At 71.0% G+C, this 56396-nt stretch carries 52 protein-coding genes and 2 tRNA genes (1 of these 54 cut by a window edge); 20 read left to right on the top strand and 34 right to left on the bottom strand.

The features are described from left to right. A protein-coding gene (locus tag CP970_RS22095) for a hypothetical protein (protein ID WP_055553719.1) crosses the window boundary here: on the top strand, positions 1 to 646 show its 3' portion. The gene continues 140 nt to the left of window position 1, outside the view; the window shows 646 of its 786 coding nt (coding positions 141–786); its start codon lies off the left edge, out of view; it ends in the stop codon at positions 644 to 646. Between the two features lie 73 nt (positions 647 to 719). On the opposite strand, the gene CP970_RS22090 is transcribed toward CP970_RS22095, so the two are convergent. Further along, positions 720 to 920, bottom strand: a complete 201-nt coding sequence (locus CP970_RS22090; RefSeq protein ID WP_055553722.1) for a hypothetical protein — start codon at positions 918 to 920, stop codon at positions 720 to 722. A 179-nt stretch (positions 921 to 1099) separates the two neighbouring features. Here CP970_RS22090 and CP970_RS22085 point away from each other — a divergent pair, with 179 nt between their 5' ends. The 4 genes from CP970_RS22085 (at position 1100) to CP970_RS22070 (ending at position 5675) form a co-directional block, all read left to right on the top strand. Continuing rightward, positions 1100 to 1603 (top strand): MarR family winged helix-turn-helix transcriptional regulator, encoded by a 504-nt coding sequence (locus CP970_RS22085; protein WP_055553724.1) that lies wholly within the window; start codon positions 1100 to 1102, stop codon positions 1601 to 1603. Between the two features lie 13 nt (positions 1604 to 1616). Then, entirely contained in the window at positions 1617 to 4169 is a 2553-nt protein-coding gene (locus CP970_RS22080) for an MFS transporter (protein WP_079043890.1), read from the top strand. 198 nt (positions 4170 to 4367) lie between these two features. Next, on the top strand, positions 4368 to 5186 hold the full coding sequence (locus tag CP970_RS22075; protein WP_055553726.1) for a YceI family protein: 819 nt from the start codon (positions 4368 to 4370) through the stop codon (positions 5184 to 5186). A gap of 33 nt (positions 5187 to 5219) precedes the next feature. Further along, positions 5220 to 5675 (top strand): PPOX class F420-dependent oxidoreductase, encoded by a 456-nt coding sequence (locus CP970_RS22070; protein ID WP_055553728.1) that lies wholly within the window; start codon positions 5220 to 5222, stop codon positions 5673 to 5675. Positions 5676 to 6008: 333 nt separating this feature from the next. On the opposite strand, the gene CP970_RS22060 is transcribed toward CP970_RS22070, so the two are convergent. The 10 genes from CP970_RS22060 to CP970_RS22015 all read right to left on the bottom strand — a co-directional run bounded on the left by CP970_RS22060 (position 6009) and on the right by CP970_RS22015 (position 17479). Continuing rightward, on the bottom strand, positions 6009 to 6821 hold the full coding sequence (locus CP970_RS22060; protein WP_055553730.1) for a TetR/AcrR family transcriptional regulator: 813 nt from the start codon (positions 6819 to 6821) through the stop codon (positions 6009 to 6011). 92 nt (positions 6822 to 6913) lie between these two features. Then, positions 6914 to 8416, bottom strand: a complete 1503-nt coding sequence (locus tag CP970_RS22055; protein ID WP_150493771.1) for an MFS transporter — start codon at positions 8414 to 8416, stop codon at positions 6914 to 6916. 120 nt (positions 8417 to 8536) lie between these two features. Next, positions 8537 to 10648, bottom strand: coding sequence for a glycosyltransferase family 39 protein (locus tag CP970_RS22050; protein WP_150493769.1), 2112 nt, complete (start codon positions 10646 to 10648; stop codon positions 8537 to 8539). After that, on the bottom strand, positions 10645 to 11949 hold the full coding sequence (locus tag CP970_RS22045; RefSeq protein WP_055555126.1) for a bifunctional glycosyltransferase family 2/GtrA family protein: 1305 nt from the start codon (positions 11947 to 11949) through the stop codon (positions 10645 to 10647). Before CP970_RS22045 ends, CP970_RS22050 begins: the two co-directional genes overlap by 4 nt. Before the next feature lie 26 nt (positions 11950 to 11975). Further along, positions 11976 to 13514, bottom strand: coding sequence for a sensor histidine kinase (locus CP970_RS22040; RefSeq protein WP_224058605.1), 1539 nt, complete (start codon positions 13512 to 13514; stop codon positions 11976 to 11978). After that, positions 13511 to 14260: a response regulator transcription factor gene (locus tag CP970_RS22035; protein WP_055555130.1), complete on the bottom strand. Its 750-nt coding sequence runs from the start codon at positions 14258 to 14260 to the stop codon at positions 13511 to 13513. Before CP970_RS22035 ends, CP970_RS22040 begins: the two co-directional genes overlap by 4 nt. A 98-nt stretch (positions 14261 to 14358) precedes the next feature. Further along, on the bottom strand, positions 14359 to 15252 hold the full coding sequence (locus CP970_RS22030) for an amidohydrolase family protein (protein ID WP_055555136.1): 894 nt from the start codon (positions 15250 to 15252) through the stop codon (positions 14359 to 14361). 71 nt (positions 15253 to 15323) lie between these two features. After that, complete coding sequence (locus CP970_RS22025; protein WP_150493767.1) at positions 15324 to 16247, bottom strand: DUF2797 domain-containing protein; 924 nt, start codon at positions 16245 to 16247, stop codon at positions 15324 to 15326. Beyond that, positions 16180 to 16833, bottom strand: a complete 654-nt coding sequence (locus CP970_RS22020; protein WP_317987164.1) for a hypothetical protein — start codon at positions 16831 to 16833, stop codon at positions 16180 to 16182. Before CP970_RS22020 ends, CP970_RS22025 begins: the two co-directional genes overlap by 68 nt. Further along, entirely contained in the window at positions 16826 to 17479 is a 654-nt protein-coding gene (locus CP970_RS22015; RefSeq protein WP_055555134.1) for a hypothetical protein, read from the bottom strand. Before CP970_RS22015 ends, CP970_RS22020 begins: the two co-directional genes overlap by 8 nt. A gap of 207 nt (positions 17480 to 17686) precedes the next feature. Here CP970_RS22015 and CP970_RS22010 point away from each other — a divergent pair, with 207 nt between their 5' ends. Then, positions 17687 to 18835, top strand: a complete 1149-nt coding sequence (locus CP970_RS22010) for a sensor histidine kinase (RefSeq protein ID WP_150493765.1) — start codon at positions 17687 to 17689, stop codon at positions 18833 to 18835. After that, complete coding sequence (locus CP970_RS22005; RefSeq protein ID WP_150493763.1) at positions 18832 to 19512, top strand: response regulator; 681 nt, start codon at positions 18832 to 18834, stop codon at positions 19510 to 19512. The genes CP970_RS22010 and CP970_RS22005 overlap by 4 nt, the downstream gene beginning before the upstream one ends. Positions 19513 to 19543: 31 nt before the next feature. Here CP970_RS22005 and CP970_RS22000 read toward each other — a convergent pair whose 3' ends face one another. Then, positions 19544 to 20296: a chitinase gene (locus CP970_RS22000; RefSeq protein WP_079043502.1), complete on the bottom strand. Its 753-nt coding sequence runs from the start codon at positions 20294 to 20296 to the stop codon at positions 19544 to 19546. 355 nt (positions 20297 to 20651) lie between these two features. Between CP970_RS22000 and CP970_RS21995 the strand changes: the two genes are divergently transcribed. Next, the gene (locus CP970_RS21995; RefSeq protein WP_055547422.1) at positions 20652 to 21461 is read left to right on the top strand and encodes a hypothetical protein; all 810 of its coding nucleotides are present in this window, start codon (positions 20652 to 20654) and stop codon (positions 21459 to 21461) included. A 68-nt stretch (positions 21462 to 21529) separates the two neighbouring features. Further along, on the top strand, positions 21530 to 21931 hold the full coding sequence (locus tag CP970_RS21990; RefSeq protein ID WP_055547421.1) for a hypothetical protein: 402 nt from the start codon (positions 21530 to 21532) through the stop codon (positions 21929 to 21931). 6 nt (positions 21932 to 21937) lie between these two features. On the opposite strand, the gene CP970_RS21985 is transcribed toward CP970_RS21990, so the two are convergent. Continuing rightward, positions 21938 to 22519, bottom strand: coding sequence for a hypothetical protein (locus CP970_RS21985; protein ID WP_224058603.1), 582 nt, complete (start codon positions 22517 to 22519; stop codon positions 21938 to 21940). A gap of 85 nt (positions 22520 to 22604) precedes the next feature. After that, positions 22605 to 22838, bottom strand: coding sequence for a hypothetical protein (locus CP970_RS21980; protein WP_150493761.1), 234 nt, complete (start codon positions 22836 to 22838; stop codon positions 22605 to 22607). Between the two features lie 161 nt (positions 22839 to 22999). Here CP970_RS21980 and CP970_RS21975 point away from each other — a divergent pair, with 161 nt between their 5' ends. Beyond that, positions 23000 to 24340, top strand: a complete 1341-nt coding sequence (locus tag CP970_RS21975) for a tetratricopeptide repeat protein (RefSeq protein WP_224058601.1) — start codon at positions 23000 to 23002, stop codon at positions 24338 to 24340. 1551 nt (positions 24341 to 25891) lie between these two features. Here the strand turns inward: CP970_RS21975 and CP970_RS21970 are convergent. Next, positions 25892 to 26629 carry a GntR family transcriptional regulator gene (locus CP970_RS21970; protein WP_055552842.1) on the bottom strand — a complete coding sequence of 246 codons (738 nt, stop codon included), beginning with the start codon at positions 26627 to 26629 and terminating at the stop codon, positions 25892 to 25894. 309 nt (positions 26630 to 26938) lie between these two features. Here CP970_RS21970 and CP970_RS21965 point away from each other — a divergent pair, with 309 nt between their 5' ends. The 5 genes from CP970_RS21965 to CP970_RS21945 are packed head-to-tail and all read left to right on the top strand — an operon-like array spanning position 26939 to position 30798. Then, positions 26939 to 27211, top strand: a complete 273-nt coding sequence (locus CP970_RS21965) for a hypothetical protein (protein WP_150493759.1) — start codon at positions 26939 to 26941, stop codon at positions 27209 to 27211. After that, positions 27208 to 27948, top strand: coding sequence for a helix-turn-helix domain-containing protein (locus CP970_RS21960; protein WP_063806190.1), 741 nt, complete (start codon positions 27208 to 27210; stop codon positions 27946 to 27948). The genes CP970_RS21965 and CP970_RS21960 overlap by 4 nt, the downstream gene beginning before the upstream one ends. Before the next feature lie 26 nt (positions 27949 to 27974). Beyond that, on the top strand, positions 27975 to 29366 hold the full coding sequence (gene repSA / locus CP970_RS21955; RefSeq protein WP_055552867.1) for a replication initiator protein RepSA: 1392 nt from the start codon (positions 27975 to 27977) through the stop codon (positions 29364 to 29366). Next, a complete protein-coding gene (locus CP970_RS21950; protein WP_055552849.1) occupies positions 29363 to 29569 on the top strand; it encodes an excisionase family DNA-binding protein in 207 nt (68 codons plus the stop codon). Before repSA ends, CP970_RS21950 begins: the two co-directional genes overlap by 4 nt. Continuing rightward, the gene (locus tag CP970_RS21945; protein ID WP_055552852.1) at positions 29566 to 30798 is read left to right on the top strand and encodes a site-specific integrase; all 1233 of its coding nucleotides are present in this window, start codon (positions 29566 to 29568) and stop codon (positions 30796 to 30798) included. Before CP970_RS21950 ends, CP970_RS21945 begins: the two co-directional genes overlap by 4 nt. A gap of 82 nt (positions 30799 to 30880) precedes the next feature. On the opposite strand, the gene CP970_RS21940 is transcribed toward CP970_RS21945, so the two are convergent. Continuing rightward, positions 30881 to 30953, bottom strand: a tRNA-Arg gene (locus CP970_RS21940). Positions 30954 to 31160: 207 nt separating this feature from the next. Further along, positions 31161 to 31251, bottom strand: a tRNA-Ser gene (locus CP970_RS21935). A 260-nt stretch (positions 31252 to 31511) separates the two neighbouring features. On the opposite strand from CP970_RS21935, the gene CP970_RS21930 reads away from it, so the two are divergent. Both CP970_RS21930 and CP970_RS21925 read left to right on the top strand, forming a co-directional pair. Then, the gene (locus tag CP970_RS21930) at positions 31512 to 31946 is read left to right on the top strand and encodes an SSI family serine proteinase inhibitor (protein ID WP_055552854.1); all 435 of its coding nucleotides are present in this window, start codon (positions 31512 to 31514) and stop codon (positions 31944 to 31946) included. Between the two features lie 202 nt (positions 31947 to 32148). Next, on the top strand, positions 32149 to 36306 hold the full coding sequence (locus CP970_RS21925; protein ID WP_063806191.1) for a hybrid sensor histidine kinase/response regulator: 4158 nt from the start codon (positions 32149 to 32151) through the stop codon (positions 36304 to 36306). A gap of 36 nt (positions 36307 to 36342) precedes the next feature. On the opposite strand, the gene CP970_RS21920 is transcribed toward CP970_RS21925, so the two are convergent. The 9 genes from CP970_RS21920 to CP970_RS21880 all read right to left on the bottom strand — a co-directional run bounded on the left by CP970_RS21920 (position 36343) and on the right by CP970_RS21880 (position 45219). Beyond that, positions 36343 to 37992, bottom strand: coding sequence for a long-chain fatty acid--CoA ligase (locus CP970_RS21920; RefSeq protein ID WP_055552871.1), 1650 nt, complete (start codon positions 37990 to 37992; stop codon positions 36343 to 36345). Between the two features lie 158 nt (positions 37993 to 38150). Then, positions 38151 to 38732, bottom strand: coding sequence for a SigE family RNA polymerase sigma factor (locus tag CP970_RS21915; RefSeq protein WP_055552857.1), 582 nt, complete (start codon positions 38730 to 38732; stop codon positions 38151 to 38153). Between the two features lie 186 nt (positions 38733 to 38918). Continuing rightward, positions 38919 to 39770, bottom strand: coding sequence for a DUF1906 domain-containing protein (locus tag CP970_RS21910; protein WP_224058591.1), 852 nt, complete (start codon positions 39768 to 39770; stop codon positions 38919 to 38921). Between the two features lie 52 nt (positions 39771 to 39822). Beyond that, entirely contained in the window at positions 39823 to 40989 is a 1167-nt protein-coding gene (locus tag CP970_RS21905) for a lipid-transfer protein (RefSeq protein ID WP_055552861.1), read from the bottom strand. After that, the gene (locus CP970_RS21900) at positions 40986 to 41405 is read right to left on the bottom strand and encodes a MaoC/PaaZ C-terminal domain-containing protein (RefSeq protein WP_055552863.1); all 420 of its coding nucleotides are present in this window, start codon (positions 41403 to 41405) and stop codon (positions 40986 to 40988) included. The genes CP970_RS21905 and CP970_RS21900 overlap by 4 nt, the downstream gene beginning before the upstream one ends. Beyond that, the gene (locus tag CP970_RS21895) at positions 41402 to 42562 is read right to left on the bottom strand and encodes an acyl-CoA dehydrogenase family protein (RefSeq protein WP_079043840.1); all 1161 of its coding nucleotides are present in this window, start codon (positions 42560 to 42562) and stop codon (positions 41402 to 41404) included. The genes CP970_RS21900 and CP970_RS21895 overlap by 4 nt, the downstream gene beginning before the upstream one ends. A 1-nt stretch (position 42563) precedes the next feature. Then, positions 42564 to 43508: a bifunctional MaoC family dehydratase N-terminal/OB-fold nucleic acid binding domain-containing protein gene (locus CP970_RS21890; RefSeq protein ID WP_079043841.1), complete on the bottom strand. Its 945-nt coding sequence runs from the start codon at positions 43506 to 43508 to the stop codon at positions 42564 to 42566. Then, positions 43505 to 44668, bottom strand: a complete 1164-nt coding sequence (locus CP970_RS21885; protein ID WP_055552865.1) for an acyl-CoA dehydrogenase family protein — start codon at positions 44666 to 44668, stop codon at positions 43505 to 43507. Before CP970_RS21885 ends, CP970_RS21890 begins: the two co-directional genes overlap by 4 nt. Positions 44669 to 44907: 239 nt before the next feature. Continuing rightward, positions 44908 to 45219 (bottom strand): hypothetical protein, encoded by a 312-nt coding sequence (locus CP970_RS21880; protein ID WP_098243546.1) that lies wholly within the window; start codon positions 45217 to 45219, stop codon positions 44908 to 44910. Positions 45220 to 45609: 390 nt separating this feature from the next. Between CP970_RS21880 and CP970_RS21875 the strand changes: the two genes are divergently transcribed. Next, positions 45610 to 46485, top strand: a complete 876-nt coding sequence (locus tag CP970_RS21875) for a bifunctional DNA primase/polymerase (protein ID WP_150493757.1) — start codon at positions 45610 to 45612, stop codon at positions 46483 to 46485. 9 nt (positions 46486 to 46494) lie between these two features. On the opposite strand, the gene CP970_RS21870 is transcribed toward CP970_RS21875, so the two are convergent. The 3 genes from CP970_RS21870 to CP970_RS21860 form a co-directional block, all read right to left on the bottom strand. After that, on the bottom strand, positions 46495 to 47304 hold the full coding sequence (locus tag CP970_RS21870; RefSeq protein ID WP_150493755.1) for a hypothetical protein: 810 nt from the start codon (positions 47302 to 47304) through the stop codon (positions 46495 to 46497). Between the two features lie 129 nt (positions 47305 to 47433). Beyond that, positions 47434 to 50262 carry a SpaA isopeptide-forming pilin-related protein gene (locus CP970_RS21865; RefSeq protein WP_107099133.1) on the bottom strand — a complete coding sequence of 943 codons (2829 nt, stop codon included), beginning with the start codon at positions 50260 to 50262 and terminating at the stop codon, positions 47434 to 47436. A gap of 290 nt (positions 50263 to 50552) precedes the next feature. Continuing rightward, on the bottom strand, positions 50553 to 51893 hold the full coding sequence (locus CP970_RS21860; RefSeq protein WP_150493753.1) for a right-handed parallel beta-helix repeat-containing protein: 1341 nt from the start codon (positions 51891 to 51893) through the stop codon (positions 50553 to 50555). A 68-nt stretch (positions 51894 to 51961) separates the two neighbouring features. On the opposite strand from CP970_RS21860, the gene CP970_RS21855 reads away from it, so the two are divergent. Beyond that, complete coding sequence (locus CP970_RS21855; protein WP_191094941.1) at positions 51962 to 53011, top strand: Dyp-type peroxidase; 1050 nt, start codon at positions 51962 to 51964, stop codon at positions 53009 to 53011. A gap of 28 nt (positions 53012 to 53039) precedes the next feature. Here the strand turns inward: CP970_RS21855 and CP970_RS21850 are convergent, their stop codons facing one another. Next, positions 53040 to 53759: a L,D-transpeptidase gene (locus CP970_RS21850; protein WP_055549571.1), complete on the bottom strand. Its 720-nt coding sequence runs from the start codon at positions 53757 to 53759 to the stop codon at positions 53040 to 53042. A gap of 131 nt (positions 53760 to 53890) precedes the next feature. Next, positions 53891 to 54529, bottom strand: coding sequence for a TetR/AcrR family transcriptional regulator (locus CP970_RS21845; protein WP_224058589.1), 639 nt, complete (start codon positions 54527 to 54529; stop codon positions 53891 to 53893). Positions 54530 to 54612: 83 nt separating this feature from the next. Here CP970_RS21845 and CP970_RS21840 point away from each other — a divergent pair, with 83 nt between their 5' ends. After that, the gene (locus CP970_RS21840) at positions 54613 to 55074 is read left to right on the top strand and encodes a DUF6463 family protein (protein WP_055549567.1); all 462 of its coding nucleotides are present in this window, start codon (positions 54613 to 54615) and stop codon (positions 55072 to 55074) included. Here the strand turns inward: CP970_RS21840 and CP970_RS21835 are convergent. From CP970_RS21835 to CP970_RS21825, 3 genes are all read right to left on the bottom strand, one after another. After that, a complete protein-coding gene (locus CP970_RS21835; protein ID WP_055549565.1) occupies positions 55042 to 55506 on the bottom strand; it encodes a GNAT family N-acetyltransferase in 465 nt (154 codons plus the stop codon). The genes CP970_RS21840 and CP970_RS21835 overlap by 33 nt on opposite strands. A gap of 127 nt (positions 55507 to 55633) precedes the next feature. After that, the gene (locus CP970_RS21830) at positions 55634 to 55879 is read right to left on the bottom strand and encodes a hypothetical protein (RefSeq protein WP_150493749.1); all 246 of its coding nucleotides are present in this window, start codon (positions 55877 to 55879) and stop codon (positions 55634 to 55636) included. Positions 55880 to 55960: 81 nt separating this feature from the next. Further along, positions 55961 to 56269, bottom strand: a complete 309-nt coding sequence (locus tag CP970_RS21825; RefSeq protein WP_150493747.1) for a hypothetical protein — start codon at positions 56267 to 56269, stop codon at positions 55961 to 55963. Positions 56270 to 56396 lie beyond the last annotated feature (127 nt).

Raw genomic sequence — 56396 nt, 5'->3', positions numbered from 1 at the left:
GGGGAAGACGGTGGCGCCGACCGGCGACGTGGATCTCGTGCCGCTCGACGCGGGCGGCGGCAAGCGCGGTAGCGGCTCAGGGGCGCCGTCGAGCGCCGGGGCGGGCGACAACGCGAGGGACGCGGGCGGCTCGGGTGACGCGGAGGGGAAGTCGCCCAGCGGCAAGGCCGGTTCGGACGCGGCGGGCTCAACTGGCTCGACGGGCCCTGCCGACCCGAGCGGCGGCGCGCCCTCGTCGAGCCACTCCCCGGGCGGACGCGGCGGCTCCGGTCCCACGGAGGGGCATTCCGGCACCCCGTCGTCGCCGCCAGGGACGGACAAGCCCACGCCCCCGAGCGGGCCCGCGAAGCTCGACGTCGGCGACCCGGAGCGGAAGCCCGCCGACAAGCGCTGGTGCGAGAAGGTGACCGTCACCTTCCGCAACACCGGCGGCTCGCCGGTGCGTTCGGGCACGGTCACCTTCGGCACGCACATCATCGGCGCGCTCGGCATCGACTGGGCCACGATCGAGTCGACCGTGAAGCTTCCGGCGCCGATCGCCCCCGGCCGGAAGAAGGAGAAAACCTGGCCGGTATGCGTCGACGCGTGGCGCGTTCCGCCCGGTATGCACGTGGAGACGCAGGACGTCTCGGTGGACTGGAAGTAGGGGCGCCCCGTAGGGGCGCGGGGAACTGCGCGCCCAGCCACGAAGCACCCGCACGGGACGTGCGGCGAAGGTCTTACTTAAGCGCGAGCCACGCGACACCGGCCACGACGACGATCGCGAGGACGACGCCGACGATCAGGCCGACGCGCGGCCCGGAGGAGGCGGCAGCCTGCTGCCGTTGACCCTGCGGCGACTCGTCCACGAAGGCGCGGAACATCTGCGTGCTGCCGGCGGGGTCGGGGTTGCCCTGGGGACCCTGGGGGTTATGTGCCATGGAGCAGGACCCTAGCGAATCCACCGCTCTCCGCCCAACCCCCTCTGGCCAGCGACTTTACGAGCGAGGCCCCAGACCTTTGCCGACTCTTTAGGACCTTGGTCCCGTTTTAGTTTGCCTGCGGCAACCAACTGCTTCTATCGTTGCCCTAAGCAACAAACAAATCCACAGGAGGTGCCGTGGCCGCGCAGCGTCAGTACGAGGAGCTGGCCCGACAGCTCAGCGCCATCGGTGCCGTGAAGCGCGGACTCGGACGAGGCCTGCCGCACGACTGCCCCGCCGGATCCGCCGCCGTACTCATCCTGCTCGACCGGCACGGCGAGATGCGGATGAGCAGGCTCGCGGAGCTGCTCGCCGTCGACATGTCGGTGACCAGCAGGCACGTCGCCCACGTCGCGGAGAGGGCGTGGATCCACCGGGATCCCGACCCCGCGGACAAGCGCTCCCGGATCCTGCGCCTCACGCCCACCGGCAAGGCCAAGGTGGACGAGCTCTCCGAGCTCTCCATCCGGACGCTCACCCATTACTTGCACGACTGGACGGACGACGAAGTGGTCCAGCTCAGCACGTTGCTCGCGCGCCTGCGCGACAGCTTCGGGGACTGCCGCGCGGCTTCGGCCCGGCTGCCCCTATCCCCCCACGACACACAGACCACCCCAGAGACCACCCGTACACCCGCGTAGAAAAAGGAAGTCCATGGCAACAACCACACCAGCCGGTGTGCGGGGCAGCCACGCCAAGCACGGAGCGCATCACGACGAGAACGCTCCGATGACGCACCGGCAGATCATGGAAGCGCTGTCCGGGCTGCTGCTCGGCATGTTCGTGGCGATCCTGTCGTCGACGATCGTCTCCAACGCCCTGCCCGAGATCATCGGTGACCTCGGCGGCGGCCAGTCCGCCTACACCTGGGTCGTCACCGCCTCACTGCTCGCGATGACCGCGACGACGCCCCTGTGGGGCAAGCTCTCGGACCTCTTCAGCAAGAAGGCCCTGGTCCAGATAGCCCTGATCATCTACGTCGGCGGATCGGTCGTCGCCGGGCTCTCCCAGAGCGCCGGGATGCTGATCGCCTGTCGCGTCGTCCAGGGCATCGGCGTCGGCGGTCTCTCCGCCCTCGCGCAGATCGTCATGGCCGCGATGATCTCCCCGCGCGAGCGCGGGCGTTACTCCGGTTACCTGGGCGCGACCTTCGCCGTCGCCACCGTCGGCGGTCCGCTGCTCGGCGGCGTCATCACCGACACCTCGTGGCTCGGCTGGCGCTGGTGCTTCTACGTCGGCGTGCCCTTCGCGATCATCGCGCTCATCGTCCTGCAGAAGACCCTGAAGCTCCCCGTCGTGAAGCGGAACGTCAAGGTCGACTGGGCCGGTGCCTTCTTCATCAGCGCCGCCGTCTGCCTGCTGCTCGTCTGGGTCACCTTCGCCGGTGACAAGTACGACTGGATGTCCTGGCAGACCGGCGCCATGGTCGGCGGATCCGTCCTGCTCGCGCTGATCTTCGTATTCGTCGAGTCCAGGGCGAGCGAGCCGATCATCCCGCTGCGGCTCTTCCGCAACCCCACCATCACGCTCGCCTCGCTCGCCTCGCTCTTCGTGGGTGTCGCGATGTTCGCGGGCACGGTCTTCTTCAGCCAGTACTTCCAGCTGGCGCGGGGCGAGTCCCCGACGATGTCCGGCGTCATGACGATCCCGATGATCGGCGGCCTGTTCGTCTCGTCGACCGTCTCCGGGCAGGTCATCACCAAGACGGGCAAGTGGAAGGCCTGGCTGGTCGCGGGCGGTCTGCTGGTCTCCGCGGGGCTCGGACTGCTCGGCACCATCCGGTACGACACCGAGTACTGGCACATCGCGATCTTCATGGCCCTGATGGGTCTCGGCATCGGCATGATGATGCAGAACCTGGTCCTGTGCACGCAGAACCAGGTCGCTCCCGAGGACCTCGGCTCCGCCAGCTCCACCGTCACGTTCTTCCGCTCCCTCGGCGGTGCGATGGGCGTCTCGGCGCTCGGCGCCATCATGGCCACGCGCATCACCGACTACGTCAAGGACGGCATCACCGACCTCGGCCCGAAGGCCGCGGCACAGTTCGGCCACGGCGGCACGGGCGGCGGCGGCATCCCGGACCTCGACAAGATCCCGGAGCCGTTCCGCACGGTCATGGAGAGCGCGTACGGGCACGGCATCGCCGATGTCTTCCTGATCGCCGCGCCGCTGGCGTTCATCGCCTTCCTGATCACGCTGTTCATCAAGGAGGTGCCGCTGCGGACCTCCGGCGCGCTGGCCCAGGCCGCCGCCGGTGACTCCGCGGACGGTGTGGCTCCGGCCGCGGCTCCCGCCGCGACCGCCGTCGCCGACGAGCCCGTACTCGCCTCCGTCGCCTCTGCCACCTCTGCCGCCTCGTCCGCCGAGGCCGGGCCCGAGGGCACGCAGAAGCTCGCCGCCGTGGCGTCCGTCGCCGGGGCCGGAGGGCTTCCCCCGCAGGTCACGGGCGGCATCCCGGTGGGCGGCTTCGTCCGCGGCGCCGAGGGTGTGCCGGTGCCCCGCGCCGCCGTCACACTGATCTCCCTCGGGGGACGGCAGCTGGGCCGCGCGGTCGCGCAGGGCGACGGGTCCTACGCGATCGACGCCCCCAGCGCCGGGTCGTACGTCCTCATCGCCTCCGCCGACGGGTTCCAGCCGCAGGCGTCCACCGTCGTCGTGGGCGCGGATCCCCTCGCGTACGACATCCTCCTGAGCGGCACCAGCGGGCTCACCGGTGTGGTGCGCAACGTGGACAGCAAGCTGCCCGTCCACGGCGCGATGGTCATCATCACCGACGTGCGCGGCGATGTGCTCGCCACCGGAGTCTCCGGTGAGCAGGGCGAGTTCACCTTCGCCGAGCTGGTCCCCGGCACGGTCACCGTCGCGGTGAACGCCGCGGGGCACCGGCCGCTCGCCCTGCCCGTCGAGGTCGGCGGCGCCGGGGTCACCCGCGTCGAGGTCGAGCTCAACTCCGGTTCCCAGGTGCTTGGCACGGTGCGGGCCGGCGCCGGGCCGCTGAACGACGCGCGGGTCACGCTCGTCGACGCGGCGGGCAACGTCGTCGCCACCGCGACCACCGGGGCGGACGGGGCTTATGCCTTCACCGACCTGGACAGTGGTGAGTACACGGTCATCGCGACCGGGTACCCGCCGGTGGCCACCGGTCTCACGGTGACCGGCAGCGGTGTCGACAACCACGACATCGAACTCGCCCACCCGGGCGAGTGACCGACCCCGGCCCGTGGCCGCGCCCCGAGCGGAGGCGTGGCCACGGGCCGGTTGCGGAGGGGCCCCCGGGCCGGCGGTGGCGTTCACGGCAGGGGACAGCCGGTCATCGCCGCCGGGGGTCGTTCTTTTTGCGCTTTCTGGGGTCGCGGTTCTGTGGCCCCGTTCTTTTGAGCTTGGTATGGGCAAGGAGTAAACGGGATGGGACTGAACGCTCGGATCCGCACGCGTGACGGCTGGGCCGTGCCGCACGCCGTCGTCACGGTGACGGACATGACGGGGACGCAGGTGCTGCGCGTGGACGCGGACGACGAGGGCGCCGTACGAGACGCCACGGTGCTCCCGTCCGGGCCGTACACGGTGATCGTCACCGCCGTCGGCTACGCCCCGGTCGCCTCGACCGCGCTCGTCACCGCGAGCGGCCGCGCCGAGGTCGGCAACGTCGTCCTCGCCCGGCAGGGCGGCACGGAGCTGCCGCCGCCCGGGCCGTGGACCGTCGACCCCGCGCACTCCACGGTGGGCGCCGTCGCGCAGCACCTCGGGATCACCAGCGTGCACGGGCGGTTCACGGAGTTCGGCGGGCGGGTCGAGATCGCCGAGGACGTCGAGAAGTCACGGGTCGAGGCGGTCATCCGATCGGCCTCGATCGACACGGGCAACGGGATGCGGGACGGGCACCTGAAGTCCCCCGACTTCCTGGACGTCGACCAGTACCCGGAGATCACCTACCGCTCCAGCGGGCTCACCCCCTCGGGGACGGACCGGTGGACGGTGCACGGGGAGCTGGGGATGCACGGGGTCGTACGCCCGGTGGACCTGGAGCTGAGCTACCTGGGGACCGGGGCGGATCCCTGGGGCGGGACGCGAGCGGCGTTCCGGGCGACGGCCGAGCTGCGCCGGGAGGACTTCGCGATGAACTACAACCAGGTGGTGCAGGCGGGGATCTCGGCGATCGGCACGACGCTGAAGGTGGAGCTGGACATTCAGGCCGTGCAGGGGGACGCGTTGCCCCAGGTCTGAGGATCGGGTCGGCCCCGTCGTTAGGGTGCTCGCATGGCACCCAACATCGCTACCAACACCTCTGTCACCCTTGATGAGTTGCTGGACTTCGTCCGGCCTCGGCACCGTGCGGTCCTGTTGACCGCACGGGCCGACGGGGCGCCGCAGGGTTCGCCCCTGACCTGCGGGGTCGACGACTCGGGACGCATCGTGATCTCCACGTACCCGGAGCGGGCCAAGACGCGGAACGCCAAGCGGAATTCTCGGGTCAGTGTGCTGGTGCTGAGTGACGAGTGGAACGGGCCGTGGGTTCAGATCGACGGTACGGCGGAGGTGCTCGATGCTCCGGAGTCCGTGGAGCCGCTGGTGGAGTACTTCCGGAACATCTCCGGGGAGCATCCTGACTGGGCCGAGTACCGGGCGGCGATGCTGTCACAGGGAAAGTCGATCATCCGGGTGACACCGGAGCGGTGGGGGCCGGTGGCCACGGGGGGCTTTCCGGCGAAGTAACGTCCCCTCGGCGCCGGTGCCTTCCTCCACCCGCACCGTGCTTGTGCCCCCGCTCCGCCCCTCGGCGACGGGGGCTGTGCCCACCCTTCCCCAAGCTCTCGGCTTCGCTCGAGCAGGGGAGACCCCACTCGCCCTGCGGAACATCTGCCCACAGCGGCGGACCCCCACCGGCCCGCAGTCGCCATCCCGGCCTGAGGGGACGTGGCGGTATGTCCGCCCGGAGCACTGGGGGCCACGTACCGAGGTGCCCGAAGTGTGGCAAGGCTCTGGGACGGCGAGGACGGACATACCGCCGCGGCCCCGCCCCACAGCCGAAGCCAAGGCGGGTTGCTCCTACAGGGAGGATTCCGCGCCGAGGAGCGCCTCAATGCCAGCCATCAAAAGATCCAGCGCCGTGGTGAAGTCACGGTCCCACATCTCCGCCACGGTCGCCCCGCCCCGCGCCTCCAGCAGCCGGTCCGCGCTCTGCATCAGCTCGTGCGACCTGAGTCCCTCCCGGACGGCGTCGACCGCCTCCCGGTAGTACTCGTCCTGCGTCATCCCCGCCGCCCGGCTCCGCGCGGTGACCAGGCCCTCCATGGTTCCGAAGCCGTAGACGAACTGGAAGACCGCCGCGATCGCCCCGTTCTGGCGATCCGCCGAAAGACCCGTGTTCTGTACCGCCCGCTGCACCGCGAGCGCGAACTCCAGCCACTTCGGGCCCACGTTGAGGTACTTGCCGACCAGCGGCGACACCCACGGATGCCGGATCAGGAGCGCCCTGTACTGGTCCGCGAGCTCGCGCAGTTGTTCCCGCCAGCCCCCGGGCGGCGCCGCGTCCGCGTCCGTGTCCGTGTCCGTGTCCGTGTCCGGCAGGACCATCTCGCCGCAGGCCGCGTCGAGGGCGAGTTCGAGCAGGTCGTCCTTGGTGTCGACGTACCAGTAGACGGACATCGCCGTGACGTCGAGCTCCCCGGCGAGCCTGCGCATGGAGAACTTGGCGAGGCCCTCCGCGTCCAGGAGGCGGATCGTGGCCTCGGTGATCCGGTCCCTGTCGAGACCGCTCGGATGGTCACCTTTGCGGCCGCGGCCGCGTGGTGTCTTCTCCTGCAGCCAGACACTCGTCCGCGCCTGCCGCTGCGTGCGCGCGGCCGCCGTCTTCGCCATGGCGCGCCTTCCTCGTAGTCCTCGGTGGGTGAGCGGTTCGGGGCGGGCGGCCGAGAGCTATCTGGAACGCACTCCTCCGCCCGCCTCCGATGCTATGCCGCGTTCTCCCGCACAGATCCTGCCCGCTCCGCCCGCCGCAGCAACGCCGCCGCGAGGACACCTCCGAGGAACACCGCCACCGCGCCGACCAGCTGGCTCGTCTCCAGGCCCGAGGCGAACGCGTCGGCGATCTCCTCCCGCTCCCCCGTCGTCTTCGCCGCCGCCATGGCCGCGGGGAACGACACCGCGGAGACCGTGACGAGCGACGCGAAGCGGGAGTTGAGGACCGCGCCGAGGACGGCGACGCCCAGGCCGTTGCCGAACTCCGCGAGCGTGCCGTTGATTCCGGCGCCCACGCCCGCCTTCTCCGGCGGTATGGCGCTCATGATCGCGTTGGCCATGGCGGGCATGGCGAGGGCGATGCCCGCGCCCATGATGACGAGACCCACCAGCATGCCGGTGTAGTCGTCCCCGCCGAACAGCGCGATCACCGCGAGGCCCGCCGCGGACAGGCTCATGCCCGCCAGGATCGTCGGGGGCGTGCCCAGCTTCGCGTGCACCTTCGCGCCGATGCCCGCGAGGTTGAGCGCCACGATGGTCACCGCGAGCGGCGCCGTGCGCAGGCCCGCCTCCAACGGCCCGTATCCGAGCACGAACTGGAGGTGCTGGGTCAGCAGGAAGAGCGAACCCGCCAGGCCGAAGGCGACCAGGATCGTGCCCGCCACCGCGCCGATGAACCGCTGGTTGCGGAAGAAGTGCATGTCGAGCATCGGGTACGGGACGCGCAGCTCCCAGAGCGCGAAGGCGCCGAGGACCAGCACGCCGACCGCCGCGGCGACCAGGACCTGCGCCGACGTCCAGCCGTGCTCAGGACCGGAGATGATCGCGTAGACCACCGATGCCATGCCGATGGTCGAGAGCAGCGCGCCCATCAGGTCGGGGCGGTCGCCCTGCGGGTTCTTGGACTCGGGCACCATCTTGAGGACCGCGACCAGGCCGATCAGCGCCACCGGGATGTTGATCAGGAAGATCGAGCCCCACCAGAAGTGGTTGAGCATGAAGCCGCCGAGCAGCGGTCCCGCCGCGAAGCCGAGGGAGTTGATGGTCGCCCAGAGGCCGATGGCCCGGACGCGCTCGGTGTCGTCGAAGATCTGCACGACCACGGCGAGGGTCGTGGTCATCAGCAGCGCGCCGCCGATGCCCATGCCCGCGCGGGCGGCGATGAGCTGACCCGACGACTGCGCGAGGCCCGCGCAGAGCGAACCTATGCCGAACAGGGCGAGGCCGGTGGCCAGCATCTTCTTGCGGCCCCAGCGGTCCGCCGAGCTGCCCGCGGTGAGCAGCAGGCCGGACTGCACGAGCGAGTACGCGTTGATCATCCACTGGATGTCCGACGTCGACGCGTCCAGTTCCCGGGTGAGGGAGGGGATCGCGACGCTCAGGACGGTGTTGTCGAGCAGCACGGTGAGCTGGGCCAGGCAGATGACGCCGAGGATCAGCCAGCGCTGCGGGTGCCTTTGTGTGGCGGTCGGGGACTCGGCGGTCGGCGCCGTCATGCGCGCTCCTTCTCAAACTGCGGGTACGCCCGCTTCTACGGTGTACGAGGCTGGTGCGACGTACACCGTAGAGCAGTTCCCATACGGCGTACAAGACAGTTTTCGGGCGGGCCTCCCGCGCTACGCCTTGGGGCTCGTCAGGTCGTAGAACGTGGCGCTGCCGACCGTCACCTTCTCGAAGGTGTCCTCGACCCAGGACGTGATCTTGGAGGACCCGCCCGCGCCGCCCATGCCGCCCGTCCCGCCCGCGATGAAGTAGTGGATCTCGCCGTCCGCCACGTACCGCTTGAACCGCGCGAGCGTCGGCGACGGGTCGCTGCCGTTGAAGCCGCCGATCGCCATCACCGGGTCGCCGGTGGCCAGTTGGTAGCTCGCCGCGTTCTGCGAGCCGATGGCCGCGGCCGCCCAGGTGTAGTCCGCCGCGTCCGTCTCCAGGAGTTTCTTCGCCTTGGCGGAGACCTGCGCGCCGTCGAGCAGGCCGCCCATGCCGCCACGCATGCCGCCGCCCTCGCCGCCCTCGCGGGTGGCGCCGCCCTGGCCGGGGGGCATGCCGGTGGTGGGTCCGGTTCCGGTTCCGTTCGCCCTTCCGGGCCCGGTCCCCGGTCCGTTGCCCGGTCCGTTGCCCGGTCCGCCGGGAAAGCCGCCCGGCGGCTGGCGCATTCCGCCACCCCCGGGTCCGCCCATCCGCCCCGCCGACGCGGGCCCCGCCGTCACGATCGAGCCCGTGTGCGCGCTGTCCACCGTCGACAAGGTGTACGCCACCGGGCCCGCCACGGACGCCGCGAGGCCGAGGCCCGCCGCCGCCAGGGCGAGGTGACGGCCCGCGCGGCCCGCGAACAGCAGGCCCACGGCCGCCGCGAGTCCCGCGACCAGCACGGTCGTGCGCAGCCAAGGGAGGTGGTCCGGCGTGCGGCCCAGCAGGACGTACGCCCAGACCGAGGTGCCCGCGACGGTCGCGCCGAGCACCCCGCACGCCCACCACTTGGCCCGCTCCTCCCACAGGACCGTGGCGCCCATGCCGACGAGCGCCGCGAGGTAGGGGGCCAGGGCCACCGTGTAGTACTGGTGGAAGATCCCCGCCATGAAGCTGAAGACCCCGACGGTCATCAGGAGCGCGCTCCCCCAGGCGACGAACGCCGCCCGCGCCGTGTCCGTCCTGCGGGCCCGCCGGGTGAGCGCGAGGCCCGCCACGAGGAGGATCAGCGCCGCGGGGAGCAGCCAGGAGATCTGGCCGCCGACCTCGGAGTCGAACATCCGGCCGAGGCCCGTCTCACCCCACTGACCGCCACCGCCACCGCCGGGACCGCCACCACCAGGGCCGCCCCCGCCGCCCACGCTGCCGGTCTCCTCGCCGTTGATGCGGCCGAGGCCGTTGTAGCCGAAGGTCAGCTCCAGGAACGAGTTGTTCTGCGAGCCGCCGATGTACGGGCGCGAGGACGCGGGCCACAGTTCGACGATCGCCACCCACCAGCCGCCCGCGACCACCATCGCGCCCACCGACAGGGCGAGTTGACCGAGGCGCTTGCGCAGCCGTACCGGCGCGCACACTGCGTACAGGACCGCGAGCGGCGGCAGGATCAGGAACGCCTGGAGCGTCTTGGTGAGGAAGGCGAAGCCGACCGCGACGCCCGCCCACACCAGCCACTTGGTGCGGCCGTGTTCCAGGGCGCGCAGGACGCAGTAGACCGTGACGGTCATCAGGAGCGCGAGCAGCGCGTCTGGGTTGTTGAAGCGGAACATCAGCGCGGCGACCGGCGTCAGCGCGAGCACCGCGCCCGCGATCAGCCCCGCCGCCGGGCTGAAGCGGCGTCGTACGGCGGCGTACAGCACGCCGACCGTCGCCACGCCCATGACGACCTGGGGGACGAGGATCGCCCAGGAGTTGAGCCCGAAGAGGCGTACGGAGAGGGCCATCGGCCAGAGCGCGGCCGGGGGCTTGTCGACGGTGATCGCGTTGCCCGCGTCGAGCGAGCCGAAGAAGAGGGCCTGCCAGCTCCGGCTGCCCGCCTGGACGGCGGCCGAGTAGAAGGAGTTGGCGTAGCCGGACGCGCTGAGGTTCCAGAGGTAGAGGACCGCGGTGGCGAGCAGCAGGCCGAGCAGGGCGGGGCGCGCCCAGCGCGGGTCGTCGGCGCGGCCGCGCCACAGCCGGGCGAGCGGCGCCGCCGCGCGGCCGCGGGCCCCCTCCGCCCGCGTGTCGTGAAGTGCCGCCGGCGCGGCGGGAGTCGTCGTCATCGGGCGTTCCTCGGATCGGGTGTGTGGGGCGTCATGTCGTACGAAGGCGTCGCTGTCACCGCGGCGCGGTCGGGGAACACCCAGGCGCGCAGGAGCAGGAACCGCAGGACCGTCGCCGCGAGGTTCGCCGCGATCAGGACCGCGAGTTCGGTGGAGTGCGCGGGGGATCCGGACGCGGCGTCGAGCGCGGCGAGCGAGCCGCTGGTGAGGGCGAGGCCGATGCCGAAGACCACCAGGCCCTGCGCCTGGTGGCGCATCGCGCGGTCGCGGCCGCGTACCCCGAAGGTGAGTCTCCGGTTGGCCGCGGTGTTGGCGACGGCGGAGACCAAGAGGGCGAGCGCGTTGGCCGCCTGGGAGCCCGTGAACGTACGGAATCCGCTGTAGAGGAGCAGGTAGAACAGGGTGGAGAGGGCGCCGACCACGCAGAAGCCGACGAGCTGGCGGGCCAGGCCGCCGGGGACGCCGGTCAGCTCCCTGTCGCGCGGGTCGTCACCGAAGGGGCGGGCCAGGCGGTCGAGGGGCAGCGCGCCGACCGCGAGCGCGCGGCCCACCCGCCAGACGCCCTTGAGGTCGTCGGTGGCCGTCCGCACCAGATGGACGGTGGATTCGGGGTCGTCGACCCAGTCGACAGGGACCTCGTGGATGCGCAGCCCGGCGCGCTCGGCGAGGACGAGGAGCTCCGTGTCGAAGAACCAGCCGGTGTCCTCGACCAGCGGCAGCAGGACCCGGGCCACATCGCCCCTGATCGCCTTGAAGCCGCACTGGGCGTCGGAGAAGCGGGCGTGCAGGGAGCCGCGCAGGATGAGGTTGTACGCGCGGGAGATCAGCTCGCGCTTGGGTCCGCGCACCACCCGCGAGCTGCGTGCGAGGCGTGAGCCGATCGCCAGGTCGGAGTGGCCCGAGATCAGCGGGGCGACCAGCGGGAGCAGCGCGTTGAGGTCGGTGGAGAGGTCGACGTCCATGTAGGCGAGGACCGGCGCGTCGGACGCGGACCAGACGGCGCGAAGCGCCCTGCCCCGGCCCTTCTGGTCGAGCCTGACGTGCCGTACTTCCCGTACGGAGGCGGCCAGTTCGGCGGCGATGTGCGGGGTGCGGTCCGTGGACGCGTTGTCGGCGACCGTGACGCGGAAGGGGTAGGGGAAGGTGCGTGAGAGGTGGTCGCGCAGCCGCAGGACGCACGGCCGCAGGTCCTTCTCCTCGTTGTAGACCGGGATCACGACGTCCAGGACGGGCACTTCGCGCCATGCGGCGGGGAGGTGTTCCCGCGACGGCAGGACGCCCGGGGAAGTGTCGGTTCGCATGGGAGCGACACTCGCCAAGCGGGCTGTCAGGGCTGTGTGGTGAGCCTGTGGTCCGCCTGTGAGAGGTGGTCGGGCCCGGCGCTCCGGACGGCCGGGAGCAGGACGGTGAACACCGTGCGGCCCGGCGCGCTCTCGACGGTCACCGTGCCGTCGTGCGCCGTCACGATGGCGCGTACGAGGGCGAGGCCGAGCCCCGTGGAGCCCGCGTGGCGCGAGCGGGACGCGTCGCCGCGTGCGAAGCGTTCGAAGACCGCGGGCAGCAGGTCCCGCGGGATGCCGGGGCCGTCGTCCTGGACTTCCAGGCGTACGCGGGGGTCCTGGCGTACGCGGGGGTCCTCGCGCCGTACCCGGGCCGTGACCGTCGTACCTGGCGGGGTGTGGGTGCGGGCGTTGGCGAGGAGGTTCACGACGATCTGGTGCAGACGGGCGGTGTCGGCGCGCACCAGGGCCGGTTCGTCGGGCAGTTCGAGGCGCCAGTGGTGGTCGGGGCCCGCGGCGCGCGCGTCGCTGACCGCGTCGACGACGAGCGGGGCGAGATCACCGCTCTCGTACGAGAGCGGCTGTTCCGCGTCGAGCCGCGCGAGCAGCAGCAGGTCCTCGACGAGCCCGGTCATCCGCTCGGCCTCGGACTCGATCCTGCCGAGCGCGTGCCGCGTGTCGGGCCCCGTGGACTCCCTTCCCCTGCGCGTCAGTTCGGCGTAGCCGCGGATCGAGGCGAGCGGCGTGCGCAGCTCGTGGCTGGCGTCCGCGACGAATTGCCGTACCCGTGTCTCGCTGCGCTGGCGCGCGTCGAGTGCCGAGTGGACGTGGTCGAGCATGCGGTTGAGCGCGGCGCCCACCTGCCCGACCTCGGTGCACGGATCGGCGTCGGGGGCGCGCTCGTGGAGGGCCACCTCGCCGCTGTGCAGCGGGAGTTCGGAGACCCGGGTCGCGGTGGTGGCGATCCTGCGCAGCGGGCGCAGCGCGACACCGACCATGGCGGCACCGGCGAGCGACGCGGCGACGAGACCTGCCGCGGTGACGCTGACCTCGACGACGATCAGGGTGTTGAGGGTGTTCTGGACCTTGGTGGTCGGGACGCCGACGAGGAAGTCGCCGGTGAGGCCGGGCGTGTACGTCACGCGGTACTCGCCGAGCCCCGGGATGTCGACGTTGTGCGGGTCGCCGTCCCTGGGCACGGTGGCGAGCGCGGCGACCTGGTCGTCGTCCAGCTCCGTGGCGTCCGGCAGCGGGCTCCCGCTGCCGCTGTCGGGCTCGGTGCTGACGAGGGCGCGCCCGACGGATCCTTCGTGCACCTCGGCGCCGATGGTGCCGAGTTCCTGCGGGCCCCGGGACACGAACTCCAGCGGATCGCGCCGCCCGTCCGGACCCGCGGGCCCCGCCGCGCGCTTGGCGATGCCGCCGAGCGCGCTGTCCAGCTGCTCGTACAGATGCGACTTGAGCGCGATGGTGGTGACGGTCCCGATCACCGCGCACACGACGGCGATCAGCGCGACGGCGGACAGCACGAGCCGGGTGCGCAGGGTGCGCGGGCCGCGCCGCCGCGCGCCCACGAGGCGTCTCACGTGGGCACGGGCACGGCGGCCTTGATCAGGTAACCCGCCCCGCGGCGCGTGTGGATCATCGGCTCGCGCCCCGCGTCGATCTTCCTGCGCAGATACGAGATGTAGAGCTCGACGACGTTGGCCTGGCCCCCGAAGTCGTAGTTCCACACCCGGTCCAGGATCTGCGCCTTGCTGAGCACCCGCCGCGGATTGCGCATCAGATAGCGGAGCAGCTCGAACTCGGTGGCGGTGAGGTGGATGCCGGCGCCGCCCCGCGTCACCTCGTGGCTGTCCTCGTCGAGGGTCAGATCGCCGACCACCAGGGTGGACTCGCCGCGCTTGCCCGCGGCGCCCGCCCGCCGGATCAGGCCGCGCAGCCGCGCCACGACCTCCTCCAGGCTGAAGGGCTTGGTGACGTAGTCGTCGCCGCCCGCGGTGAGCCCGGCGATCCGGTCCTCCACCGCGTCCTTCGCGGTCAGGAACAGCACGGGCACGTCCGGCATCTCCCGGCGCAGCCTGCCGAGCAGCGAGAGGCCGTCCATGTCGGGCAGCATCATGTCGAGCACCACGGCATCGGGCCGGAACGCGCGCGCGGCCCGCACCGCGCCCGCGCCGTCGCCCGCGCTGCGGATCTCCAGACCCTCGTAGCGCAGGGCCATCGAAAGGAGCTCGGTGAGCGACTCCTCGTCGTCCACCACGAGCACGCGGACGGGGCTGCCGTCCGGCCTGAGCAGTTCGGTACGCGCCTGGGGCGAGGTCGTGGTCATGCTCGAAAGACTGCTCGGCGGCTCTGAGAGCTCCCTTTTCTGAACCTGTGAATTCCCTGAGAAAGGGGCTTGGGGGTCCGGAGGGGGGCGGGTCGGAATCACTCAAGCCCGAAGAGCCGGGCCCCGTTCCCGTACACGACGCCCCTCAGCCAGTCGTCCCCCAGGCCGAGCCGTTCGAGCGAGTCGAGCTGATGGGTGTACGGGTACGGGATGTTCGGGAAGTCCGAGCCGAGCAGCACCCGGTCGCCCAGGTCGGCGAGGCGCCCCGCCTCGCCGGGCGGGAAGGGCATGAGCCGCTCGCTGAAGTCCGTGAACGCCATCGTCGTGTCGAGCCGCACCTCCTCGTACCGCTCGGCGAGCGTGAAGAACTCGGCGTACTCGGGCATGCCCATGTGTGCCACGACGAGCCGCAGCCGCGGATGCCGCGCGAGCAGCTTGCCGATCGGCTCGGGACCGGTGTGCTTGCCCGGGTAGGGCCCGGAGCCGCAGTGGATGACGATCGGCACCCCGGCCTCGGCGAGCAGGCCCCAGACGCCGTCGATGAGTACGTCGTTCGGGTCGTAGGCACCCACCTGGATGTGCGACTTGAAGACCCGGGCGCCGGACTCGACGGCCTCCCGCACGTACGTCTCCACGCCCGGCTCGGGAAAGAACGTCGCGGTGTGCAGACAGTCGGGCGTGCGCCGCGCGAAATCGCGGGACCAGCCGTTGAGCCACTGCGCCATGCCCGCCTTGTGCGGATAGAGCATCGAGGTGAAGGCCCGCACCCCGAACTCCCGCAGGAGCGCGACCCTGCGCTCCTCCTCGTGCCGGTAGGTGATGGCCCAGTCGACGCCGTCGAAGTACGCCCACACCTTGTTCAGGACGCGTTCCGGCATGAAGTGCGTGTGTACGTCGATCAGGCCCGGCACGCCGAGGCGCTCGGCGAAGCGGCGGACTTCCGCGGCCTCGGTGCTGGTGTTGGACTCGGTCGCCCCCGACGGATCACACATGGCCACCACCCTCGGCCCCTGGCGACGATGTTGTCCACCCTCTTCAGGGATGCGCTTCAGGAGGAGAGGCCTCAGAACAGCCCCGCCTGTTCGCCCCCGTTCCCGCCACCGTCCCTGCCCTGCACCACCGGCACCGTCACCCCCGCGCCCGCTTCGGCCCGCGCCAGCTCCCACCCCACGAGCACCCGGGCGTCCACGGCCAACACCCCGCCGTCGCCCGCCAGATACAGATCGGGCCCGGCCGCCGCGACGAGGCGGCCCGCCACCGTCCCGCCGTCGACCAGTTCCCGCACGACCCCGGTGGCCGCCCCGAGCCCCGTGGCCGCCCCGAGCCCCGTGGCCGCCCGGAGCCCCGTGGCCGCCCGGAGCTCCGGCAGGCCGAAGGCCTCCGCGTGGTCGACGGCCTCGAACGCCACCCGCTCCAGCGTCTCCGCCCAGCCGTCGAGCGCGACCGCCCGCCGGTGCAGCTCCGCCAACTCCCGTGCCCGCTCGGCCCGTTCGGGCAGCGCCGTCCGCACCGACCGCTTCTTGTCGTACGAGACCCGGTCCGGCACTCCGAGCGCGGCCCGCAGCAGTTCCTCCGTGCGCCGCGCCGCCATCAGCGGCCCGCGCCCCAGCCAGCAGAACGCCACCGCCCCCTGCTCCAGGAGCCGCACGGAACCCCGCTCCTCCGCCGTGATGCCGACCTTCAGCAGACCGGGACCGAACCACGCCAGGTACACCCGGTACGTGCGCGGATCGTCGGGCACCCCGTCCGCCGCGACCGAGAACGCCCGGTCGAGCCGCGCGCACTCCGGGCAGCGCGCCTGCGTGGCACGCCCCGGCACCACGGCCCGGTGGGGGCACGGGTTCCCCCGCGCCCCCACACACCGCCGTTCGCCGACGGCCCGGAACCCGATGTCCTTCCCGTACGGAAGGTCGCTCCGCCTACCTCCCGCCCACCGCAGCACGGGCCTCCCGTCCGGCCAGCCGAGCCCCGCGCAACGCCACTCCACCGTGCTGTTCCCCTCGTTCTCGTCCTCGTCCTCGCCCCGCCGCGTGCCCGCCGCGCCGCCGACGCAGCCCGTACGCCACGGTGACGGCCCCGAGGAGCGGTCCCCAGGCGAGCAGCGGCGCGTAGCAGAGCGTCATGACCCACCACAACGCTCCGTCGGGCGCGTCGGGTGACCCCATGTTCTCCGAGTCGGTCCAGGTGAGCGCGCCGGATACCGTGACGAGGGTGACGGCGGCCGCCCCGAGCGCGGCGGGCACGACGGCGGCCGCCGTGGGGATCCGCCGCCCGCCGAGCGACGGCACCCAGCCGGGCAGCACCTCGCCCCACCGGTGCACGAGCCCCAGGGTGAGCAGCCCGAGCGCCTCCGCGAAGAGGCTGAGACCGATCAGGTAGAAGGAACCCGGTCCGGGGAAGTTGGCCGGTGCGAGGAATCCCCCGAACCCGGAGTCCCACCCGAAGGCGATGGCGATCCGCCACAACCCGGACGGCAGGACGCTCAGCGCGGCGCCGTGGGCGGCCCAGCGGACCCAGCGCGGTACGACGACGGGCCCAGGCACGCCGGTCTCAGCCACGGCTGCCTCAGCCACGACGCACCGCCCCCGGCAGCGGCGGGAGGTCGACGTGCACGACGTCGAACCCGCCCTTGACGACCGGCGCGAACGGCGCGGGCGCCATACAGGTGCCGACCTTCGACTCGACCGCGTTCCCCTTCTTGTCGGTCTCGCGCGGCTCGAAGTTCACGATGTCCCACCCGAACCCGAGCCGGTCGGGCTCGCCGCCGTGCCCCTGCTGCACGCTGATCCCGAACCGCTTCCCCACCTCCCCGACGTTCGACTTCGTGACGATCGCGGTGAGCGTCGCGGTCCCGCCGCCGGTGACCATGCAGTCCACGCGCGCCCGGCTCCAGCCGGTCTTCCTGCCTTCCGACGCGTGCGAGAACTTCACGGTGCCCCGGGCGTCCGTGGGCAGCCCCGGCAGAGGGAGCCCGGGCATGGGCCGGGTGAACGGCGCGGCCTTGGCGTCGACGGTGAACTTGATGGTGTCGTCGGGCGAGTAGGCGTACGAGATCTGTCCGGAACCCTGGACCCGGGCCTGCGCCTCGCCCTTGGCGCCGTGTGCCGCCGCATCCGCGGGGGCGGGGCCCGCCGCCACGACTCCGGCGAGCACGGCGACCGCACCCGCCACACCGATGAAACGAACCCTGCGCACCGAACTCACGGAACTGATTCGCATGCTGAACTCCCCTCCCGTTACGGCTCCTTGCCGAACGAGGAACAGCCTCGCCCGCGGCCACCACCCAGGCCCATCCGCCGATCAGCACAGAGATCCGGACGGCTTCCCCGATCCCTATGCCGTTCGGCAGAGGGCACCCTCTGATCTCCCCCTCGTACGCTGACCAGCGGGCCCACCAGGGGCCCGACGGGGGAGACGACGATGACGATGACGACGACAGCACTTGCACTGGCACTCGGCGCACTGCCCACCGCGGCCGCCCTCTGCGCGTCGGCCGTGCCGCTGGCCCGCGGGCGCCTGGACCGGCTCGCGCCGCCCGCCGCGATCTGCGCGACCCTCTCCCTGGCGACCGCCTTCGGCTACCCGGCGGTCGGCCTGCGCACCGCCCCCGCCTGGAAGCTCGCGGAGGCCGCGCTGCTGCTGCTCCTGCTGGCCGCCGTGGTCCGCTGGTCACCGTGGCGCGAGGCCAGGGCCGTCGCCCCGCTCACCGCGGCGGCGACCGCCGCGTGGCCGTTCCCGCTGGTGGACGGGTCATTCCTGGAACGGACGGGCGCGGCGGCGTTCTGGCTGCTGCCCGCCGTCGCCGCGGTGGCGGCGGGCGCCTACCCGCGCCGCGTGGAGCTGCGCCGCAGGACCGACATCACCGAGGCGCGCCGCGCCCAGCGGCTCCAACTCTCCCGCGACCTGCACGACTTCGTGGCGCACGACATCAGCGGCATCGTCGTCCAGGCGCAGGCGGCCCGGTTCGTCGCCGCCACGGATCCGGCGCAGGCGATGCTCGCCCTCGAGCGCATCGAGAAGGCGGGCCTGAACGCGCTTGAGTCGATGGACCGCACGGTGGAGATGCTGCACGGCCCGGCGCACTCCCCCGCCGTGGCGCTGCCCGGACTCGACCACCTCCCTTCCCTGGTGGACGAGTTCACGGCCGCCGGGGGCGCCGGGGGAATCGGGGGAATCGGGGTCGAGCTCAGGCTGCCTCCGGAAACCGCCGACGCGCTCTCCCGCGAGGCGGGCGCGGCCGCGTACCGCATCGTCGTCGAGGCACTGACGAACATCCGCAGACACGCGCCCGCGGCCACCCTGGTCAAGATCACCCTGACCCCCACGCCCACGTCGGTGGAGCTCCAGGTGTCCAACGACGCCCCCGGCACGCACCGCGTACCGCTCCCCCGCAGACGCGCCACCCGCGGCGGCCTGGGCCTCCCCGCCCTGACGGAACACGCGGAGGCCCTGGGCGGCACCCTCACGGCGGGCCCGCACGGCACGGACGGCTGGCGCCTGACAGCAACACTCCCCAGAACCGCCGCACCCACCCCCACACCCGTACTCACCCCCACCCAGGAGCCGAAGCAGTGACGACGACCGCCGCCCCGCAGACCCGCATCGTCCTCGCCGACGACCAGGACGACGTCCGGAGCGGATTCCGCCTGATCCTCGACTCCCAGCCGGACATGACGGTGATCGGCGAGGCGGCCGACGGCCTGGCCGCGGTGGAGCTCGCGCACCGGCTGCGCCCCGACCTGCTCATCGCGGACATCCGCATGCCGGGCCTCGACGGCCTGGAGGTCACCCGCCGCCTCGCGGGCCCCGACGTCGCGGACCCGACCCGCGTCCTGGTCGTCACGACCTTCGACCACGACGACTACGTCCGCACGGCCCTGCGCGACGGCGCCTGCGGCTTCCTGCTCAAGCGCTCGGGCCCGGGGCTCCTCATCGAGGGCGTACGCGCGGCGATGGCGGGCGACCTGCTGATCAGCCCGCAGATCACACTGCGCCTCCTGCGCACGACACCCACTCCCGAATCCGCCCCCGCACAAGACGCCACCCCCTCCCCCCTCACCACCCGGGAGGAGGAGATAGCCCGGCTGGTCGCGGACGGCCTCACGAACACCGAGATCGGTGCGGCGCTCTTCATCTCGCCGGGTACGGCGAAGACCCATATCGCCAACATTCAGGGCAAGTTGCAGGTCCGCAACCGGGTCGGCATCGCGGCCTGGGCCTGGGAGTCGGGCCTGGCACGGCTCAGCGGATGACCGGCACGGCTCAGCAGGTGACCGGCACGGCTCAGCAGGTGAGGTGCCGCCCCGGCCGGACGCGCAGCACCTCGCTGAACCCCACGTACAGGTCGACGCGGTGCCGCATCTGCCGCGGGTTGCCGCCGTCGCACTCGGCGGTCCCGTTCAGGCTGCGGATGGTCTCGCCGAAGCCCGCGCCCTTCACCATCGCCTCGTGCCCGCTCATGGTGCCGGGGCCGCTCTGCGTGTTCCAGTACCAAAGGGCCGTCATCCAGGCGACCTCCGGATCGCGCGCGACGAGCCAGGGGTTGTTCAGCAGATCGATCCCGAGGGCGTCACCGGCCGCCTTGTAGTTGAAGTTCCAGCTCAGCATGATGGCGCCGCGCCCGTAGTAGGCGTCGTGCCCGGCCGGACACCCATAGGGCTGCGTCTCGTCGCAGAAGATCGGATACGTGTCCTTGTTCTGCGCCACGACGTAGAAGAGCCCGCCGGTCTCATGGCTGACGTTGGCCAGGAAGGCGGCGGCCTCGCGCTTGCGCAGCGCCTTGCCGCCGGTGCGCGCGAACTCCGGGTACGCGCGCGTGGCCGCCACGAGACCTTCGTACGTGAAGAAGGAGTTCCGCTCCGGGAACATCCGCTCGAACTGCCGCTCACTGACGACGAACCGCGGCTTGTGCGCCGCCCCGCCACCGGCGGCCACCGCGACGGACCCCCCACCGGGCACCCCGCCGAACACGAACCCACCCAGCACCATCAGCACGGCCAGCACGGCCGTCACACCTCTTGAGCCTCGCCTGGACATCGGCAACCACCCCTCGGGTACGGACATCAATTGGTCCGGACCATTGTGCTGCCCATGTCAAGACGGCCGCAGTCGCACAGAACAGCCACACAAGAACGACCGAAGGCCCTGACGATTTTTCGTCAGGGCCTTCGATCTGCTGTGCACTCGGCAGGATTCGAACCTGCAACCTTCTGATCCGTAGGTTGGGGCGGGGGGCCGGGAGAGGGCTCTCCCACCTGGAACGGTGGCCGCTGGCGGTGGTGGTCACCAGCCTGCGTGTGCCGTCGTTGCCGTCAGGATTGCCGTCACCGTCACGACGCCAATCGGCACCGAGCTCTGCCTAGTTGTCAGTGGCAGATGCCACCATCTGACTATGAGTGATGACCTGCGCTCACTGGATCAGATCCTGGCGAACCCTGAGGGGCTTTCCGAAAGTGAGCTCGACCGGCTCCGAGGCGAGCAGGTACTCGGGGCTGCCGCCACGCTGCTCCACAGGCAGGGCGACGCCGAAACTGCGGGCATCGCGGTAGACGTGACCACGGCGCACCTGACTCTTTGGGATTCGGACTTCGGGATAGACACCTACAAGGCGGTGTTGGAGGTAGAGCCGCACTTGCTCCCCCGCTTCACGGAGGAAGCCCAGGAGCGGATACGCGAGGCCATGCGCACGGTCACCGCGAGGAATCGAGACCTGTCGGTCGGTCTCATGGAGGTTCTGCCGACCATCCCAGAAGTCAGCGTCGATTGGCGCAAACAGTTGCGTGCCGCGACTGGCCCAAGTCCAACCAATCAAGCTCGACGCGTTCGACTCGAACCCCAACACCCGATGGAGGACGGCCTTCACTTCACCAATGTGTGGGAACAGGGCGTCTACAGGGTCCTAAAGGAACGACAGGCAGCCCTTCCCGACGACGACACGATAGGCATAGTCCCGCTCGGCGCCATGCGTGTCCGTGGCCACACGTATGAACCGGACCTGCTCGTCACCTATCGGGGCCGTGCTGGTGTCATCGAGATTGACGGCCCGCATCACAAGGAGCGTGCGTCCTCCGATAAGAGCAGAGACCGCCTCATGCAGAACGCCGGTGTCCACTACGTTGACCGCCTCGACGTACGGGACTCGACCAAGAAGGAAGAGGTGGAGAAGTTCGTGGCCACCTTCCTCAAGCGTCTCGGTGGGTAGGTAACCGCTCGCTCTCACCGTTACTTAGGCGCCCGTGCAACCAAACGGAAGACGTTACCCTGCGGGCCATGGCTCAGGCTTTCGTCTCCAGTGACGGCCACCGCGCATGCGGCATCTGCCCGTCCCGCCGCTTCCCTCTCGGCGAGTTCGACGTGGCCGAGGGTCCGTCTCGCGAATGCCCCTTCAATCCAGATGACGGCCACAGGTACACCCTGCGTGGTGTGCCTGTCTGCGTGCACCCGGAGAAGGTGGGACTACCGCCCGCGCCGTACAAGACGGACGGCGTGGCTCTGCTGGCGGGCGTCTCGCTGCCCGATGATGTCGCCGAACTCGATGAGTACCTACGGGAGTTGGTGCACGGCGCAGCACCGGGCGCGCTGGAGCTGCTGATCGACCTGGCCGACCGTGAGATCCGGCGGGCCTTCCCGGAAGTCGATGCGACCCTGGCACTGCGCCGCGCCTTCAACTAGCCCCCCCTAGCTGGCCATGGGGAATCCGGGGGCAAAACGGCGGCCACCATCAAGGATGCCGAGCGGCTCGTACTTGGCCGCCACGATGGCCTTGCGCCTGGCGGTCTCGTCCTTGTCGAACCAGTAGCGCTCGTTCATCGGGCCCCACGCCGAGCGGTACACCTGGTGGGTGTAGTCACCGTGGTCCCACTCGCCGATGGCCTCGCGGTCCGTGGCGTGCACGAACTTGATCCCGGTGCGGGCCTGGATGCGGCAGAGCACGGTGAACTGAGCGGCGAGTGCGTGGACCATCTCGTCCACGGGGACGGACACGGGGATCTCGGCGGCCTCCTCGTCGTCCGTCATCTCGTAGATGGCCGACTTGATCGCCATGGCACGCATGGCCTCGGGGAACAGGGGCTCGGTGTCCTTCGCGACGTCGAACCCGTCCACCAGGGCGTAGCCCATGAAGCACTGCCAATCTTCGTCGTACTTGGCGCACGCCGTGCGCAAGCGGTCGAACTCCCGGTCGCCCTCGACGATCGCGAGGATCTCGCGGGCTCGCCGAGCGACGACCTCCGGGGCGGGCCGTACTAGCGTTGCGGACACTGCTGCACTCTCCTTCGTCGGTTGGTGCATCGGTGGACCCGTCCGGCTGCCAACCGCCGTCACGCAACGGCAGTCGGACGGGAGTTCATGGGGTGATCGAGCTCACGGCGGCCATGCCGGCCTCACCGGCGTTGCCCCCGTGCGCGTCGCTGGCGGCCTCTTGAGCCGGGGCGGCTCGGTGCTGGGGGCACTGGCACGGCGGGTACTTCATGGATCCAGGGGGCAGCTCGTAGGCATCCAAGCTGTCGACCTTCAGCACGCCGTCCGTGCCCTGTTCCTCGGTCATCCGGGCAAGCTCTTCCCGCACTTCGTTTCTCATGACTCAGCCCCTCGGGGGATGTCTGTGGCGAGCGGTTCGCCGATCTTCCGTGTGCTCTACGCAACCGTGCGACCACGCACGGCGGTACCGTTGCAGCACCCTCAGGACTTGAAAGCCTTGAAAGCCTTGAAAGCGCGCAAGAGCGTGGGGAGTTGAGAGCCATGGCGAAGCGCGAACCGAACGCAGCGCTCGGCCACCTGCTCACCGAGAGCCGCTGGACGTACCGCCAGTTCGCACGGGCCGTGAACCGCATAGGCACGGAAACCGGCACTCCCCTGCGCTACGACGAGTCGGCCGTGAGCCACTGGCTTGGCGGCACCGTTCCGCGCGATGCCGTGCGGAGCTGCATCCTCGAAGCCTTCTCCCGTCGGCTGGGCCGCCCGGTCACGCATGCTGAAGCGGGCCTGCCCGTTCCCCTCGGTCGCTCCCCTGCGTCCATGGATACCGTGGAAGGGCTGATCGACCTGGGGAGGCAAGACATGGACCCGTCCCGCCGCGGAGTCCTCGGTGCGGGCCTGTTCTCGGTCGCCTTGACGATCCCCGGATGGCCCGACGTCATCGGACGCGCCGAGGCCGTGGAGTCCGGCCGCACGTCGCGCATCGGCATGAACGAAGTGGACATGGTCATAGCGATGACCGAGCGCGTCTCAGACCTGGATGACCAGTTCGGCGGCCGTCACGCACGCCCCATGGCGGCCTCGTTCATGGTCAACACGGTCGCCGCGTATCTGCGCGCCGACGCCCCCGAGGATGTCCGGCAAGCGATGCAGTCCGCCGCATCGGATCTGCTCTACCTGACTGGCTACATGGCCGTGGACGAAGGACTCCACGGGCTCGCGCAGCGCTACTACATCAAGGCCCTGGAGCTGGCTGGGGCAGCAGAGGATCACCTCACGTACTGCACGACCTTGCGTGGCATGAGCGTGCAGGCGGTCGACCTGCGTCATGGGTCCAAAGCCATGGAGCTGGCGGACGCTGCCGCCGCAGCATCCCCGAAAGCCGGGCCTCGGATGCGGGCTTTCCTCGCCGGACAGCAAGCGCACACCGCTGCCCAAACCGGCGACCGTACGAGCGCGCTGCGGTATATCCGGGAGGCGGAAGCCGCCATGGACCGTGCCGAGTCCCGCGGCAAGGCGTTCGGCTCGTACGATCCGTCGTCGCTCAACTACCACGCCAGCCAAGTGCGCTACGAACTCGGCGACAGGCCAGGGGCAGTTGAGGCCATGCGCCATGCAGATGATCTCCGCCCGAGCGTCTACCGTCGTACGCGGGTCCATCGACGCGGCTTGCTCGCTGAGCGTCAGTTGGAGATAGGGCACTTGGAAGCTGCCTGCACCACCTGGCACCAAGCGCTCGACGACTACCCCATGGTGCAGTCCGGACGGGCCGACGACCGCGTGAAAGCCATGTTCGGCCTCATCCGCCCGCATCTGCGGAACGCGTCGGCCCGTGATCTGTACGACCGCGCGCGGACGCTCGCACCTCCGGCACTGGTCGGTTGATGTGTCGTTCTCCAGCCCGATGAATGGTCCGCTGACCCACGCGGCCGGCGCTGGCGGCTGTGGCCGGTGTCCCGCCCGGATTGGGGTCGGGGACTGCACGGCGATGGCCGGGTAGGTGGGACGGGCGGCTGCCGTCAGCCACTGTCACCATCGCAAAAGCCAGAGGCCCCGACGATTTCTCGTCGGGGCCTCTGGTCCACTGTGCACTCGGCAGGATTCGAACCTGCAACCTTCTGATCCGTAGCTCTACAGAGATCAGACATTGACGGTCATACAGGCTGCCTGAAGGGGGCTAACAGGCGTTACCAGTCATGCTCGGTTGCTGTGGTTGCTGTACTTCGCTGCTGTACCGCAACCTGCGGGACCTAGCAGTGGATCTTTAGTTCGCCTTCGTGGCAAAGGATCACCAGTTGATCCCCGGTCTCCAGGACGTGGAACTTACGCCCTCGCGCGATGCGAACGATCTCTTCGAGAGAAGTAAACCGCTCGATGTCGTCAATTGATCTTCGGACCACTCCGCCTTGCTGCGCTTGTGCAGCTCCAAAGATTTGATCAACCCATGTACCCATGGTGACCTCCGGTGCTCCGGCCTGAGGCTCTCACTCTCCAGGATGCTCCCTTGGCGGGATGGATCGCGACTGAGGTCGGTGGAGCGGCTTTGGGCGGGAGCTGCTTTGGGGCGAGTGATCATGGCCCCTTAAGCTCATCGCGATTCGGGCAGTCACTGGACCTGCCCGCAAGGTCCGAATCGGGGCCATGATCTTAGAGGCTCGCCCCAAAGTGGCTGCCTAAAGCCGTGGAGCCGACCGCCCCAGCCCCCACCATCCCCACCCTCTCCCTACCTCCCCTTCCCTCCGCCTCCTGCTCCCCGCGGCGCGTGGTGGACCGATCGGCGGGGCGGTCGCCTGCTGCGGGCTCGCGCTCGAAGCTCTGGACGTCGGCAGCCTGCACGGGCCTGCTCGGGTGCGGTGGGGTGGTCGGTTCGCTGCCTTCGAGGCGTGCGGCACGGGGGTACCCATGGCGTCGGTGGTGTCGATCATCCGGGTGTGGGGCCTGGCCACGGGGAGTGGGCAAGCCCGCCGCGCACCGCCACCGCGATCCGGCCTATTCGGTAACCCAAAGCGTCGGTGGCCTGCTGTGCGGCAATCCCCTGTGCCCTGTGACCCGGTGCTGGGTTTGTGGCCCCTTGGGGGCGACGGGCGGACGGCGACACGCGGCCGTTGGCGTAGACATGGAGGCGGCGGGGCGGCGGCCGACCGGCGCCGCCCCGTTCGGGGCCCTCGGTTCTTCGGACTGATCCCTTTGGGACGGCTCGGGTCCGTGGTCTTGATGGGGGTCTTGTGTGCTCGTGCGCGCGGTTGTGGTCCTACGGCTGCTGAGGTCTTTTCCCCTGCAAGGTCGGATCGCGGTGGCGGTGCGCGGCGGGCTTGCCCACGTCACCAGGGGCCGAAGCCTCATACCCGATGGTGGACGCTCGCGGTCGACACGGGCGGCCGCGAGCGCAGCGAGCCTTGATGAGGTAGAGAAACCTGTAACGGCCAGCCCCTCACATCAGGTGATGTCGTACTCCGCCGTGAGCTGTCGGCCAGCCCCTAGGTAGTCGGTGGCGTACTCGACCATGGATCCGTCTTGGTCCCAGTAATAGTTGGTCATGGTGAGGGCAGGTGACCCAGCCTCGACACCGAGGAGCTCTGCGGCGTCTTCGGGTACGGGCTTCAACCCCACAACATCGCGACGCCGAACCGTACGGCGCCCTGTGCGATCTTCGATCAGCCCGAATGTCATCTTCGGCAGAGTCTCAGCTACGGCCAACTCCGGGGCCTGCTCCGCCAGCCCTCCTGAAAGCCAAGACGTAGAGAGGGTGATTACCCCTTCGTCGTCCAGGTACCGACGCTGGCGCCGGATCACGGAAGCTCCCTCTTCGAGTCCTAGCGCTTCGGCCACTTCGGCCGGTGCTGGCATAAGAGAAGCTGCAACGATCTCGACTCGCTCTCCGGGGCGGAATCCGCTCCCCGTGGCTCGCTGGAGCTGCAAACGATCAGAGCCACTTGTGAGTTTACGCCCAAGGTCGACAAAGGTTCCTTGGGTCGACGCGCGCACGTACCCCTCCGCCTGGAGCTGCTTCAGCCCCTTGGCGGCGGTAGCCGTAGCTACACCCCACTCCTCAGCAATGTCGGCAACTGACGGCAACTTCGTGTCCTGGGTCAGTACACCGTCAATGATCTGCTGTCGAAAGTGGTCCGCGATCTGCATGAACGGCGGCGCGGCCCGCTGAACTCGCGGTGTCATCTCTCCTCCAGATCGTCTGCTAGCTCACGGACAAGGGTACCCCCAAATAGCCTTGCCATCGCGTACTAGTACGCGTATACATGAACGTGAGCTAGTACACGTTCGCCTGGGGCGGCGCCCTACCGCCAAGCAAGCCGCCGCCCCTTCGTCCCCGGAGGGAATCTCCATGATGCCTGCGACGCTGAACGCTTTGCACCTCCCGCCCGAGGGTGGTGCCGCGTGATGACGCGATCGATTTTGAACGGTCTGCCCCGCCCGGCCTGCCCCGGTTGCCGCTCGGACCGCTTCCCGCTGTGGACGCGTGTCCTGGTGGATGAGGTGGAGGTGCTCACCCATGACGGGGGCACGCTCTGTCCCTCCGACCCTTCGTTTGGCTTCCTGGTCTGTGAGGACTGCAAGGGCGCCGGAACCCTGATCGACGATGACGGTTCCGTGTCCGGCACGGTCGGGCTGGTGATCCCCTGCGTGTGCAGCGAGATCGTCTTCCCGGTCGAGATCGGTCCTGAGGATGAGCCGATGCCCGGCTACCGCGCCCAGTCATTCACCCCCGGGCTTCCTGCCCCGGTGGAGGTGGCCGCGTGACTACCGCGACGATCACCGGGAATGAGCGGCTGCGCGGTGCGATGACGGCCGCGAACGTGACGATCGAGGCCCTGGCCGGTCACCTGGGTATTGACCCCAAGAGTGTCGAACGGTGGCTGTCCACCGGCCGCACGCCGCATGCCCGGCACGCACACGCTGCCGCGCGGCGCCTGGACGCCGACGCCTACCACCTGTGGCCCGTCATGGGTGAGCGCCGCCGTTCGGTCGTCGCTCCGCAGGCTGAGGTGGTCGCCTCCTACGCGACCCGCTCGATGGTCCCCATGGACCTGTGGCGGCAGGTGCTCGACTCCGCTACGGCCACCCTGGATCTCGCCGTGGCCAACCTCGCCTTCGTGGCCCATGTGGTCGGTGACCTGCCCGCGCTGCTCGCCGACAAGGCGGCCTGCGGGGTCCGGGTGCGCGTGGTGATCCCCGAAACGCTGACCGGCCGCGCTCTCCAGATCGCTGACGCATTGCTGGCGCTGGCCGACCATCCCGGCATCCAGATCGCCACCCATGCCGGGCTCGTCGCTGACGTATTGCGCGCCGACGATGACCTGCTGGTCTCCACCCCGGTGGACGGCATGATCCCCTCGTTGGCTCCGGTCCTGCACCTGCGGCGTCTGGGCCCGGCCCCGCTGACCGGTGGCTACCTGGCCAGCCTCGATCACCTCGTCATGAGCGCTGAGCCCTGCACGCCCGCCCCGGTCGTGCCACTCCGGGCGGTGACGGCGTGACGGTCTTCCCCATCGCCCCGGAGGCCGTGGCCGGTGCTGCGGCCTCCCTGGGCACCGATCCACTCACGCTCGCTGATCTCTTACGGGTGGCCAACGCCCCGGGCTTCGAGCGCTGGCAAGAGCAGGTCCGCCGTACCGGGGGCTGCGCGCACCCGATCCGCCTGATGGGCCAGACGACCACCCGGGACGCCAAGTCCGGGGATGTCCTCTACGCCTACAGTACGGAGGCTGAGCCGGGTGGCATGCTCCGGGTCGCCTGCGGCAACCGTCGTGCCTCGCGCTGCCCGGCCTGCGCCTGGACGTACGCCGGGGACGTGTACCACCTGATCCGTGCCGGGATCACCGGCGACAGCCGGATGGGCATCTCCGGAGAGATCCGCCAGCACCCCGGGGTGTTCGCCACCCTGACCGCACCCTCGTTCGGGCCCGTGCACAACCGGCCCGCTTCCGGACGGTGCCGCTGCGGGAGCTCCCACGCCGACGATGACCCGGCACTCGGCACGGCCCTCGACTCTGGCCGGTACGACTACGCGGGTGCGGTGCTGTGGAACAACCATGCCGGGGATCTGTGGCGCCGGTTCACGATCTACCTGCGCCGGGAAGTCGCCGCCCGTGCCGGGCTGAGCCAGTCGGCCATGAAGGAAGAGTGCCGGGTCTCCTTCGGCAAGGTCGCCGAATTCCAGAAACGCGGCGCCGTGCACTTCCACGCCGTGGTGCGCCTGGACGGTCCCGACGGGCCCGACTCCCCGCCCCCGTCCTGGGCCACCGTCGACCTCCTGGACGACGCGATCCGTGCCGCTGCCGCCCGGGTGGCCGTGCCGGTGCCGTCCGTCGGCGCCTTCCCCTCCCGAGAGCTGCGGTGGGGTTCACAGGTCGACGTGCAGCCCATCGGCAGCATGGACGGGGTGGAGCTGACTGATACGGCAGTCGCCTCCTACGTCGCCAAGTACGCCACCAAGGCCGCTGAGACGACCGAGACCGTGGACCGCCGGATCGGGGAGCTCTCCGAGCTCGACAAGCTGTCCCTGCCCGCGCACACGCGCCACTTGATCGAAGCCTGCCGGACGCTCGATGACGCCTACCCGGATCGGCTGTTGTGGCATTGGGCTCACATGCTCGGCTTCCGCGGGCACTTCATGACCAAGTCGCGCGCTTACTCCACCACCCTGTCCGAACGTCGTCAGGTCCGCGCCGACTACCGCGCCCGCCAGGAACGCCGCGAGCGGGGCCTTCCCGAAGATCTCGACGACTCGGAGGGCTCCACGCTCGTGCTCGCCCACTGGACCTACGCCGGACAAGGCCACACCCCGGGAGAGTCCTGGCTCGCCGCCACGATCGCAAAGGAGATGCGACTGAACCGAGAGATCGCACGCGAAGTCCGGCAAGACCAGCTCGAATGGGAGGAACTCGCAGCATGACCACGACCGTGATCCAGCCGAAGTGGCACACCGTGGCGGACGTCGCGGCCATGCTCGGCTTCGGCCTCTCCAAGACCAAGATGCTCGTACTCACCGGAGAGATCCGCTCCGTGAAGGTCGGCCGCAACCGGCGCATCCTGCCGGAATGGGTCGACGACTACGTCCGGCGCGTCACCTCCGAAGCTGAGGGGGTGTCAGCATGAGCGGCAAGCGTGCGAATGGTGAGGGTTCGATCTACCCGTACAAGAACGGCTTCGCCGCGTACGTCTGGGTCGACACCCCGGACGGCAAGCGCAAGCGCAAGTACGTCTACGGCAAGACCCGTGAAGAGGTCCACGATAAGTGGATCAAGCTGCACACCGAGGCCAAGAACGGGCCGGTGGTCACGCGGCACCGGACCCTCTCTGTCTTCCTCGCGTACTGGCTCGGCGAGATCGTCAAGCCGAACCTCGCACCGTTGACGTACGTCTCGTACGAGGGCTCCGTGCGGCTCTACATCAATCCGCACCTTGGCGCGAAGCGGCTCGACAAGCTCACCGTCCGGGACGTGCGTGAGTGGATCAACAAGCTCGCGGCCACCTGCCAGTGCTGCGTCCAGGGCAAGGACGCCAAGCGTCGGCGCGAGGCTCAGCGGTGCTGCGCCATCGGCGAGTGTTGCGAGGCTCACCCGTCACGACGCGTCGTCCAAGCGGCTCGCGATGCCCTCCGGGCGGCTCTCACGCATGCCGTGGCCGAGGAAGAGATCAGCAAGAACGTGGCCTCTCTGGTCAGGGTCCCCAAGCCTCGGCGCAAGAGGATCAAGCCGTGGTCGGTTGCCGAAGCGGGCCGGTTCCTCGCGGACTGCGCCGCTCGCGGAGATCACCTGTTCGCAGCCTGGATGCTCGTGCTGTGCCTCGGTCTTCGCCGTGGTGAGGTGCTGGGCCTGACCTGGAAGTCGGTCGACTTCGAGACCGGTGAGATCTACGTAGATCACCAGATCCAGCGGGCTGGGCGGGAGATCCTCCACCGCGAGACCAAGACCGAGGAATCCGACGACTTCCTGCCCCTGCCGGGGCTCTGCGCCAAGGCACTTCGGATGCGCCGCGCACAGCAGATCGGCGACCGGAAAGCGGCCGGGGAGCTCTGGCAGGACACTGTCGGACTGGTCTTCACGACGAAGTACGGCACCCCGATCGAACCGGGCAACCTCACCCGGATGTTCGCCCTGCGGGCCCGTCGCGCTGGCGTCCGGGTCATCCCGCTGCGGAACACCCGGCACACATGCAGTTCGCTCCTGGTCGCGCTGAAGGTGCACCCGAAGGTCGCGCAACGCATCCTCCGTCATTCCCAGATCGCCATGACGATGGAGGTCTACGCCGAAGCGAGCGAGGAGGAGGTGCGCGCCGCGATCGGCAAGCTGTCGGACGCGATGGGAGGCAGCGGCACCGACTAGTCGAAGCCGGTTGCTGTACTTCGCTGCTGTACGCCCTTGAAACGCCAAAGGCCCCGGAGAGATCCGGGGCCTTTGACCTGTGTGCACTCGGCAGGATTCGAACCTGCAACCTTCTGATCCGTAGTCAGATGCTCTATCCGTTAAGCTACGAGTGCTTGTTTTTTGTTTTCCGTCTTCGCTCCCCGGCCTTGCGGCCCGCTCGCGGCGACAGGAAGAACATTACATGACCGCCGCCGCCATGTGAAATCCGTTAGTCGCACCCGTTGTGAGCTGCGAAAACACCGCCCCGCACCCCTCCGCGCAACCGGCCGGGACGCACCGAAGCCCCGGTCCGCAGGGACCGGGGCTTCGGATCTTGTAAGCGGAGGCGGAGGGATTTGAACCCTCGATGGGATTTAAGTCCCAAACCGCATTAGCAGTGCGGCGCCATAGACCGGACTAGGCGACGCCTCCAGCTTGCACACCTGCGCGAGCGCGGGGGTGCGTGCAGATGATGACACAGCCAGGTGGTGTGTCACCAATCGCGGCCCCCACGGTACTAGTCACGCGGCCCCCAGGGCAAAGCGTCTCCGGAGCCCGCAACGCGGCGCGATCCACGGCGTTAGAGGAGGTGGCGGATCCCCTGTCCGCCACCTGTCCGCACGCCGTGACCCGGCCGTCCCTACCCGGCCGTCCGCACCCACCCGCACCCACCCGCACCCAGTGGAGCCACCATGCCGCGCCGTCTCTCCCTCACCGCCCTCACCGCCTTCACCTCCGTCGCCGCGCTGTCCGCCACCGCGCACGCCGCCACGGGTGTCGCCACAGACGTCGTCGCCCCGACCGACCGGCTCACCGTGACGGTCACCGGATCGGGCGGCACCGGCGACGGGACGTACGAGCTGAACTGCCACCCGACGGGCGGCACCCACCCCGACGCGGCCGACGCGTGCGCGCGGCTCGACGAGGTCACCGTCTATGGGAAGGACCCGTTCGCGCCCGTCGCCCCTGACGCCATGTGCACGATGCAGTACGGCGGTCCCGCCACCGCGCACATCACGGGGACCTGGCAGGGGCGGCCCGTGGACGCGACGTACGACCGCGGCAACGGCTGTGAGATCGGCCGCTGGGACGCCCTCGTGCCGGTGCTCCCCTCGGCCTCCGCCTGACCGCCCGACCTGCGGCGACCTCTACCGTCCTGTGACCAGGCGGTACCGAAAACTCACATCTTCTGCGTGCGACCTCCCTCTCATCCGGCGTCGCGCGCGCGACCGCTCCCCGTAGACTCCCTCCCGTGACACGCCACGGGCCGAGGGGCAAGATGGCCTGAGCGGGTCGGCAAGCAGCGGTAATCAGGGAGGAAGCGTCGTCGTGAGCAGCAGGCCATCCCGAGGCGCTGCTCGCCTCGCAGCGATACTCGACGCGCTCCCGGACGCGCTGGTCCTCGTCAACGCCAACGGCACCGTCGTGAACGCCAACGCCATCGCACTTGAGGCGTTCGAGGCGCCCGGCACCGCGCTCGTGGGGCGCGGACTGCTCGATCTGCTGCCCGAGTTCGACTCCCGGCTCATCCCCGGCTCCATGCGGCGTCCCGACACCATCGACGAGCGCGGACGCACCAAGCCGACCCGGATGGTGGCGCGGCGCACCGACGGCGGCGAGTTCCCCGTCGAGGTCACCAGCTCCCCGCTGGAGGACGGCAGGGCCGCGTACGACAACCACGGCTACACCGGCGACGAACTGCTCATGCTGGTCGTCCGCGACCTTTCGGGCACCGTGGACACCGAGGCGGAGCTGGCCCGTTCGCAGCGCCAGACCGAGATGATCCTGCGCGCCGCGGCGGAAGGCGTCGTCGGCACGGACACCGATGGACGGGTCGTCCTCGTCAATCCGGCCGCCGCCCAGATACTCGGTTTCCGGGCGAGCGACCTCGGCGGGCAGGAACTGCACCCGCTCGTCCTCCACTCGCGCGCCGACGGGGAGCCCTTCCCCTACGAGGAGTCCCCGCTCGCCGACACGCTGCGCTCCGGGCGCAAGCACCGGGTGCGCGGGCAGGTCCTGTGGTCCAAGAGCGGCGCCAAGGTGCCGGTCGACCTGACGACGTCGCCGGTGCGCGACGGGGACCAACTGGTCGGCGCGGTGATGACGTTCACCGACCGCAGGCCCTACGACGAACTGGCCGAGAAGCACGAGGCCGCCCTCGCCCGGCACGCGGAGGAAACCGCCGCGGCCGCCGAGCGGCGCGCCGAGGAGATCAAGGCCGCCGAGGAGCAGCGGGCCGAGGAACTCGCCGCCGAGCAGGAGCGGTACGCGGCGCTCGGCGAGCGCGAGAAGGACCGCTTCGAGGAGCTGGCCGAGCGCGAGAAGACGCGGTACGAGGCGCTGTCCGCGCGGCACGAGCAACTGCTCGCCGTACTCGGCTCCTCCCTGCGCGGCCCCCTCGACGAGCTGCGCCGCGAACTGAACGCGCTCGCCTCGGACGACGCGGGACAGCTGTGGCCCGAGGCAAACCAGGTCCTGCACCACCTGTCGGCCGGATACGCCCGGATGACGACGCTCGTCGACAACGTCCTCGGCTACCAGCGCCTCGACGCGGGCGACGAAGACCTTTCCCGTACGACGGTCATGCTCGACGCGGTCGTCGCGGCGGGCGTCGAGGGCGCGGTCGAGCTGATCGGCCCCGGGCGTGCGCAGTTCGCGGTGCACGCGCCGCCGATCGAGCTCGCGGTGGACGCCGAGCGGCTCGCCACGGCGCTCGCGCACCTCGTCGCGGACGTCGCGGGCATCGACGCCACGGGCAGCACCAGGACCGGCGTCGGCACGGGCGCTCCCGGCGGCGGTTACGTCGACTCCACCATCGTCGTGGCCGCGGCCCAGCGCGGCGAGGTCGTCCGCATCGAGGTGCGGGGGCCCTACTCCGGCGGCGACCCGGTGCACGAGCCGATCGTCCGGGGCATCGTGCGGGCGCACGGCGGGGTGCTGCAGACGCATGAGGTGCCGGGGATGAGCGGCAGTGCGTACGTTCTTGAGGTGCCGATCGGGGCGGGGGCTGTGGCCTCCAATTCCGGTTCGGCTTCCGCTTCCGGTCAGGCTTCCGCTTCCGGTCCGGCTTCCGGTGCGGGTGCGGGTGCCGGTGTCGTCGTGCCCGCGCAGGGCGCCGGTACGTCGGGGGGTGGGCGTCGGCGGGCCCGGCGGCCCTCCGTGGACTCCTTCCTGGAGAGCGGTGAGCCGGGGGCTCCGGAGGCGGCGGCCGAGCCCGCGCCGACCGGGACGGGACGGCGCAGGGGGCGGCGCGCGGCCGAGGCGAACTCCCCGGAGACCATCGGCGACGCGGTGAACGCCGAGGCGGCGGGCGGACCCGCTGCCGCGTCCGACACGGCCGCGATGGCCGCCGGTGACACCGCGGGAGGCGCCGGAGGTGCCACGGGCGGTGCAGGCGGTACGGGGCGTCGGCGCGGGCGGCCCAGTCCCGCCGAGGGCGCCGTCATGACGGCGGCCGAACACGCCGCGGGATCGGCCGCGTTGGGCCAGACGGTGCCGCCGCAGGGCGTGCCCGTACCCGCCGACGGGACCGGCCGTCGCGCGCGGCGGACCGGCGAACAGCCCGCGCTTCCTGCCCTGCCCGCGCTGGCTTCCGGGCCCGCGCCTTCGGAGGCCGGGCAGTCCGGCACAGCCGACGCGCCCGGTGCTCCCGGCACAGGTCGGCGTGCCCGGCGTGCGCTGGCCGCCGCCAAGGAGCGGGCCGCCGCGGAGGAGGCCAACAACGGACGCGTCTTCGCCCTGCCGCCCGCCCCGGCCGACCGCGCCCCCGGCCAGGAGCACCCGGCCGACCCGAACGACACCGCCGCGCACAGCGCCACCGCGCACGGCCCCGGTCAGCACGACCAGGCGCCGCACGACCAGGCCGACGACCACACCCCGTCGCAGCCGCATCCGGCGGGCCGGGCCGCCCGGAACCCCGCGGTGCCGGGTGCGCCCGACGCCGACGCCGGTCCCGGGCCCCTGCCCGCGCCGCAGCCGTGGCCCGAGAACCCGGCCCCGGGCGCCACGACGCCCGGCGGGGGCACGGCGCTGCCGCCCGAGCGCGGCGCGCAGGGGCAGGGGCAGGGGCAGGGGCAAGCGAGGGCCGCCCAGCCGCTGCCCGCGGAGGCCGCGCCCGGCGACCCCAACTCGACGCAGGGGCGCGCGATCAGCGTGCGTACGCTCGGGCAGGGCGTGCCGTTCGGACAGCAGATCTCGGAGCAGCAGCGCCGTCAGCAGGGCGCGCCCTCGCCGCAGGGACAGCCTGGTCAGCCTGGACAGCCGGGACAGCCAGGTCAGGCAGGTCAGGCAGGTCAGGCAGGTCAGACGAAGCAGCCTGGGCAGCAGCCGCCGCGGAACGCGCGCATCCCGCAGTCGCCGCAGCCTCCGCTGCCGCCCCGGCCCGCGCAGCCCGCCCAGGCGGGTCCGCAGGAGGAGACCCCGAGCACCGGGAACACCCCGGGCCCGATGCCGCAGCCGTCATCCGGCGAGCCCGCGCCCTCCTCCTCGCACACGCTCGGTGGCTCCGGGCGGCGGCGCAGGCTGGCCACGCCGCCCGATCCCGCCGGCGAGGAGCGTCCGGAGTCGTCGGCGCGGCCGCACCCGCAGCCGTCCGCGCCCGCGCACCCCCAGTCGCGCATCGCGGCCGCCACCGAGGGCACCGGCAGGTCGTACGCGATCGGGGCCCCCGACGAGGACGCCGACGAGGGCCCCGAGCCGCTGGACGGCCCCGGCGGCGCCGTCGAGATCTCGAACCGGCCCCAGCCGCAGCCGATGGACGACGAGCTGCCCCCGGAGCCGCTGGACAACCCGCGGCGCCTCCTGGTGTGGCCCGCGCCCGACGCCACCACGCAGCAGGCGCTGAGCGACCGCGGCTACCGGCCGGTGATCGTGAACTCCCGCGAGGAGGTCGACGCGCAGATCGCGGCGTTCCCCGCCGCGCTGTTCGTGGACCCGCTGACCGGGCCGATCACACGGACGGCGCTGCAGTCGCTGCGGCAGGCCGCCGTGGCCGCCGAGGTGCCCGTCCTGGTGACGGCGGGCCTCGGGCAGGCGACGCGCGAGGCAGCGTACGGCGCCGACCCCGCCGTACTCCTCAAGGCCCTCGCGCCGCGCGACAGCGAGCAGCACCCGCCGCGCGTCCTGCTGATCGAGGAGCACGAGGAGATCGCGCTCGCGCTCACCGCCACCCTCGAACGGCGCGGCATGCAGGTCGCACGGGCCGAGAGCGACGCGGACGCCGTCACTCTCGCGGCCCAGATGCGGCCGAACCTGGTGGTCATGGATCTGCTCCAGGTCCGCCGCCGCAGGGCGGGGATCATCGACTGGCTGCGCGCGCACGGGCAGTTGAACCGCACGCCCCTGGTCGTCTACACCGCGGCCGTCGACGAGACGGAGCTGCCGCGCCTGGCGGCGGGTGAGACGGTCCTGTTTCTCGCCGAGCGCTCCACCAGCGGCGAGGTGCAGAGCCGGATCGTCGACCTCCTCGCGAAGATCGGCACGAACTGACGGACGGCCCGCACCGGCGGGCCGTCCGGGCCGACGTCAGAGCGTCGTGACGTCCAGCTCCCCCGCCGCGTACTGCCTGCGCAGCACCTTCTTGTCGAACTTGCCGACGCTCGTCTTCGGTACGGCGGTGATGACCGCCCAGCGCTCGGGGAGCTGCCACTTGGCGACGCTGCCCGCGAGGAAGTCGCGCAGCGCCGCGTAGTCGGCGGTGGCGTCCTCCCGCAGCACGACGGTGGCCAGCGGGCGCTCGCCCCACTTCTCGTCGGGTACGGCGACGACCGCGGCCTCGGCGACGTCCGGGTGGGACATCAGCGCGTTCTCAAGATCGACCGAGGAGATCCACTCGCCGCCGGACTTGATGACGTCCTTCGCCCGGTCGGTGAGGGTCAGGAAGCCGTCGGAGGTGATCACACCGACGTCGCCGGTCTTCAGCCAGCCGTCCTCGCTGAACTTGTCGTCGGGCTTGATGGTCTCGCCGCCCGCGCCGCCGTAGTAGGAGGCCGCGATCCAGGGCCCTCGCACCTCGAGCTCGCCCGCGGACTCGCCGTCCCAGGGCAGGTGTTCGCCGCCGGGTCCCACCAGACGGCCCTCGACCCCGGCGGGGAAACGGCCCTGCGTGAGCCGGTATTCGAACTCGGCATCGGTGCCGATCGCGTGGGCCGGGGGGCGCGAGACCGTGCCGAGCGGGGACGTCTCCGTCATGCCCCAGGCGTGGCAGACCCGCATGCCGAGCTCGTCGAACGCCGCCATCAGCGAGGGCGGACAGGCCGAGCCGCCGATCGTGACCTGGCCGAGCGAACTGACGTCACGCGGCTTCGCGGTGAGTTCGGCGAGCAGGCCCTGCCAGATGGTGGGCACGGCCGCCGCGTGCGTGGGCCGCACCGACTCGATCATCTCGGCGAGCGGCGCGGGCTGCAGGAAACGGTCCGGCATCAGCATGTTCACGCCGGTCATCAGCGTGGCGTGCGGCAGGCCCCAGGCGTTGACGTGGAACTGCGGTACGACGACCAGGCTCGTGTCCGCGTCCGTGAGACCCATGGACTGGGTCATGTTGACCTGCATGGAGTGCAGATAGATGGAGCGGTGGGAGTAGACGACGCCCTTGGGGTCGCCCGTGGTGCCCGAGGTGTAGCACATGGCGGCCGCGGCGCGTTCGTCGAGCTCGGGCCAGTCGTAGGCGGTGGGCTTCCCGGCGAGCAGCTCCTCGTACTCGTGCACCTGCGCGTGGCCGCCCGCCAGGAGCGAGCGGTCACCGGCGCCCGAGACCACGATGTGCTCGACGCTCGTCAGCTGCGGGAGCAGCGGCGCGATGAGCCCGATGAGGGAGCCGTTGACGATGATGACGCGGTCGGCGGCGTGCTCGACGATCCACGTCAGCTGGTCCGCGGGCAGCCGCAGGTTGAGGGTGTGCAGGATGGCGCCCATGCACGGCACCGCGAAGTACGCCTCGACGTGCTCCGCGTTGTTCCACATGAAGGTGGCGACCCGCTCGTCGTCGGTGACGCCGAGGTCGTCGCGCAGGGCGTGGGCCAGCTGGGCCGTGCGCTCGCCGAGCTCGTGGAAGGTGCGGCGCTGCGGGGCTCCTTCGCCGGTCCAGGTGATGACCTGCGACGTCCCGTGCACGGTCGTCCCGTGCCGGAGGATGCGGGTGACGGTCAGCGGTACGTCCTGCATCGTGCTCAGCACGGCGTCCTCCTGGGGCGACATCGCCTACGCGGCAGTAAGGGTTGCGCTGATTCTGCGCGCGTACCGCGTGGTATGTCACTACTCCCAGGGATGATCGATCAACAACCGCGTGTTCCCGACGGTTACCGCACCCAGCCGACCGGGGTGAACTCCGGGTCCTAGCGCACCGGGGTGAGCTCCGGGTCCTCGCGGAGCTTGCCGAGCGCACGCGACACCGCGCTCTTGACCGTGCCGACCGAGACCCCGAGCACCTCGGCGGTCTGGGCCTCGCTGAGGTCCTCGTAATACCTGAGGACGACCATCGCCCGCTGCCGCGTCGGCAGCTTCATGATCGCGCGCCACATCGCGTCACGGAGCACCTGCTGCTCGGCCGGGTCCCCCGCGGGCACCACATCGGGCTCCGGCAGCTCGTCGCACGCGAACTCGTCGACCTTGCGCTTGCGCCACTGCGACGTACGCGTGTTCAGCAGCGCACGGCGCACGTAACCGTCGAGGGCACGGTGGTCCTCGATCCGGTCCCACGCGACATACGTCTTGGTGAGCGCGGTCTGCAGCAGGTCCTCGGCATCGCTCGGATTCGCGGTCAGCGAGCGGGCGGTGCGCAGCAGTACGGGCTGGCGGGCCCGGACGTAGGACGCGAACGACGGGTACGCCGAGGGCACGGTGGCCCGCGCCGGACCCGTGCCCCGCGTCGCGGCCTTCGATGCGCTGGTGCACACGGACACCATGGATGCGGTCATGGCTCCACGCTAGAAGCGCCCCCTACTTCTCCGGATCGGCCGCAGGTCCCGAAGCGGTGTCCGCCTCAGGTTGTACGAGTGGTGCTGCCTCCACCTCCTACAGGTGGAGGGGGCGGAGCACATCCCTGAGGGGTCACCCCCAGGAACCACATCGATACGCGGTCGTCGACACCGTCACTGGCGGCGCTATCGGATGCGAGCCACCGGGGCGTGCACCAGATTTCGGTCGATCAGGAGGGTGCGTCCGCCGTGCCGTTCCTTCACGTTACCCGCGTACTGGTGGATGCGCCGGGCCGGATGCCACGCGTGCCGCGCGAGCCCGCGCTCCGCGTAGAGGTGGGGTCGCGTGTGCCAGCGCGCGAACCACAGCACCGCGGGCAGATCCCGCACGCCCGCCCGCCGCGCCGCCTCCATGTGCCGTACGCCGGAGTCGGCGCTGCTGTAGAACCCGGGGACGTATCCGTGCCTGCGCACTTCGCGGTCCCAGGCCCGCACGAAGGAGAGCGTGGTGCGCGCACACGCCTGCTCGCGGTAGGCGTACGCCTCCATGTCCAGATAGAGCGGGCTGCGCCGCTTGATGCCGAGTGCCTTCGCCTTGCGTACCGCGTCACGTCCCTCCCGCTTCCCCTGCCTCAGGGGGTGCTTTCCGATCCGTACCTCCTTCTTGTTCTCCGCGGTCACACACGGCGACTGCGAACCGACGTACACCGGGAGCACCCGCCAGCCCATCCGCTGCACCGCGCGCGTCCAGCCCCGGTCGAGATGCGGCTGCCGCTTGCAGGCCCGGCCGCGGCCCGCGTAGTAGATGCCGACCGCCCTGTACTTGGAATGCCGCCAGCGCTTCATGGTGTCGAGCGACTGGGTCAGACAGGTGTCGAAGGCCCAGCCGCGGAACGTCGACACCCCGGCTCTCCCGGCCGCCGCCTCTGACGTCGCCCCTGACATGGCCCCTGACGTCGCCCCCGCCGGGTCCGGGGCCAGGGTGGTCACCGCCGCAAGGGCGAGGACAAGTCCAATGATCATCCTTCGCAGACGCATAGGGCGAGTGAACGGGCCCGGGCCCGCGACAGGCCCGGGACACGCGCCGCGTTCAGCCGTCCGACCCCAGAATCAGCCCCGATGTGGGGACACCCGTGCCCGCGGTGACCAGTGCCCGCGAGGCGCCGGGTATCTGGTTCACCGACGTCCCGCGCAGTTGTCTCACGGCCTCGGCGATGCCGTTCATCCCGTGCAGGTACGCCTCCCCGAGCTGCCCGCCGTGCGTGTTCATCGGCAACCGCTCCTCGGCGACGAAGTCCGCGGCCTCCCCGGACCCGCAGAACCCGAACTCCTCCAGCTGCATCAGCACGAACGGAGTGAAGTGGTCGTACAGGATGCCGACGTCGATGTCCGCCGGGCCGAGCCCCGAGGTCCGCCACAACTGCCGTGCCACCACGCTCATTTCGGGCAGCCCGCTGAGGTCGTCCCGGTAGAAGCTGGTCATCTGCTCCTGCGCCCGGCCCGCCCCCTGCGCCGCCGCCGTGATCACCGCAGGAGGGTGCGGCAGATCGCGGGCCCGCTCCGGGGTCGTGACGACGACGGCCTGGCCGCCGTCCGTCTCCTGGCAGCAGTCCAGGAGCCGCAGCGGTTCGACGATCCAGCGCGAGGCCGCGTGGTCGGCGAGCGTGATCGGCTTGCCGTGGAAGTAGGCCGCGGGGTTCGTCGCCGCGTACTTCCGGTCCAGGACGGCGACGTGGCCGAAGGCGTCGGGGGTCAGGCCGTACGCGTGGAGGTAGCGCTGGGCCGCCATCGCCACCCAGGAGGCGGGGGTCAGCAGGCCGAACGGCAGGTTCCAGCCGAGCGCGGCGCCCTCCGCGGACGGCTCGCGCCGCTGCACCCCCGAGCCGAACCTGCGCCCCGACCGCTCGTTGAACGCGCGGTAGCAGACGACGACTTCGGCGACTCCGGACGCCACGGCGAGTGCCGCCTGCTGGACGGTGGCGCAGGCCGCACCGCCTCCGTAGTGCACGCGGGAGAAGAAGGACAGCTCTCCGATGCCTGCCGCCTGCGCGACCGTGATCTCCGGGTTGGTGTCCATCGTGAAGGTGACCATGCCGTCGACGTCGGCCGGGGTGAGTCCGGCGTCGTCGAGCGCGGTGTGCACGGCCTCCACGGCCAGCTTGAGCTCGCTGCGCCCCGAGTCCTTGGAGAACTCCGTCGCCCCGATGCCGACGATCGCGGCCCGCCCGCCGAGGCTGTCCCGCCCCCGGACACTCATGCGGCACCTCCTTCGGAGCCGGTCACCGTCACCGTCACCGTGCCGGTGACGTGCTTGCCGATGCCGTTGGCCCCGACGATCTTGACCGTGGCCGTGGCCGTCCGTCCGCCGGGCGCGGCGTCCACGTGCTCGACGGCGCCCGTCAACACCATCGTGTCGCCCGGGTAGTTGGGCGCACCGAGCCGGATGGCCACCTTGCGCAGGACCGCGGTGGGGCCGAAGTGGTCGGTGATGTACCGGCCCACCAGTCCGTTCGTGGTGAGGATGTTCATGAAGATGTCGGGGGAGCCCTTGGCCTTCGCCAGCTCCGCGTCGTGGTGCACGTCCTGGTAGTCGCGGGACGCGACGGCCCCGGCGACGATCAGGGTGCGGGTGATCGGAATCTCCAGCGGCGGCAGCGCGTCACCGGCCCTCATACCGTCCCCTCCTTGTCCTTGTCCTTCAGCTCTCCGTGCGCGGCTTCTTCGGGTGCGGCTTCTTCGTGCGCGGCTTCTCCGGGTCCGTCATCTCTGGGTCCGACCTCTCCGGACGCGGCCTCTTGCCCAGTGAGTTCGCCCTGGCGGCCGATCAGTTCTCCCAGCTCTTCGAGGACCTCACTCCCGCAGCCCAGATACGCGTCCAGCTGGCGCCCCCACAGGAAGTGCCGGTGCACCGGGTGGTCGAGGTCGGCGCCCATGCCGCCGTGCAGGTGCTGGCCCGCGTGCACGACGCGCTTGCCCGCCTCCGACGCCCACCAGGCGGCGGTCAGCGCATGTGTCCCGTACGCCAGGCCCGCGTCGCGGCGCCAGGCCGCCTCGTACGCCGTGACCCGGATCGCCTCGGTGTCCATGTACGCGTCGGCGGCGCGGAGTTGGACCCCTTGCTTGGCGGCCAGGGGGCGGCCGAACTGCTCCCGTTCGTTGGTGTGGGCCACGGCTCGGGCCAGCGAGCCCGCGCACACCCCGGCCTGCAGCCCGGCGAAGGCGGTGCGCGCCGTCGCCCGTACGTCCTCGTAGGTCGTCGGCCCGCCGATCCGCTCTCCCTTCGCGCCGTCGAGGACGAGCCGCCCGGCCGACCAGGGCGCGGTCAGCTCGACCGGCTCCACCCGCGCTGCGGCCACCGGCACCCACCACAGGCTTGCGTCGGCCGCGGCCACCAAGACGTGTGTGGCGTCCCTCAGCCAGGGCACCCACGGCACTGTGCCGGTCAGCGTCCCGGTCTCGTCCGCCACCATCGAGCCCCGGGCGGGGAAGGCCCCGGTGGCGACCGATGTGCCGTCGCGCAGCGCGGGCAGCAGCCGGGAGCGCTGCTCGTCCGTGCCGTGCGCGGCGACCGCGAGCAGGCCGAAGACACAGCTCGCCGCGAACGGCACCTGGGCCGTCACCCTGCCCTGCTCCTCCAGGAGCAGCACGAGCCCGAGCAGCCCGACGTCCTCCACCGCGCCGGGCAGTCCCGCCGCGCACAGCGCCTTCCACAGCTCGGCGTCCGACCCGGTGCCCGCCGCCGCGAGCCGCTCGGGGGTGGCCAGGTCGCCGAAGATCTCTCCGGCGAGGTCGCGCGCGGCCGCCTGCTCCTCCGTGGGCGTGAAGTCCATGTCAGCCCTCGCCCTCTGCCGCGCCGTCCACGGAGACGTCCACGGCCCGGAACATCGGCAGCTCCAACTCGTCGTCGACACGCTGGATTTCGAGTCGCACCGGCATCCCGATCCGCACCTTGTCGTACGGCACCCCGATCACGTTGCTGACGATCCGCACGCCTTCCGCCAGCTCGATGAGTCCGACGGCATAGGGCGGGTCGAAGGCGGGGAAGGGCGGGTGGTGCATCACGACGTACGAGTAGACGGTGCCCTCGCCGCTCGCCTCGACCGTGTCCCACTCGGCTGACCCGCACGCGTTGCACCCCGGGAGCCAGGGGAAGCGCAGGGCGTCGCAGCCTCCGCAGCGCTGGATCAGGAGGCGGTGGGCGGCGACGCCGTCCCAGAATCCCGCGTTGTCCCGGTTGATGACGGGGCGTGGGCGCTTGCCCTGCGGTTTCCGCTGCGCCGGTGCGTACTTGAGGATCCGGAAGCGGTGGGTCCCCGCGAGCTCTCCGCCTGCCCTGACGTCCATCCGCGTGGTGATGAAGTGGCCCGTGCCGAGCTTGGTCGTCTTGCGCTCGGAGACCGACTCGATCACCGCGTCGAAGGTGATCTCGTCGCCGGGCCGCAGCGGCAGCAGGTACTCCTGCTCGCAGTCGGTGGCCACCACCGAGGTGTAGCCACCGCCTTCGAGCAGCGCGAACAGCTCGTCGTGGGCCACGAACCGGCCGCCGTTCGCCGAGAGGCCGCCCATCGTCCAGGCCTGCAGCATCGTCGGCGGCGCCACCGCGTCGCCGCCCGTGTACGCGGGATGGGTGTCGCCCATCGCCTCGCACCAGTGCCTGATCATCGGTCCGTTGACCGGGTCCTTGCCGTGCCCCGTCTCCTCCGCGGCCCTGCCCTCGAAGGCCTGCAACTCCTCGTAGGCGATGTCCTTCAGATCCTCGTACGCGATGTCCTTCACCGACGCCCCCTCCGCATGCCGAGCCGCATCGTCGCGACGATCTCGCGCTGCACCTCGCTCACCCCGCCCCCGAACGTGTTGATCTGCGCGGCCCTGTTCATCCGCTCGAGATCGCCACCCCCGAGATCACCCGGCGAACCGGCCCGCACGAGGCCCTGCTCACCCGCGATCTCCTGACATATTCGATACACCTCCACCGCCGATTCGGTTCCCACGAACTTCACGCCGCTCGCATCGCCGGGCGCCAGCCTCCCGGCCCCCACATCACCCACCAAACGCCAGTTGAGCAGGCGCGTTGCCGCGAGCAGGGCATGCGCCTCGGCCAGCCTGGATCGCACCCACGGGGCGTCAATCCGACGTTCGCCCGTCACCGGATCGGGGGTACGGGCCGAGGCCAGCGCCGCCGCGTAGAAGTCCTCGGCCTGCATGCCGATCGCGGCGAGCGCCACCCGCTCGTGGTTGAGCTGGTTGGTGATCAGGCCCCAGCCGCCGTTCTCCTCGCCGACGAGGTTTCCCGCGGGGACCCGGATCCCGTCGTAGTACGTCGCCGTCGTCGTCAGGCCGCCGACGGTCTCGATCGGCGTCCAGGAGAATCCGGGGGCGCCGGTGGGGACGAGGACGATCGAGATGCCCTGGTGCTTGGGGGCCTCGGGGTCGGTGCGGCAGGCCAGCCAGATCCAGTCGGCGTTCTGCGCGTTGGAGGTGAAGACCTTCTGTCCTTCGATCAGCCAGTCGTCGCCGTCGCGCACCGCCCGGGTCCGCAGCGAGGCCAGGTCCGTGCCCGCCGACGGCTCGCTGTAGCCGATCGCGAAGACGATGTCACCGCTGAGGATGCGCGGCAGGAAGGCGGCCTTCTGCTCCTCGGTGCCGTACTTCATGAGGGTCGGCCCGACGGTGTTCAGGGTGACCATCGACACGGGCGCGCCCGCGCGATAGGCCTCGTCGAAGAAGACGAACTGCTCGTCGGCGCCGCGCCCTTGGCCGCCGTACTCGACGGGCCAGCCGATCCCGAGCATGCCGTCGGCGCCGATCCTGCGCAGCAGCCTGCGCTGTCCGGTCACATCGGTGCTGTCGGGCGGGCCCGCGGGCATCACTTTCCGGAAGTACGCGCGCAGTTCGGCGCGCAGGCGCTGTTGGCTTTCGGTGGGGGCGAGGTGCACGGGGCGGCCTCTCCGTCTCGTACCGTCGAATTTTTCTGACTGTCCGTCAGAAACTGTGCCGGTGTCAAGAGATCGCCCCACGCCGGGCCCGCGCACGCGTCCGGGGCGCCGGTATCGGTACCGGCGCCCCGGACGCGCAAACGCCTGCGCGGCGGCACCGAAGTACCGCCGCGCAGGCCGTCACACCCCACAGAGTCAGCCTCGGGGAGCCGTCCCAAGCTCCTGGAGGCCCCGTCGGCTCACCAGAGCTCGGTGAAGTTCACCGCGATGTTCTCGTTCGACTGGTCGATCGCGGTGAAGCCGGAGCCGTTCACCTGGGCGTTGTTGTTCTGGTTCGAGGCGCCGTTGCCGACGGCCTGCTGCTGCGTGGTGTTCGAGTTGCCGTGGTTGTTGCCGCCGACACCGCTGCCGTTGACCGTCGCCACCCCCGCGTTCGATCCGTTGTCCGCGAAAGAGCCGTTGTCGGCCATCGCGACTCCCGAGAAGAGCGCGGCGGCCAGGGGCAGGGCCGCGGCGGCGGCGATGACGCGGGCGGTACGGATGCTTGCCATGTCAATTCCTCCAGAACAGGAGGTACGCACCGGCGGACCGGGAGTACCCAGAAGTACGGCTTTTCCCAAGGCAGTTGGCCGACCGCCTTGGAGTTCTGCACGACGTCGCGACTCAAGAGTTGCCCACCGAATCCCCGGCGAACCAGCCCGGAAGGCCCAATTCCCCCTCAAGTGTGATGACATGTCGATAAACAATCTTCGCGCCCCCAAACGACCAGCTCAGCCCTGTTCGACCCGGTCGAACCCGAGAGATCCCGGGCGCCCCAAGAGGTGAAGCGTTCCGGCAACTCTTCGTGCGCGCCCACCGCCACGCCGCAAGATCGGACCCGCCCCATCCGCCCGCCGGTGCGCCCCCTTCCTTTCTTCGAACACTTGTACGAAACTGAAGTCATGGCCACCATCGACCGCCATGCCACCGCCCTGGCGCTCGCCCACGCTCTGTCCGCCGCCGAGCGGGGTCTCGCGGTGATCCCGCTGTCCCGCGCGAAGCTCCCCGCCCTGCGCTCCCCCCACCACGAAGATCCGCCACCCGCCCCCTGCCACGGCGATTGCGGCCGGCTCGGTCACGGCGTGTACGACGCGTCGACCGACCCCCGGCGCATCCGCGAGCTGTTCGCCGCGGCGCCCTGGGCCACCGGGTACGGCATCGCCTGCGGGCTGCCGCCGCACCATCTGATCGGCATCGACCTGGACACCAAGTCGGGCGCAAACGCCTCCGCCGCCCTGCGCGAACTGGCGCTGCGGCACCTCTTCACGATCCCCGACACCGTCGTCGTGACCACGCCGAGCGGCGGCCGCCACATCTGGCTCGCTGGGCCGCCCGACGCCGTGATCCCCAACTCGGCGGGCCGCCTGGCCCCCGGCATCGACATCCGCGGCGCGGGCGGCTACCTCGTCGGACCCGGCTCACGCACCGAGCACGGCGTCTACGGCACGGTGCCCGGCACCGCCCAACTGCCGCCCGCCCCCTGCCCGCCCGCCCTGCTGCGCCTGCTCACACCCGCACCGCGCCACCACCACGCCGCGCCCGAGCCGACCGACCGGCCGTCCGCCCAACAAGGGCAGGGCCTGGTCCAGTTCGTCCTCGCGGCGCACGAGGGACAGCGCAACACCCGCCTCTTCTGGGCCGCTTGCCGCGCCTACGAGAACGGCATCGGCGAACTCCTGGCCCCTCAGCTCACGGACGCGGCCCTCCGCGTCGGCCTCACCGACCGAGAGGCCCGCTCGACGATCGCGTCGGCGGCGCGGCTCTCGGGGTACGCGTGAGGTGCCCGCTCACCGGCCGCCCGGGCCGCCCCCCGGCGCGGCGGCCCAGGGCTGTCCCGGTACGCGCAGACCGGCCGGCGCGGGGGCGAAGTCGATGCGTGCCGGGCGCGGCAGCGGCGCGATCCGCGCCTCCACGCGGCCCAGGCGGCCCTGCCCGTCGACCCAGAACGTCAGGGGCGAGCGGCTGTCGCGGGCGCTGCCGCGGGGCCGGGGCCCCGCGAAGACGGTGTAGGACGTGCCGTCGAGGGTCTCTTCGCGCAGGTGGCGCGGTCCGCCCTGGGCCAGCAGCTGGGGGTTGTCGGGGCGGTCGTTGGCCAGGCCCATCACCAGGCGCAGTGCGCTGTCGAGCGAGTCCTCGGTGTAGGCGCGGGGCGACCAGGCGCGCGGCTTGACGGCCGCGGCGGCCTTCGCGGCGGCTGCCGCGCCGTCCGCACGGGCCGAGGCGCCGCCGACGCGCGCCGGAGCGGAGGCCACGGCGAGCCCGGTGGAGTCCCAGGCGAGCAGTCCGTCCGACGTGCCGCCGGAGCCGGTCACGGCGTACCGGCCGACGGCGTGGTGCGTGCGGAAGTCGGCGAGGCCGTGCACCGACGTGGTGCCCGAGCCGTCGTCGAGGACGACGTCGACCCGCATGGTGCCGCTCTCGTACGCGCTGAAGCGGGCCATCGCCAGGCGCTGGGCCTCGTCGAGGGTGACGGGGCGCGGCGCTTCCTCGTCGGGCAGCGCCACGGCGGCCGCGGCGCTGAGGGCGCCGAGCGCGGCGAGGACGAGCAGCGCGACGCGCAGTTTGAACGGGACGGTCCGTCGCAGACGGGACAGCACAGGCACCAGGGTCTCTCCGGTTCGGCGGGGCGGGGCGGCGGGCCCGGGGGCATGCGCACGGGGGGGTACGAGCGAGGCGGCGGCCTCCCCGCGCGGGAAGGCCGCCGCCGCTACGCCGTGCGGCGCGGGCTACTTCTTCTTTCCGGTCTCACCTCGGTGGTTGGAGAGGGTGGCGACGATGCGCTTGGTCGTGTCGGTGATGCGGTACGGCCCGGAGACCCGCTTCGCGGGCAGCTTGTAGCCCTCCGGAACGGCCGTCTCGTACAGGTAGTACGTGCCGTTGGGGACCGTGACGCGGCACTGGCCGCGGCCGTCGGTGGCACAGGAGGAGCCGACCCGGGCGTCGGGACGCCCGCCGGTGCGCTGCAGACCGGCCCGGCCGTTGGACTCCCGCCAGAACTGGAAGACGGCACCGGGCAGGGCCTTGCGGGTCTTGGCGTCCCGCTTGATCAGGACGATCTCGCCCGGCTTGGGCTGGTTCTTGGCGGTGACGGACGCGCCCGCCCGGCGGTTCTCCCACGTCAGGGTCACGGGGAAGACGCTGGGCTTGGGCAGCTTGTGGCTCGCCGGTGCCTTGGTCTCCTGCCAGTAGTACGCGCCCAGGGGCTGGTCGTCCCGCTTGCACTGGCCGCGGCGGTTGGTCGTGCAGGTGCCGCCCACCTTGGTGTCGGCCTTGCCGCTCGTCTGCAGGCCGCGCTTCCCGTTGTCCTCGCGCCACAGCTGGAAGACCGCACCCGCGAGCGGCTTGCCCGTCTTGGAGTCGACCTTGAGCACGCGGACTTCGCCGGTGGGCTGGTTGTAGCCGAAGTCGTAGGTGTGGTTGTCCTGGCCCGCGGTGCCGGTGGTGATGGTGTGCTCGGGGAACTCGCCGCCCGGCGGCACCTTGCCGTCACTGTCGATGAAGTCGTTCTTGCCGGCGTCGTTCTTGGTGACGCGCCAGCGGTAGAGCGGGCCGCCCTCCTCGTAGTCCGCCGGGTTGTCGATCTTGATCGTGTACTTGGTGCGGAACTTCAGACCGTCGTTGACGCTGTCGAAGTAGTACTCACCGCGGCTCGTGGTCGTCGTGGTGGCGACCAGACCGCCGTTCTCGTCGTAGAGGTTGACGGTCGCGCCCGGGACCGGCTTCTCGCCCGGGTCCTGGATGCCGTCCTTGTCGACGTCGTACCAGACGCGGTTGCCGATCTGGATCGGCGCCTCGTCGCACAGCACCTCCAGGTCGGCCATGGCCGCGCCCTTGCCGAAGCCGCGCAGGAGTACGTTGCCGCCCTGCGCCCCGCGCTCGCTGGTGCCGTCCCAGCGGTTCACGAACTCGGTGCCGTTGTTGTAGACGTCACCGGTCACGTCGATGCCGTTGCTCGCGATGGTCTCCTCGACCTTGGACAGCGCGATACCGGCGAAGGCGGTCTCCATGTGCAGGGCCTGCCGCCAGTCACCCGGGTAGAACTCCTTGACGTCCTGGTCCGCGGGCTGGTTGCTGTTCTGCGGCGTGGCGTTGTTCTTGCAGCCGCCGTTGCCGTCGAGGACGAACTTGCCGCCCGCCCCGGGGCACGCCCGGTTCAGGTCGCCGCCCGATACCGGGTCGGAGGACGGGGCTCCGCCGGGCGTCCTGATGAGCGCGGAGGCGTGCTGGTCGTTGTACCGGTCGCGGAAGCCGAGGACCAGGTCGCCGTTGGTCTCCACGACGATGTCGGCGAGGATCGGCTGCGGGTAGGCGCCTCGGGCGGTGCAGGTCCGCCCGTCCTGCGTACCGCGCCATTCGTCGGCCCACGGGTACCAGCGGTCGCCCCGGCAGCCCGCGGGGACGAGGTTGTCGGCCCGGCCGCGGGGGAAGTCGAGCTTCTCGTTCATGATCGTGCCGGTGAACTTGCCGCTCTCAGGGTCGAACTTCTGGACCACGGCCCGCATGTCGGCCTTGTCGTCGCTCGACTGCGCCGAGCAGACGCCGCCCACGAAGACGTCGCCGTCCTGCACGCCGAGGCCGTACGGACGCCAGTCGCCGCCCGTCTTGCAGCCGGGGTCCGGAATCGCGTACGACGCCTTGGGGGCGTCCGCGGTCCGCTTGGTGGCGTCGTAGCGGTAGAGCTTCTTGTCGTTGAGGTTGACTACGTAGAGGTCCTTGCCGTCCTCGGAGACCTCGACGTCACCGAGGGACTCCTTGGCCACCACCGCCTGGAACGCCAGGTCCTGGTCCACGTCCTGGACGTGCGCGGTGTTGCCGACGTTCGGGACCGTGGCGAACTGCGTGGTCTGCGCGCTCTCCCGGTCGGTCAGGTAGATGGCGCCGGGGCCGCCGGGACCGTAGGCGGAGCCGCGGCGGGCCATCGCCCCGGAGAAGATCCACTTCTTCGGCTTGCTGTAGCCGATGCCGTAGACGGCGCCCGTGGTGTCCTTGTCCGCCAGGTCCGTCGTCTGGTCGTTCTCGCCACGGGCGTTGTACGGGAAGCCGAGCAGCGTCCGCGCGCTTCCCTCGTTGGCACCCGGGACGGCGTCCCTGCCGATGCACGCCGTCACCAGTTCGGCGTTCTTCTGGCAGTAGTCGGCCGGGTTCCAGAACGCCGTGGTGAACTCGACGTCGCTGCCTCCGGAGACGTCGACGAACTCCTCGGTGCTGCTGAGCTTGTCGGGAGCGCCGTCCAGTCCCTCACGGGAGGCGAAGGCGGAGTGCAGCACGCCCGGCTTGGGGTTGATGACCTGGGCCCGGTACTTGCCGCCCTTGAGCCCCGACGAGGCCGGGTTCAACGTGGCGACCCCGTTCGCGTCGGTGGTGGCGGTGATGGTGGTGCCCGCGTCGTCGGTGAGGTTGACCTTCACCCTGTTCATGCCGGGTTCCAGGACCTTGTCCCAGGAACCGTTGGCGTTGACCTCACGGACGACACGGACCTTGACCGTGCCGTCACCGGGTGCGGCCGCCTGCGCCGGAGCGCCGGCGGCGAGGGAGGCGGTGGCGGTGGCGAGCATCGGCAGCACCACCCCCAACGAGACGGCCCGCTGCGACAGGCGTCTGTCGCGACGAGCCGGATCTGGGTTTCTCAGCAACGTCTCTCCATGTGTGAGGGAGCTGGACGGATCGCGTCCGCTCGCCTCATAGGACAAGCGAACCCGTTCCGGCATAGCCAAAACACCCGTGCGAGACCGTTACCGACACCCCGGACTCCGCTGAACGGCCAGGGGTGTCTCCCCGAACAGCGGCAGATGTGCCCACGCCCGGCCTAAGCCCGCGGCCGGGCGGGCCCGCGCCCCTGCGGCCGTCAGCCGGTGACCGGTGCGGGCTGCCGATAGCGCTCCAGGGCGACCGGCCCCGGCAGCCCCGCGGCGGGTCGCGCCCCGGCGGTCCGCGCCCCCGGCATCGGCCGCTGCGGGGGCGGCTCGGCGACCTGCTTGAACGACACCCCGGGCGGGACCTCCACCGACGGGGTGGCGCCCGGAGCGGACAGCGGGACGTCCCGCCCCGGGCAGGAGGCCATGGCGGACGGCAGCGACCGCGGGCTGGTGGGAGCGGAGCCGCTGCCGGTGAAGCAGTTGCCTCCGGTGCGGGAGGCGGCGAGGACGAGCGCGGTGCCGCCCCCGACGGCGTTGTTCCTGACGCTGTTGCCCCGGACGGGATAGCCCTGCACGTCGCGCAGCACGAGCGCGGCCACGCGGTGGTCCTCGATGCGGTTGCGTTCGACGCGGTTGCGGGTGCCGCCGCCGATCCCGATGCCGATCCCGAAGCCGCCGTCGGCCTGCTCCGGGCTGCGGTCGTCGTTGTTGCCGGTGATGGTGTTGCCGACCACGACGGCCTCGTGCTGCGGACCGAGGGCTTCGAGGTTGTTGGAGTTGACGGTCAGTCCGACCCGGTTGTGGCGCACGGTGTTGGCCAGGAAGTACAGCTTCCGCGAGGCGTTGGTGACCTCGATGCCGATCGCGTTGTGCTCCAGGGTGTTGTGCCGCACCACGGTGTCGCACGGGTCGCACTGCCCCACGTAGATGCCCGAGTCGGACTGCCCCGAGGCGTAGGAGTGCTCGATGAGGCCGCTGCGCGCGTCGAAGGCGTAGATGCCGTACAGGGCGTTGTTGTACGCGGTCACGTACGACGCCCGAAAGCCCTTCAGCGGCGGGAACTCGGTGGTGTCCAGCGGGTTGTAGCCCGCGCCGCCCGCGCCCCTGCCCTGCAGCCGTTCGTCGGTGACGCCGGTGAACAGCACGCCGTTCGCCAGGTGATTGCGTACGGTCAGGTTCTCCACCACCGATCGCGCGCCGGTGACGGTGATGCCGTTGGCGCGGGTGAACTGCCCGTCGATGACGGTCCTGTCGCGGTCGGCGCCGCGCAGCACCACACCGGGCCGTCGCACGGCCACGCTCTCCCGGTAAACACCCGAAGAGACCAGCACCACGTCCCCGGATCGGGCGACATCGACGGCCTGCTGGATGGACGGGTACTGGGCAGGCACCCGCAGCACGGCGGGCGGTCCGGTCGGCCCTGGTTTGCCGTCCGCGCCCGTGGATCCGCACCCGGCCAGCGCGAGCAGCGCCACCGCGGCCGGCGCCGCGATCCACCCGGCCCTCGAACCCCATCGATGTGTCCGGCATTTCCTGACAAGAGATCGCATGGGGGGAAGGTGTATCGTCACGCCGCGCCGTCCGGCAGACCCTGTGCTCTCCCTGCCCTGGAGTCCTGGTGACCGTCCTGCCCCCGCCCCGCCGCCGCGCCCTGCTGGTCGCTCCGCTCGCCGCGGCCGCCGCCTGCGCCCCCTCCGCCAAGTCCCCCGACGCCTCCGACGGCAGGCCGCTCGCCCGCGTCCAGCACGGCATCGCCACTCCGCAACCCGCCCGTGTCCTGCTGGCCGCCTACGACCTGGCGCCCACCCGGCCGACGACGGCGGCCGTCCGCCGCGCCCTGTCCGCCTGGTGGTCGCGGCCCGCCCCGGACGTCACCCTGACCGTTGCGGCCGGGCCCGGTCTCTACCGGGGGCTCGGCCTGACCGCGCCGTCCCGGCTCAAGGACCTGCCGCGCTTCCCGCGCGACCGCCTCGACGCCGACCGGGGCGGCGGCGACGTCCTGGTCCAGCTCTGCGGGCAGGACGCGGCCGCCTGCGACCGCGCCGCCACCCGGCTGACCTCCAGGGCGGCGGGCGTCCTGTCCCCGCGCTGGCGGCAGACCGGGTTCCTGCCGGCCCACGCCACCGGGCAGACCCCGCGCAACCTCTTCGGGTTCAAGGACGGCACGGAGAACCCGGCGGCCGGCGAACTCACCCGCTGGGTGTGGGACGGCGACGGCAGCACCTATCTCGTCTACCGCCGCATCCACATGACCGTCGACGCCTTCACGGCCCTGCCCGTGCCCCACCAGGAACAGGTCCTCGGCCGCCACCGCGCCAGCGGCGCCCCCCTGGGGGCCCAGCGCGAGCACGATCCGGTGGACCTGTACGCCAAGTCCCCGCGAGGCCGGTACGACATTCCGGCCGACGCCCATGTGCGCCTGGCCCACTCACGCCTCGACGGCGGGGCCCGGATACTGCGCCGCGGCTACTCCTACGACGACGGCGCGGGCGACCAGGGCCTGCTCTTCCTCGCGTACATGCGCGACCCGGCCCTGTTCGTCCGCGTCCAGGAACGGCTGGCCACCGGCGACGCCATGAACGCCTTCGTCGAGCACCGCGCCTCCGCCGTGGGGTACGTCCTCGCCGCCCCGCCCCCCGGCGGGTCCCTCGGCGACCAGCTGCGCTGACCGGCGGCCGGACGGGAACATGCCCAGGTCAGCCCAGGTCAGCCCGGTCGCCCCGGACCGTCCCTGGTTTGGTGCCCCACACGTAGACCCAATTGCGCACCTTCAGGAGCGTCCACAGCCGCTTCGCGTCGGGCAATCGCAGATTGACGCAGCCCGCCGAGCCGCCGCCGTTGTACAGGTCGTGCGGGGTGCCGTGCAGCGCCTGACCTCGGTCGAAGAACTGCGAGTACGGCATCGGCGCGTTGTTGTACAGACTGGAGAAGAAGATCTTCCGCTTCATGTAGATGCGGTGCCATCCCCTGCGGGTCTCCCGCCCGTCCCTGCCGGTCCTCATCGGGACGGGGCCGAAGAGCACCTTGCGCCCGCGCTGCACCCACAGCAGCTGCCGGTTCATGTCCACGCACACCACCTTGAACCTCCGCACAGGGCACTTTCCGGCCTTGTTCGGGTTCTTGCCCGCCTGCGCCACCAGCATCATGCGGTACGTCCACAGATTCGCGTAGCCGTTCGCCGGACGGACCTCGTGCTTCGCCTGGAAGCGCCGGATCGCCTCGCAGTCGGCGACCGACTGCCTGCCGTCGGCCTTCCTGCCCAGATAGCGCTCCAGCTGCCACTGGTAGGGCCCGGTGTCGGCCGTGCACGCGGCGGCGCCGGAGCGGCCCCGCTCCGGCGCCGCCTCGGCCGCGGTGACCGGAACGAGGACGGTGAGCAACGTCCCGATGACGACTGCGGCTCCGAGTCGGTTCATGGCGTCCCTTCGCACATCGGATCACACATCGGAGAGGTGGCTCGACGCCGCCCCGGCATCCTCTGAGGAGAATCTCGCAGGCGCCGGACGAAGGAATCCCGTGGCGGGCAATCGGGTGAGCCGTCGGCGCGTCACTCCGCGTGCGGCTCGGCTGCCCCGTCGGCGGCGCTGTGGTGCCGGTCGGCCAGGGCGGTGATTCCCGCCGTGGCCGCGGTGACGAGGTCGGTGACCATCGCGTCGTCGACGGGCAGGTTGATGATGTACAGGGCGGACGCCAGGGCGCCGAGCAGCAGCAGGTGGGCCATCGCGGGGTCGACGGTCCCGGCCAACTCACCGCGGGCCACGGCCTGTTCGATGATGTCGGCGAAGAGGGCCTGTTCCGCGGCCAGGAAGGTTTCCTGGAACCGCGTATCCAGCCCGGGGTTGACGGCGATTTCGCTGATGAGGACCGGTGCCAGCTGTCGGGCTGCCGGGGTGGCCATGCGGACGTGGAACGCGCGGACCAGCTCCAGCAGGTCCCCGTGCAGCGAGCCGGTGCCGGCCAGCGGCGGCAGCTGCTGTTCGAACATGGTGGCGGCGAACGCCATCTCGGCCTTGGACGTGTAGCGGCGGTAGATCGCCGCCTTGCCCACTCCGGCGCGCGCCGCGACCTGGTCGACGGTCAGTGCCGGGTAGCCGACCTCGTCGATCAGCTCGCGGGTGGTCCGGAGGATCTTGTCGTCCACGCGACTGTCTCGGGGGCGTCCGCCCCGTTGCTTTCTCGCCGTCATGCCCGCACTATACGGAACGAGAGTATCGAAACGACAGTACCGGAACCATGGTTCCGACTTCGCGACGAGAACGGAGAACACGGATGATCAAATGGGCCGGCTGGATCATCACGTTGCTCGGAGCCGCACACACCGTCCTCGCCCTGACCCTGGAGAAAGCCGCGCGGCACGCCGGGACGTGGTTCAGCGGCGGACTGCGGAGCGAGGACCTCGCCGACATGAGCCCGGCGGGCAGCGCGTACTGGCTGAGCCTGGAAAGCTTCGGCCCCCCGCTCGTCCTGATCGGCCTGACGGTGCTGTGGCTGGACCGCCGCGGCATCACCCCGCCGACGTTCATCGGCTGGACGCTGGCGGCCTGGACCGCCGTCGACGCCGTGGTCCTCCCGTTCACGCCCTGGCCGCTCTTCATGCTCGCGTGCGTCCTGCTGCTGGTCGGAGCCCGCCGCGCCCGCCGCGACAGCCACGACAACCCCGCACCCAAGGCCGGGCTCACCCGAGTGTCCTCGCGTGACTCAGCTGACGGACAGCCGATAGATCTGCCGTGACCCACCTTCCGGTCCCGGTTCCGTCGCCTCGGCGGGGGTGAAGCCCAGCGATTCGTAGAAGACGCGAGCGCCACTGGAAACAGCACCTGGGTGGTCGGCTCCGAAGGTGACCACTTCGACGGTGCCCGGCCCCCGTACGAACCGGCGTGATGCCTCGGCCATCAGCGCGCGACCGACGCCCCTGCCACGGCCCTCTTCCGCGACCACCAGCCAGTCGACGTGAAAGACAGGCGGCTTCGCGTCGAACAACAACCCGCCGAGGAGGCTCGATTCCGCGGAGACGGCGACGAGCGCCGTCTCCCGCCGGATGTGCTCGTTCACGGCGTCATGGAAGCCGGGCTCCTCGACCATCGGGCCGAACCAGTGCTCGACCTGGGCGGCCAAGGCAAGAAAACTCGGGAGGTCACGCTCCTGCGCGGGTCTGACGATCACCCGAGCAGTCTGACAAGTGCGACAGGCCGGACTGCGGAAGGGGTGGGTGCATTCCTGCTGTGCCCTCCTGCGCCCCGCCGCATGAGGCGGCCGTACCGCCGAATCTCGGCCGCGTTCCACCTGCTCCTCACGGCGCGTGGCCGGCCTCGGGCGGCAGACCGGCGGACGGGACGTCGCCCTCCGGGTAGCTGACTTGGTGGGCAGCCGTGCGGATGCGCAGTGCCGCCTGGCGGGCCTGGCGGGCGAGGCCGAGGTGTTCGTCCGCAGTTGACGCCTCCCCCTGTGCGAGGCGTTCGTGATGTTGGGCCACCATGTCGTGCGCGTCGGCCAGATTGCCCGAGGCGGTGAGGTATCGCGCCTGGAGTTGCTGCACATAGAGGTCCAGATTGCTTTGCCGCGACGGACTTGTCGTGCCGAGCAAGTGGGCTGAGATGGCGACCTCTTGGCGCAAGGCTCATCGCTCGCGCGCTTCGATGGCCGCCGCGCGAGCCAAGTTGGCGTTGGCGCGCGCCAATCGGGCCTCGCTGGCCGCGAGCAGTGCCCGTGCCCTGTCGCTTGCTTCCTGGGAACGTTGCAAGAAGCTCGGGACATCTTCGCCGAGGTGGCGGGCCTGTCGGTCCGTGTGCTCCTCACGAGCGTTCAGGGCCCGTTCACGTGCGTCGGCGACGGCCTCGCGTGTCGGCGACGGCCTCGCGATCGTCGGCGATGGCTTCGCGATCGTCGGCTGTGGTGTCTCGATCGTCGGCTCGACGGTCGCGCTCACCGGCAGTGTCCGCCCACGCGCCGACGACATCACTGAAGGTTGACCGGTCTGACGGTTCAGTGCCCACCCTCATCAGTATTCAGGCGCCGGGCGCGACCATCAAGCCACCGACCATGCGTCACAGCGC

The sequence above is a fragment of the Streptomyces kanamyceticus genome, from assembly GCF_008704495.1.
In the GTDB taxonomy this organism is placed as follows: Bacteria; Actinomycetota; Actinomycetes; order Streptomycetales; family Streptomycetaceae; genus Streptomyces; species Streptomyces kanamyceticus.
Note: the sequence above shows the minus strand (reverse complement) of the source record. Positions and strands in the feature narration are given on the sequence as shown.

Bases quoted from the DNA above. Each gene is read 5' to 3' on its own strand.
- CP970_RS22090 (WP_055553722.1), bottom strand. From the start codon at position 920: ATGGCACATAACCCCCAGGGTCCCCAGGGCAACCCCGACCCCGCCGGC.
- CP970_RS22080 (WP_079043890.1), top strand. From the start codon at position 1,617: ATGGCAACAACCACACCAGCCGGTGTGCGGGGCAGCCACGCCAAGCAC.
- CP970_RS22075 (WP_055553726.1), top strand. From the start codon at position 4,368: ATGGGACTGAACGCTCGGATCCGCACGCGTGACGGCTGGGCCGTGCCG.
- CP970_RS22070 (WP_055553728.1), top strand. From the start codon at position 5,220: ATGGCACCCAACATCGCTACCAACACCTCTGTCACCCTTGATGAGTTG.
- CP970_RS22060 (WP_055553730.1), bottom strand. From the start codon at position 6,821: ATGGCGAAGACGGCGGCCGCGCGCACGCAGCGGCAGGCGCGGACGAGT.
- CP970_RS22055 (WP_150493771.1), bottom strand. From the start codon at position 8,416: ATGACGGCGCCGACCGCCGAGTCCCCGACCGCCACACAAAGGCACCCG.
- CP970_RS22050 (WP_150493769.1), bottom strand. From the start codon at position 10,648: ATGACGACGACTCCCGCCGCGCCGGCGGCACTTCACGACACGCGGGCG.
- CP970_RS22045 (WP_055555126.1), bottom strand. From the start codon at position 11,949: ATGCGAACCGACACTTCCCCGGGCGTCCTGCCGTCGCGGGAACACCTC.
- CP970_RS22035 (WP_055555130.1), bottom strand. From the start codon at position 14,260: ATGACCACGACCTCGCCCCAGGCGCGTACCGAACTGCTCAGGCCGGAC.
- CP970_RS22030 (WP_055555136.1), bottom strand. From the start codon at position 15,252: ATGTGTGATCCGTCGGGGGCGACCGAGTCCAACACCAGCACCGAGGCC.
- CP970_RS22015 (WP_055555134.1), bottom strand. From the start codon at position 17,479: ATGCGAATCAGTTCCGTGAGTTCGGTGCGCAGGGTTCGTTTCATCGGT.
- CP970_RS22010 (WP_150493765.1), top strand. From the start codon at position 17,687: ATGACGACGACAGCACTTGCACTGGCACTCGGCGCACTGCCCACCGCG.
- CP970_RS22000 (WP_079043502.1), bottom strand. From the start codon at position 20,296: ATGTCCAGGCGAGGCTCAAGAGGTGTGACGGCCGTGCTGGCCGTGCTG.
- CP970_RS21995 (WP_055547422.1), top strand. From the start codon at position 20,652: ATGAGTGATGACCTGCGCTCACTGGATCAGATCCTGGCGAACCCTGAG.
- CP970_RS21990 (WP_055547421.1), top strand. From the start codon at position 21,530: ATGGCTCAGGCTTTCGTCTCCAGTGACGGCCACCGCGCATGCGGCATC.
- CP970_RS21980 (WP_150493761.1), bottom strand. From the start codon at position 22,838: ATGAGAAACGAAGTGCGGGAAGAGCTTGCCCGGATGACCGAGGAACAG.
- CP970_RS21975 (WP_224058601.1), top strand. From the start codon at position 23,000: ATGGCGAAGCGCGAACCGAACGCAGCGCTCGGCCACCTGCTCACCGAG.
- CP970_RS21970 (WP_055552842.1), bottom strand. From the start codon at position 26,629: ATGACACCGCGAGTTCAGCGGGCCGCGCCGCCGTTCATGCAGATCGCG.
- CP970_RS21950 (WP_055552849.1), top strand. From the start codon at position 29,363: ATGACCACGACCGTGATCCAGCCGAAGTGGCACACCGTGGCGGACGTC.
- CP970_RS21945 (WP_055552852.1), top strand. From the start codon at position 29,566: ATGAGCGGCAAGCGTGCGAATGGTGAGGGTTCGATCTACCCGTACAAG.
- CP970_RS21930 (WP_055552854.1), top strand. From the start codon at position 31,512: ATGCCGCGCCGTCTCTCCCTCACCGCCCTCACCGCCTTCACCTCCGTC.
- CP970_RS21915 (WP_055552857.1), bottom strand. From the start codon at position 38,732: ATGACCGCATCCATGGTGTCCGTGTGCACCAGCGCATCGAAGGCCGCG.
- CP970_RS21910 (WP_224058591.1), bottom strand. From the start codon at position 39,770: ATGCGTCTGCGAAGGATGATCATTGGACTTGTCCTCGCCCTTGCGGCG.
- CP970_RS21905 (WP_055552861.1), bottom strand. From the start codon at position 40,989: ATGAGTGTCCGGGGGCGGGACAGCCTCGGCGGGCGGGCCGCGATCGTC.
- CP970_RS21900 (WP_055552863.1), bottom strand. From the start codon at position 41,405: ATGAGGGCCGGTGACGCGCTGCCGCCGCTGGAGATTCCGATCACCCGC.
- CP970_RS21895 (WP_079043840.1), bottom strand. From the start codon at position 42,562: ATGGACTTCACGCCCACGGAGGAGCAGGCGGCCGCGCGCGACCTCGCC.
- CP970_RS21880 (WP_098243546.1), bottom strand. From the start codon at position 45,219: ATGGCAAGCATCCGTACCGCCCGCGTCATCGCCGCCGCCGCGGCCCTG.
- CP970_RS21875 (WP_150493757.1), top strand. From the start codon at position 45,610: ATGGCCACCATCGACCGCCATGCCACCGCCCTGGCGCTCGCCCACGCT.
- CP970_RS21865 (WP_107099133.1), bottom strand. From the start codon at position 50,262: ATGCTCGCCACCGCCACCGCCTCCCTCGCCGCCGGCGCTCCGGCGCAG.
- CP970_RS21860 (WP_150493753.1), bottom strand. From the start codon at position 51,893: ATGCGATCTCTTGTCAGGAAATGCCGGACACATCGATGGGGTTCGAGG.
- CP970_RS21850 (WP_055549571.1), bottom strand. From the start codon at position 53,759: ATGAACCGACTCGGAGCCGCAGTCGTCATCGGGACGTTGCTCACCGTC.
- CP970_RS21845 (WP_224058589.1), bottom strand. From the start codon at position 54,529: ATGACGGCGAGAAAGCAACGGGGCGGACGCCCCCGAGACAGTCGCGTG.
- CP970_RS21840 (WP_055549567.1), top strand. From the start codon at position 54,613: ATGATCAAATGGGCCGGCTGGATCATCACGTTGCTCGGAGCCGCACAC.